The sequence below is a fragment of the Streptomyces sp. NPDC028368 genome, from assembly GCF_055565615.1.
On sequence record NZ_JBVHTY010000007.1, the window covers coordinates 285,087 to 342,757 of the forward strand.

Consider the following 57,671-nt stretch of genomic DNA (forward strand, 5'->3'; position numbering starts at 1 on the left):
ACCACGCCAACGGTGCCGGGCACGTCCAGCGCCACCGGCTTCTCGCAGAACACCGGCACCCCGGCGTCCAGGGCCTGGTGGATGAGCGCGGCATGCGCACTGGTTGCGGCGGTGATCACCACGCCGTCCAGGCCGTCCGCGTACATCTCCTCGATGCCCGCGGCGGCCCGCACGCCGAGCGACCGCGCCAGCGATGCGGCGCGTGCGGTGTCCACATCCGCGACGACGAGCTCGGTGACGCCCGGGACGCGCTGGAGGGTCTCGGCGTGGAATGCGCCGATGCGCCCGGTGCCGATCAGCCCGATCTTCATGCGTCGGTTCCTTTCCAGGGAGCTTTTCAGAGTTGGCAAGCCATGGGGACAGTGAGGGAGCGGCGAGCGAACAGCCGTGGGGACAGTCGTGGGGACGGTCGTGGTGAACAACCGTGGGAACAGCCACGGGGCCGGTCAGGGAACAGCTGTGGGTGAGGGGCCGGTGAGGGGAGCGGAGGCCGGGCGGGGATCGAAATCGGAGCGGTTCGGGACGGTGTCTGGAACGTGGTCGGAACGGTGTCTGGAAACGCGTTTGGAACGGTCCAATCTCTCGCTCCCCGGCACCCTGCATGTCCGGATGTCTGCATGTCAACCCTTGCGGCAAAGGGGGAGGGGGCGGCGCGGGGACACGCGTTGACGCGCACCCGGACCGATGGAAGGATCCCGTCCATGGAACGGTCCAATCAGGGTCCCGTGGACCGCCCCCCGACGATCCGCAGCGTGGCCGAGCGCGCCGGCGTCTCCAAATCGCTCGTCTCCCTCGTCCTGCAGGGCTCCCCGAGTGTCAGCGACGCCAAGCGCCGGGCCGTCCTCGACGCGATCGAGGAACTCGGCTACCGGCCCAACGCCGCGGCCCGCAGCCTGGTGGCACGCCGCACGCACACCGTGGGCGTGCTGTTGAACGACATGCGCAACCCCTGGTTCGTCGAGCTGCTGGACGGCCTGAACTCCGTGCTGCACGCCCACGGCCTGCGGATGCTGATGGCCGACGGCAGGCTCAACCGCCGTACCGGCGAGGACTTCACCCGGGCGTTCCTGGAGCTGCGGGTGGACGGCCTGGTCGCGGTGGGCACCCTGCCGGACACCGCCGCCCTCGCCGAGGCCGCCGAGCGGCTGCCGACCGTCGTCGCGGGCACCCACGAGCCGCAGCTGCCCAGGGTGGACACCGTCGCCAACGACGACGAGCGGGGCGCCCGGCTCGCCACCGAACATCTCATCGGGCTCGGCCACCGCCAGATCGCCCATATCGCCGGCAGCGGCAGCGTCGGCAGACTGCGCCGTCGCGGCTTCGAGGCGGCGATGCGCGAGCACGGGCTCGGCGAGGAGATGACCGTCGAGCCGAGCGACGCGACCGAGGAAGGCGGCTACCGGGCGGCCGTGCGGATGCTCGGCGGACAGCCGGACGTGGGACGCGAACGCCCCACCGCCGTCTTCGCGTTCAACGACATCTCTGCCGTCGGCGCGCTGTCGGCGGCACAGGAACTGGGCCTCGAGGTGCCCCGCGACCTTTCCCTGATCGGCTGCGACAACACCTATCTCGCCCGTATCCGGCACCTGTGGCTGAGCACCGTCAACAACGCCAGCTACGACGTCGGGCGCCAGGCCGCACAGTGTCTGCTGGACCGCATCGAGCGCCCCGACCGGACCGCCGACCGCCGGCTGGTACTCCCCTCCCTGGAGATCCGCGGCTCCGCGGCACCGCCCCTGTAGGAGCGGTCACCCCAGGAGCGGTCACCCCATGGGAGCGCGTACGCAGGCTCAGGCCCGCAGGAGTGGACGACGGCTCAGGCCCGCAGCTCGCGGTCGACCGCCCGGAGCAGCGTGAGCAGCATGCCGTTCAACGGGGTGGCGATGGTGTGCCGTTCACCGGCCCGGACCACCGCGCCGGTGAGGTACTCGTGCTCCAGGGGGCGCCCCGCGAGGCGGTCGTAGAGCATCGAGGAACCGCCGTCGGGCGGCACCGCCGCGTACATCTCCAGCGTGTTGCCGATGTCCCCCTCGCCGATGTCCGCGCCCTCGGCACGCGCCACGGCGGCGGCCTCGCGCAGCAGGTCGCGGGTGAGCGCGGCCATCTCGGGGTCCGCGAAGACGCCCATCCGCTGCTGGAGAAGGGCGGTAAGGGGATTGGCCGCGAGATTCGTGAACAGCTTGCGCCAGGCATCGGTGGTGAAATCCCCGACCGGCCGCACCGCCAGCTCGCTGTCGGCCAGCAGAGCCGCGAACCGGTCGGCCAACGGGCCCTCGGGAACGTGCAGTTCGCTGCCGACGTGATGGCGGATCCGGCCGGGCGCAATGCGCTCGACGGCCATGTACGCCAGGACGGGGAGGATCTCGGTGCCCTCCGGGACGTACGGGGCGACCCGCGCGCGGTGGCCGACGCCGTTCTGCAGCACCGCGACGGCCGAGCCGGGCCCGCACAGCCGCCGCAGCCAGCCCTCGGCGCCCGCGGTGTCCTGCGCCTTGGTGGTCAGCAGCACCCAGTCGACGGGCGTGACCTGTGCGGGCTCGGTGGCGATCCGTACCGCGGCGGTGCGCTCCTCGCCGCCGGCCTCGACGGTGAGGCCGTCCACGGGGCCGCGTACGCACAAGGTGACGTCGAGGCCGGCCCACCGGGCGAGGGCGGCGGTGTAGCCGCCGATCGCACCGGCGCCGATCACCGCGATCCGGGCGGGCGAAGGGCCGTGCGGGTCCTGCCGGTCGTGCGCGTCATGCTCGCCGTGCGCTATCGGGTGCGTCATCCCGCGATCGTAGGCCCCGAGCCGGGCGGAGCCCACGAGCCGGGAACGCGCCGAAGCCACCGTCACCACAGGCGCCGGCAGGGCTGGTTCAGTCCGCCTGTTCCCGCCGGCCCCGATGGCCGGGCCGGCGCACCACCCAGGCTCTGACCGTATCGGCGAACCAGTACGGTTTCCCGCCCTCCACCAGATCCGGCTCCGGCAGCAGTCCGTGCTTGCGGTACGAGCGCACGGTGTCCGGCTGCACCTGGATATGTGCGGCGATCTCCTTGTACGACCAGAGCCTTCGGTCGGTCATCTCTGCGCACCTCCTTGGAGCCGTGTGCAGGGTCGGCCCGGAGAGCCGGCGGGGGCTGCGTACGGCTTGACGGTCACTCAGCCTGTGCCCGGTCAACGACACTGAGTGAACGGCAGGGAGGGGCTGTTGATCGGCTGTGACGGAAGACCCGCGTAACGGTGACAGCCGTGACGGCGGCGGGACGGCTGTGACAGAAGGGGGGTGCGGCCCCGTGACATCTGCCCAGCGGACGACGGCGGTTCCCCGTCACGCAAAGGATGCAAAGGACGTAAAGGATCAGCGGGCCGTCGCCGCCTTCCGCAGCTCGTCCTCCAGCTCCTCCAAGGCCAGCCCCTTGGTCTCCGGTGCGTACCGCTTGCAGAAAATCAGGGACAGTACGCACATCACGCCGAAGAACCAGAACGTGGTGCCGGCCCCGATCGCGTCGAGCAGCACCGGAAAAGCGAGTGCGACGGAGAAGTTGACCAGCCACATCACGAATACCGCGGTGCCCATGGCCAGCCCGCGCACCTTGAGCGGGAACATCTCGGCGAGCAGCAGCCAGACACCGGTGTTCAAAGTGGCCTGCATGAAGGCCATGTAGAGCACCATCAGGCCGAGAACGAGATAGCTGACGGCGGGGGAGTGCGGCAGGCGGAAGGCCGCGCCGAGCAGGGCGAGCGCCAGCGCCATGCCGGCCAGGCCGGTGATCAGCAGGGGACGGCGGCCGACCCGGTCGATCAGGGACATGCCGATCGCGGTGGCCAGTACGGAAATGGCGCCGACGGCGATGGTGGCGGTGATCGCGGCACTGGTGCCCAGGCCGGTGGCGGCGAGGATCTTGGGCGCGAAGTAGATAACGGCATTGACGCCGGTGATCTGCTGGACGATCGCCAGCCCGACGCCGACCAGGAGGAGCCGCCGTACCCAAGGGGTGCGCAGTTCCCGCCAGACGCCGCGCCGGGCATCGGCCTCCAGGCTGCGGGCATGGTCGATACGGGCCAGCTCGGCGGCGACGTCGTCGGCGGGGAACGTACGGCGCAGCACACCGGCCGCCTCCTCCCCCCGTCCCTTGCTGATGTACCAGCGCGGGGTGTCCGGCAGGAAGAAGAGCCCGGTGAACAGGGCCACCGCAGGCAGCGCGGCCAGCCCCAGCATCCAGCGCCAGGCCTCCCAGTGCGCCAGGACGGCGTTGATGAGGTAGGCGAGCAGCTGGCCGCTGACGATCATCAGGGAGTTGAAGGACACCAGACGGCCGCGGATGTGCGGCGGCGCGATCTCCGACAGATACAGCGGGGTGATGACCGAGGCACTGCCGACGGCGAGGCCGAGGACGAAGCGGGCCCCGGCCATGACGGCAACGGTGGGGGCGAGCGCGACGGCTATCGCGCCGCCGATGAACACCGCGCCCGCCCACAGCAGGGAGTTGCGCCGCCCCAGTGCGTCGGACATCCGGCCGCCGGCCAGCGAGCCGAAGGCGGCGCCGATCAGCAGGGCGCTGGTGATGATGCCCTCGCCCAGGGAGGAGAGGCCGAAGTGGCGCTCCATGAAGGGGAGGGCGCCGGAGACCACTCCGGTGTCGTAGCCGAAGAGTGCGCCGCCGAGGGCGGCGATGGCAGCGATGCCGACGATGAAGCGTTTGGCGCTGCGGGCCGGGGCGCTTGCGCGCGGGGCGGCGGACGCCACTTGGCGGGTCGGGGCCGTCATCGTCAGCGGTACAGCGCCGGACGCTCGATCAGTTCCACGGCCACCCGCTCGCCGGTCTCCTGGGCGCGCACGCCCGCCGCGCACACCGCGGCCGCCGCGTAGCCGTCCCAGCAGCTGGGGCCCTCGACCTCGCCGCGCCGGGTGGCGTTCACCCAGCGCTGCACCTGCCGGTCGTAGGCCTCCTCGAAGCGCTCCACGAAGCCTGGGGTGATGGCACCGCCCCAGTGGCCCGCGGTGTTGGTGAACACCCCGTGGTCGTCGCCGATCCTGGCGGTGCCGCTCTCGCAGACCGCCTCGCAGCTGACTTGATAGCCGAAGCCGCAGTTGACGAAGAGCTCGGTGTCCACGACCTGGCCGCCGGCCGTCTCGAAGAGGATCAGCTGGGGGTCGCTGAGGCCTTCGGGCGCGTTCCCGGTAGGCGCCGGGCGCAGGACCTGTACGGCCGTGATCTCCTCCTCCAGCAGCCAGCGGGTGATATCGATTTCATGCACCACCGAGTCGTGGATCATCATCGCGTTGGTGAAGCCGGGCGGGGTGTCGGCGTTGCGATGCTTGTTGTGCAGCATCAGTGGTCGGCCGTAAGTTCCCTGGTCCAGAAGGGACTTGAGGGTGCGATAGTCGGCGTCGTAGCGGCGCATGAAGCCCACCTGGACGCGGCGGTGGCCGAGCGCCTGCTCGGCCTCCAGGACGCGCAGGGCGGAGGCCGGATCCGGGGTCAGCGGCTTCTCACACAGCACGGGCAGATCGCGTGCGAAGGCGTCCAGCAGCGCCGCCTCGTGGGCGGGGCCCGGCGAGGCGACCAGTACGGCGTCCACCGCGGGGTCGTCCATGGCGGCGGCCGGGTCGGTGTAGGCGGTACACCCCTCGATGCCGTCGGCGAGGCCCTTGACCCGGTCCGCGTCGATGTCGACCACCGCCGCCACCCGGGCGCCGCTGATCACCTCGTGGATGCGGCGTACGTGGTCGGCGCCCATCCGGCCGGTGCCGATGACGGCCACGCCGAGCGTTCCGTGCGAAGTCATGTCGTCCTCAATCCTTTCCGATTCTTCCGAGTCCGGGTGTAGCTCAGGTCAGGCGCCGCAGGAGCGCAGGAAGCGCCGGGTGCGTTCGGCGATCGGGAACGGCTGGTCGGGCGGGCAGGGGTACATGTCCTGCTCGACGATCGCGAAGAGGTCGACGTTCAGCTCCTGGGCGGCCTCCAGGACGGGCGGCAGCGCGGGCACGCCGAGCGGTGGCTCGCACATCACGCCCTGCTGGACGGCCGGGCCGAAGGGCGTGCCCTTGGCGACGACGTCGGAGAGGATGTCCGGGTCGACCTGCTTGAGGTGGAGGTAGCCGATCCGCTCGCCGTAGGTGCGGATCAGCTTGACGCTGTCGCCGCCGCAGTAGGCGTAATGGCCGGTGTCCAGGCAGAGGTTGACCAGGTCGGAGTCGGTGCCGTCCAGGAAGCGCGCGACGTGTTCCTCGGTGTCGATGTGGGTGTCGGCGTGCGGGTGCACCACGATGTCGAGGCCGAATTCGTCCCGTACCCGCTTGCCCAGCCGCTGCATGCCGGTGGTCAGGTGCTTCCACTGCTCCGGGGTCAGCTCGCGCGGCTCCAGTTCCTCGGCGGTCTTGTCGTCGCGCCAGAAGGACGGGATGACGACGAGGTGCTTGGCGTCCATCGCCTGGGTGAGGGTGGCGACCTCGCTGACGTGCGCCCAGGTCTTGTCCCAGACGTCCGGGCCGTGGTGCAGCGAGGTGAAGATGGTGCCGGCCGAGACGCTGAGGCGGCGGCGGGCGATCTCGTCCCGGAGGACGGCGGGGTCGGTGGGCAGGTAGCCGTACGGGCCGAGTTCGATCCACTCGTAGCCGGCCTCGGCGACCTCGTCCAGGAAGCGCCGCCAGGGGACCTGTTGGTCGTCGTCGGGGAACCAGACGCCCCAGGAGTCGGGGGCGGAACCGACGCGGATGCGGTCCAGGGCGGGCGAGGCGGCACGGGATGCGGGCATGCTGCGGCTCTCCTTACGCCGGTCGGCGGTGACCGGGAGGCGCTGGGGTGGTCGGGGGGTGGGTTATGGGGCACAGCCTCTCTGTCGCCCCGAGGAGTGTCAAGACTTCGTCCTGACATAAGGACTTAAGGACTTTGTCACTTGCGGCCGGGGCGACGGGGTGCGGGTCGGTGGGTCGAATGGGTCGCCGAGCGAGGTGCTGCGCCGCCTTCCGGTGCTCTCTAGGTCAGAATGTAAGGACAAACTGTTGACAGGGTCTGATCCTCCCCGTTAGACCTTTCCTCAGAGCCGAACCGCCCAACCCGCCGTACCGCCCAACCCGCCGCGCCGGCTGACCCGAAGGGGCGCAGATGACGGAGTCGCAGATGACCGAGCCGTACGACCTGATCACGATGGGCCGCATCGGGGTCGACATCTACCCGCTGCAGACCGGCGTGCCGCTGGCGCAGGTGGAGACCTTCGGAAAGTTCCTCGGCGGCTCCGCCACCAACGTCGCGGTCGCCGCCGCCCGGCTGGGCCGCCGCAGCGCGGTGATCAGCCGTACCGGACGCGACCCGTTCGGCGACTACATCCACCAGGCGCTGCGCGACTTCGGTGTGGACGACCGCTGGGTGAGCCCGGTGGACGCCTACCCGACCCCGGTCACCTTCTGCGAAATCTTCCCGCCGGACGACTTCCCGCTCTACTTCTACCGCCGCCCCAAGGCCCCCGACCTGGTCATCCGCCCCGAAGAACTCGACCAGGACGCCATCGCGGCGGCCCGGATCTTCTGGATCACCGGTACGGGGCTGTGCGAGGAGCCCAGCCGCAGCGCCACCCTCGCCGCGCTCGAGGCGCGTGCCGGATCTTCGGCGGGCGGGCCGACCGTCTTCGACCTCGACTGGCGGCCGATGTTCTGGGGCGGCGAGGGCGGCGCCTCCGGTGACGGCGGCGCGACCGGCGCCGCGGCGATGGCCGCCGCCCGCCCGTACTACGAAGCGGCCCTGAAGCACGCCACCGTAGCCGTCGGGAACGTCGACGAGGCCGAGGTCGCCACCGGGCTGCGCGACCCCGAGGCCTGCGCCCAGGCGCTGCTGGAGAGGGGCGTGGAGCTGGCTGTCATCAAGCAGGGGCCCAAGGGCGTTCTCGCCGTCCACCGGGACGGCCGCACCGCCGAGGTCCCGCCCACTCCCGTCGAGGTCGTCAACGGACTGGGCGCCGGTGACTCCTTCGGCGGCGCACTGTGCCACGGCCTGCTGGCCGGCTGGGACCTGGAGCCGATGATGCGCTACGCCAACGCCGCCGGTGCCATCGTCGCCGGCCGTCTCGCCTGCTCCTCCGCGATGCCGACGGCCGACGAGGTCGACGCGTTCCTCGCACAGAGATGACCCCCACGGCCGCGCCCGCTCCGCAGCCACCCCGCCCCACTTGTGCACTCAAGAAGGTGAGTTGAGCCTTGACTCCTCGGATCAGCGACCTCCCGGCGCTGCGGGCCCGGCACCCCGAAGCCGTCGCGGAGACCGCCGCCCGCCGCACCCGCCGCCCGCTCATCGGCGACAGTGGCCGGCTGATGATCGTCGCCGCCGACCACCCCGCCCGCGGCGCGCTCGCCGTCGGCGACCGGCGGCTCGCCATGGCCAACCGCCTCGACCTGCTCGAACGTCTCGTCCTCGCGCTCTCGCGGCCCGGTGTGGACGGCGTCCTGGGCACCGCCGACATCCTGGAGGACCTGCTCCTCCTCGGCGCCCTCGAGGGCAAGGTCGTGATGGGCTCGATGAACCGCGGCGGCATCGCGGGCGCCTCCTTCGAGATGGACGACCGGTTCACCGGCCACCGCCCCCAGGACCTCGCCCGGCTCCGCTTCGACGCCGGCAAGCTGCTGCTGCGTATCGACTACAGCGACCCCGGTTCGCTGACCACGCTGGAGTCCACCGCCCGCGCCATCGACGCGATGGCCGCGCTCGAACTGCCCACCTTCGTCGAGCCGTTCCTCTCCCGCCGGATCGACGGCGCGGTCCGCAACGACCTGAGCGCCGAGGCGGTGACCAAGTCCGTGGCCATCGCCTCCGGCCTCGGCGGCACCTCCGCCTACACCTGGCTCAAGCTGCCGGTCACCGACGACCCCGACGCGATGGCCCGGGTCTGCGAGACCTCCACGCTGCCCACCGTCCTGCTCGGCGGCGACATCGGCCGCACCGTGCGGGACCAGGAGGCCGCGTACGAGAAATGGCGCAAGGCGCTGCGGCTGCCGACCGTGCAGGGGCTGGTCGTGGGCCGCTCGCTGCTCTACCCCGCCGACGGGGATGTGGCGGCGGCCGTCGACACGGCTGTCGGCCTGCTGTAGCGGCCCGCGGCAGCCGGATTCGGGTAACTGTCAGTGGCGAGTAGGAGACTTGGCGTCATGAGTGACGAGTTCACGCGGAACACGCGGAAGACGGGGCACACGCGGAAGACGGAGAGCACGCAGAAGACGGAGAACACGCGGAAGGCGGAGAACGCGGACTTCCATCTCAAGGCGGGGTGCGCGGCCGAGGGGCCGTACGCCCTGGACATCGACCCGCAACGGGCCGGCTGGGGACATTCCTCGCTGCGGGTCCTCGATCTGCCGCCCGGCGGCCACCATTCCTTCGCCACCGGCGACAGCGAGTGGATCGTGCTGCCGCTGTCCGGCGGCTGCACGGTCCTGACCGATACGGCCGAAACCTTTGAACTGACCGGCCGGGAGAGCGTGTTCAGCTCGGTCACCGACTTCGCGTACGTACCCCGCGATGCGCAGGTGCAGATCGCCACCGGCGCGGGCGGCCGCTTCGCGCTGACCGGTGCCCGCTGCGAGCGCCGCCTCCCGGCGCGTTACGGGCCCGCCTCGGCCGTGCCGGTGGAGCTGCGCGGCACCGGCAACTGCTCGCGCCAGGTCAACAACTTCGGTGCGGCGGGCACCTTCGAGTGCGACAGGCTCATCGCCGTCGAGGTGCTCACGCCCGGCGGCAACTGGTCCTCCTACCCGCCGCACAAGCACGACGAATGCCGCCCGGGGCAGGAGTCGGAGCTCGAGGAGATCTACTACTTCGAGATCGCGGCGGCCCACGGCAAGGAAGGCGTCGGCTATCAGCGCGTGACGCCCTCGGGCCACGGCCGCGGCACGGACGTCCTCGCCGAGGTCCGCAGCGGCGACGCCGTCCTGATCCCCGACGGCTGGCACGGCCCGTCCATCGCCGCCCCCGGGCACGCCATGTACTACCTCAACGTCATGGCCGGCCCCGGCGAGACGCGCGAATGGCTGATCTGCGACCACCCCGACCACGGCTGGATCCGCGACACCTGGCCGGACCAGCCCGTCGACCCCCGCCTCCCCCTCTACGACGCACCCGCAGGAGACGCCCGATGAACGCCCCGACGACGCGACGGCTCACGGTCGCCCAGGCCCTCGTCGAATTCCTCGCCCACCAGTACACCGAGCGCGACGGCCGACGGCACCGCCTGATCAACGCCTGCTGGGGCATCTTCGGCCACGGAAACGTCGCCGGCATCGGCCAGGCCCTGCTGGAGTCCGGCGAGGCGCTGCCCTACCTCCAGGGCCGCAACGAACAGGCCATGGTGCACGCCGCCGTCGGCTACGCCCGGCAGTGCGACCGGCTCTCCGCCCAGGCCGTCACGACCTCCATCGGCCCCGGTGCCACCAACCTCGTCACCGGCGCCGCCCTCGCCACCGTCAACCGCCTGCCCGTCCTGCTGCTGCCCGGCGACATCTTCGCGACCCGGACCGCGGACCCCGTGCTCCAGCAGCTGGAAGTGCCGTACGCGGGCGATGTGTCGGTCAACGACGCGCTGCGCCCGGTCTCCCGCTACTTCGACCGCGTCACCCGCCCCGAGGCGCTGATCCCCGCCGCCCTCCAGGCCATGCGGGTCCTCGCCGACCCGGTGGAGACCGGCGCGGTCACCCTCGCCCTGCCCCAGGACGTCCAGGCCGAGGCGTACGACTGGCCCGAGGAGTTCTTCGCCGACCGCGTCTGGCGGATCACCCGGCCCGCCCCCGACTCCGGCGCCCTCGCCGAGGCGGTGCACGCCATCCGTACGGCCCGGCGCCCCCTGCTGATCGCGGGCGGCGGTGTCCACCACTCCGAGGCCGAGGACGCGCTGCGCGCCTTCGCCGACGCCACCGCCATCCCCGTCGCCTCCACCCAGGCCGGCAAGGGTTCGCTGCGCCACGACCACCCCGCCGACATCGGCGGCATCGGCCACACCGGCACCGCCACCGCCGATGCCCTGGCCCGCGAGGCCGACCTGGTCATCGGCGTCGGCACCCGCTACACCGACTTCACCACCGCCTCCGCCACCCTCTTCGCCGCCCCCGGGGTCGGCTTCCTCAACCTCAACATCGCCTCCTTCGACTCCCACAAGCTCGGCGCCACCCCCCTGGTCGCCGACGCCCGCGCCGGACTCGAAGCCCTCACCGCGGCCCTGTCCGGATACCGCGTCGACGCGGCGTACGAGGCGGCTTACGGCGCGGCGAAGGCAGACTGGGAGCGCCGGGTGGACGCGGCGTACGGCGCCGAGGACGAGACCGTACGGCCGTCCCAGACGCAGGTCATCGGCGCCCTGGACGCCCTCGTCGACGACAGCGACATCATCATCAATGCCGCCGGCTCCCTCCCCGGTGACCTGCACAAACTCTGGCGCGCCCGGTCCCGCAGGCAGTACCACCTCGAATACGGCTACTCCTGCATGGGCTATGAGATCCCCGCAGCGATCGGCGTCCGGCTCGCCGCCCCGGACCGTATGGTGTGGGCGCTCGTCGGCGACGGTACGTACCTGATGAACCCCACCGAAATCGTCACCGCGGTGCAGGAGGGCATCCACATCAATATCGTCCTCATCCAGAACCACGGCTATGCCTCCATCGGCGGGCTGTCCGAGCAGACCGGCGGAGAGCGTTTCGGCACGGCGTACCGCTTCCGCGCCAAGGACGGCACGTATACCGGCGCGCCGCTGCCGGTGGATCTCGCCGCCAACGCCGCCTCGCTGGGCATGCACGTCATCCGGGCCGGCACCGTCGCTGAGCTGCGCGCCGCGCTCGCCGAGGCGCGTGGCGCGAATGGGCCCACATGTGTCTATGTCGAGACCGAAACGGCTGACACTGTGCCGGGCGCACCCGGGGCGCAGGCCTGGTGGGATGTACCTGTTGCCGAGACCGCGACGCGTCCGGCGGCGGTTGCCGCCCGCGCGGCGTACGACCGTCATGCCGCCGCCCGCCGTCGCCACCTCTGACATCCGCCGCACCACCGTATGAAAGGCCCGTCCCATGAAGACCATCAGCCACTGGATCGGCGGCAAGCCCGTCGAGGGCGTCTCCGGCAACTACGGCCCGGTCTACAACCCGGCCACCGGTGCTCAGGAGAAGCAGGTCGCCTTCGCCTCCGTGGAGGAGGTCGACGCCGCCGTCACCGCAGCCAGGGAAGCCTTCGCGTCCTGGGGCACCAGCTCGCTGGCCAAGCGCACCTCGGTGCTGTTCAAGTACCGCGAGCTGATCGACGCGCACCGCGACGAGATCGCCGCCCTGATCACCGCCGAGCACGGCAAGGTGCACTCCGATGCGCTCGGCGAGGTCGCCCGTGGTCTGGAGATCATCGAGCTGGCCTGCGGCATCCCGGAGAAGCTCAAGGGCGAGCTGTCCACTCAGGTGTCGACGCGGGTGGACGTGTCCTCGATCCGCCAGTCACTCGGCGTCGTGGCCGGTATCACGCCGTTCAACTTCCCGGCCATGGTGCCGATGTGGATGTTCCCCCTCGCCATCGCCTGCGGCAACACCTTCGTTCTCAAGCCGAGCGAGAAGGTGCCCAGCGCCGCCTTCAAGCTGGCCGAGCTGGCCGCCGAGGCGGGGCTGCCCGACGGCGTGCTGAACATCGTCAACGGCGACAAGGTGGCCGTCGACGCCATCCTGGAGCACCCCGGCATCGCCGCGGTCTCCTTCGTCGGCTCCACCCCGATCGCCAAGTACATCCACACCACCGGCACCGCCAACGGCAAGCGTGTCCAGGCGCTGGGCGGCGCCAAGAACCACATGCTGGTCCTGCCGGATGCGGACCTCGACCTGGCCGCGGACTCCGCGATCAACGCCGCGTACGGCTCGGCGGGCGAGCGCTGCATGGCCATCTCCGTCGTCGTGGCTGTCGGTGACACCGCCGACCCGCTGATCGGCAAGATCAAGGAGCGCGCCGACAAGCTGTGCATCGGCCCCGGCGACGACCCGGCCTCCGAGATGGGCCCGCTGATCACCAAGGTCCATCGCGACAAGGTCGCCTCGTACGTCACCGGCGCCGCGGCCCAGGGCGCCGATGTCGTCATCGACGGCACCGGCTACACCGTCGAGGGCTACGAGGACGGCCACTGGATCGGCGTCTCGCTCCTGGACAACGTCACCCCCGAGATGGACGCCTACCGCGACGAGATCTTCGGCCCGGTGCTGTCCGTGGTCCGCGTCGAGACGTACGACGAGGCCATCGAGCTGATGAACAACTCGCCGTGGGGCAACGGCACCGCGATCTTCACCCGGGACGGCGGCGCGGCCCGCCGCTTCCAGCTGGAGGTCGAGGCCGGCATGGTCGGCGTGAACGTCCCGATCCCGGTCCCCGTCGGCTACCACTCCTTCGGCGGCTGGAAGGACTCGCTCTTCGGCGACCACCACATCTACGGCAACGACGGCGTGCACTTCTACACCCGCGGCAAGGTCGTCACCACCCGCTGGCCGGACCCGTCCGACGGCGGCATCAACCTGGGCTTCCCCAGCAACCACTGACGGACCGCCCCCTCTCGCACACGGACCCCCTGCCGGCCCTCACCGGCAGGGGGTCCGCCCGTGTCCGGCGGGCGGTCGGGGCACCGGTCCGGGCGCGTACGGGCAGTAAGCCGCAGGTCCGCAGGGAGACGGGGGGAGACCGCCGGGGCGCTCGTTGCTACGGTGCTCCCTTGGCAGAGCACCGACATCACCGGGGGAATCACATGCAACAGTCCATGGCGCTCGCCAAGGGCGCCCGTATCACCGGCGGGGTCTTCTGCCTGCTGTTCTTCCTCTGGACCGCCTACTGGCTGGTCATCGACGTCAGCCAGTTCGGGGCCGACGGCCTCTGGGAGGCCTGGACCGGCCGGCACGCCTCGGGCCAGGACCAGGTCACCAACCCCGTCCAGCTCGGCCTCGCCGTCCTGCAGCTGACGGCGGTCTTCGCGGCCTTCGCGGGGCAGCGGTCGGCCGGCGGCCTGCTCGCCGTCGCGACCACCCTCACCTTCGCCACCGCCCTGCAGACCCTCATCAGCACCGGCCAGCACACCAGCGACGACCGCTGGTTCACGAGCGCCGACAACAACACGCCGACGTTCGAGGGTGTCTTCATCGGCAGCCTGTGGCTGATCATGTTCGCGGCAATCGCCGGGATCGTGCTGCTCTGCGGGATGCGTGGCTGGCCGCGGCAGAAGTCCAGCGACCCGCCCAAGCGCCCGGCCAAGGCGGCGGGTGTGGTCGGCGGCCTGCTGCTCGGCGCGATGGCGCTGTGCTACGTCATCTGGCACATCTATGTGCTGGTGCAGTCCGCCAGCGTCGGCCTGACCACGCTCTACCTGGGCCGGGGCATGCTCACCTCCCTGACGGCCCTGGCCCCCGGCTGGTACGCGGCGGTCTTCCTGCTGCTGACCGCGGTGGCCGCCCTCAACAGCCTGCTGCGGGGCAGCGCCGCCCGCGGCCTCGGCATCGGCCTGGCCATCGTGCTGCTGCCCGACGCCGTGCTGACCGTGATCGCGGAGGCCGGCAACGACACGCTGTTCAAGGTCAGCGACGAGATGCCGGGCCTGAGCATCCTCGGTATCGTCCAGCTCCTGCTGAGCCTGCTCGGCTCGCTTGCCCTGCTCGCCATGATGGGCCGCGGCGAGCCCGTCGCCCCCGCCTGGTACCCGCCCGCCCAGGCGCAGTTCGCCGCCCCGGGCTTCGTACCGTCCGGCCCCCAGGGCCCGCCGCCCCCGGCCGGCTGGCAGCAGCCCGGCCCGCCCATGGCGCCGCCGCCCGGCCCGCCGGTCCCCCAGCAGGCCCCGCCGTTCCCGCCGCAGGCCCCGCCGATGCCGCCGCCCCAGGGCCCGCCGCAGCAGGGCGGCTTCGGCCCGCCGCAGTACTGAGCCGCGAAAGCGCCGCCGCGCGCTCTTCGCCGCGCCGGGCCGGGGCCCGTACCGCAGCCGTGGTACGGGCCCCGGCCCGGCTACTTCCCAGGGAGGTCACCGGGTTCCGCCCGGGGGACGGGGTATCCGCTTCCGGGCCGTACCTAGGATGCGGAGCATGGATATCCGACTGCGCGGGCGGCGCCTGTACGCGAGCGTGGGCGCCCTGGCCGTCCTCATAGGGGGCGGCACCTGGGTGGCCGCGTCCTCCGATGCCGCGCCCGCCGTGCACCGCGCGGACCGGGTGATGGCGATGCCCGAGACGCCGGGCGGCAAGAAGGAGGTGCGCATCGACACCTCCTACTTCACGGCGGGTCCGGCAACGGGCCGCCGCCCCGCCGTCCTGCTCGGCCACGGCTTCGGCGGCAGCAAGGCCGATGTCCGCGCCCAGGCCGAGCAGTTGGCCCGGGACGGCTACGCCGTGCTGACCTGGTCGGCGCGTGGTTTCGGCAGGTCCACCGGGAAGATCGGGCTGAACGCCCCGGACGGTGAGGTCGCCGACGTCCGCCGGCTGATCGACTGGCTGGCCAAGCGCCCCGAGGTGCAGCTCGACAAGGCCGGCGACCCCCGCGTCGGTGTCGCCGGAGCCTCCTACGGCGGCGCGATCTCGCTGCTCGCGGCCGGATACGACCGGCGCGTCGACGCCATCGCCCCGCAGATCACCTACTGGAACCTCGCCGACGCGCTGTTCCCCAACGGCGTGTTCAAGAAGCTGTGGGCGGGGATCTTCTTCACCACCGGCTCGGCGGGCGCCCCCACCGGCACTGCCGCCGCCACCCCCACGAAGTCCGGCGGCTGCGGGAAGTTCGACGCCGCGCTGTGCCGGATGTACGAGCGGGTCGCCGTCAGCGGTACGCCGGACGCCGCGGCCCGCCGGCTGCTCGAGGCGCGCAGCCCGTCCGCCGTCGGCGGACGCATCAAGGTGCCGACCCTGATCATGCAGGGCCAGACCGACTCGCTCTTCCCCCTCGGCCAGGCCGACGCCGCGCGGCAGGCGATCGCCAGGAACGGCGCGCCCGTCGACGTGGACTGGATCTCGGGCGGACACGACGGCGGGGACCGGGAGACCGGCCGCCTCCAGGCCCGTACGAAGGCGTGGTTCGACCGGTATCTGAAGGGCGAGAAGGGCGCGGACACCGGCCCCGCGTTCCGGATCAGCCGTACCGGTGGCGTGGATTCCACCGACGGGGCGGTGCGGCTGCGCGGTGCGAGCGCGGACCGCTATACCGGCCTGGACAACGCTCCGCGCAGGATACGGCTGGCCGGCCCCGCGCAGACCTTCCGCAACCCGGCAGGCGGCGGACCGCCCGCAATCTCCGCGGTGCCCGGCGTCGGCGCGCTCGGCAACCTCTCCGCGCTCGGCTCCGGCGGCCTCTCCCTGGACTTCCCCGGCCAGTACGCCCGCTTTGAATCGGCGCCGCTGTCCGCACCCGTCCATCTCACCGGCAGCCCCGCCGCCACCGTGCGGGTGCGGTCCGCCTCCCGGGACGCGGTGCTCTTCGCCAAGCTCTACGACGTCGCCCCCGGCGGCCGCCGCCAGGTACTGCCCGCCCAGCTCGTCACGCCGTACCGCATCAAGGACGCCCGGGACGGCAAGACCGTACGCCTCCAACTCCCCGTCGTGGACCATGAGTTCGCCGCCGGTCACCGGCTGCGCCTGGTGCTCTCCGCCACCGACCTCGGCTACGCCTCACCGGCCGAACCCGCCGCCTACACCGTGTCCCTGAAGGGCGGCGAGGCCACGGGGGACCTCAGCGTGCCCACCGCGCCCCGGGTGCGCAGCGCGGCCGCCCCGCTGCCCGCCTGGACCTGGCTGCTGCCCGCCGCGGCCGCCGTCATCGCCGCGCTGCTGCTGTTCACCGCCCGCCGCCGCACCGCCGCGCCCGCCCCCGATCCGGCGCTCGCCGATGTGCCGCTGCAGATCGGCGAATTGAGCAAGCGGTACGCCAGGTCCGCCGACCGCTATGCCGTCCGGGATCTGTCCTTCCGTGTCGAGAAGGGGCAGGTCCTGGGGCTGCTGGGCCCCAACGGCGCGGGCAAGACCACCACCTTGCGGATGCTGATGGGCCTGATCCGGCCCGACGCGGGCGAGATCCGGGTCTTCGGGCAGGACATCCGGCCGGGCGCGCCGGTGCTGTCCCGGGTCGGCGCGTTCGTCGAGGGCGCCGGATTCCTGCCGCATCTGTCCGGCCGCGCCAACCTCGAGCTGTACTGGCAGGCCACCGGCCGCCCCGCCGCCGACGCGCACCTGGACGAGGCGCTGGAGATCGCCGGCCTCGGCGACGCCGTGCAGCGCGCGGTGCGCACCTACTCCCAGGGCATGCGGCAGCGCCTGGCCATTGCCCAGGCCATGCTCGGCCTGCCGGATCTGCTGATCCTGGACGAGCCCACCAACGGCCTGGACCCGCCGCAGATCCGCCAGATGCGCGACGTGATGATCCGTTACGCCGCCGCGGGACGCACCGTCATCGTCTCCAGTCATCTGCTGTCCGAGGTCGAACAGAGCTGTACGCATCTGGTCGTCATGGACCGCGGGCGGCTCGTCCAGGCCGGGCCGGTCGAGAAGATCATCGGCTCCGGCGACACCCTCCTGGTCGGCGTCGCCGGAGCCGGGCCGCTCTCGGACGCGCTGGTGGAGAAGGCCGCCGCGCTGCCCGGCGTCGCCTCCGCCGCCCGCGCGGACGAGGGCCTGCTGATCCACCTCACCGACCCCGACGCCACCCCCAGGCTCCTTGCCGACCTGATCAAGCTGGAGATCCCGGTGAACCGCATCGGCCCGCACCGCCGCCTGGAGGATGCCTTCCTCACTCTGATCGGAGGCGAGGCCCGATGAGCGCCGTGCCCACGGCGGCGGCGCCCGGCTACCTTCCGCGCCGCACCCTCCCGCTGCGCGTGGAGGCGCTGCGCCAGCTCAGGCGGCGCCGCACGGTGGTGATCGCCGCGATCCTCACCCTGCTGCCGTTCGTGCTGGTCGCCGCGTTCGCGATCGGCGGGGACCCCGGCAGCCGGGGCAGCGGCCGGGTCACCCTGATGGCCACCGCCACCGCCTCCGGCGCCAACTTCGCCGCCACCGCCCTCTTCGTCTCAGCGGGCTTCCTGCTGGTCGTCCCGGTGGCGCTGTTCTGCGGCGACACCGTCGCCTCCGAGGCGGGCTGGTCCTCGCTGCGGTATCTGCTCGCCGCACCGGTGCCGCGCGCCCGGCTGCTGCTGAGCAAGCTGACCGTCGGGCTGGCGTTCAGCGCGGCCGCGATGCTGATGCTGCCGCTGGTCGCGCTGGGCGTGGGCACCGCCGCGTACGGCTGGGGTCCGCTGCAACTGCCCACCGGCGGCGCGCTGCCGGCGGCCGACGCGGTGCCGCGGCTGGCGGTCGTGGTCGGCTACATCTTCGTCAGCCAGCTGGTCACCGCGGGCCTTGCGTTCTGGCTGTCGACGGTGACCGATGCGCCGCTGGGCGCGGTCGGCGGCGCCGTCGGCCTGACCATCGTCGGCAATGTCCTCGACCAGGTCACCGCGCTGGGCACCTGGCGCGATGTCCTGCCCGCCCATTGGCAGTACGCGTGGGCCGATGCCCTCCAGCCCCGGATGGAGTGGGCGGGGATGGTGCAGGGCTCGGCGGTGTCGGTGTCGTACGCGCTGGTCCTGGTGGCCGTGGCGTTCCGGGGCTTCGCCCGCAAGGACGTGGTGTCGTAGGGGCGGTGGCACCGCAACCATTCGACGCGTCCGGATGTCTAGGGGGACACAGCGTTCATACGCCGGTAATTCCGGAAGGTGAGGACATCCCATGATCCGTACCGTTTCGCGCGGTGCCGCCGCCGCGGCCCTCGGCCTGGCCCTGCCTCTGACCCTCGCCGCCGCCGTCCCGGCCGCCGCCCGCCGGCCGGCCGCGCCGACCGCGTCCGCTGTCCGTACCGATCCCAACGGACGGCACGACGCCGCCGACATCCGCCGTTTCCTGACCGGCTTCTACGGCCACCACGGGCCCACCAACTGGGCCCGCGAGCACCAGATCTCGGACTACCTCAAGGACCGCGCCGCTCACACCGAGGGCTACGACCTGCTGCTGTGCGCCCAGAACACGCCGCGCGAGATCTCCATCGGCAAGGTGACCACCGCCCAGTCCGCCGGGGTCGGCTGGGCGACGGTCACCACGATCTGGGACGGCGGGACGCACGCCACCTTCACCGCCTATGTGGACCTGGACTCCCGGCCCATCGCGCTCCAGGACGTCGACTGCGGCCAGTGACGGCGGGGCCGGCTGCCGTCCTCGGCGGGCCTCAGGCGGTCGGCCCCTGCATATGCGCGCTGACCCACTGCAGCGTGCCCTCGCCGAATCCCTGCACATAGGTCGCGGCGCTGTGCGTGCCGTCCGGCACGATTCCCAGCCGCGTCTTCACCGGCCCGTGCCCGTACTGCGCAATGAACTTGCGGACCTTGGGCAGCACCGTGTTCTCCTTCGACCCGTCCTGGAACGCCAGGTAGACCTCCGGTCCGCCGCGCGCTATCAGCCGGCGGGCCAGCACCTCGGGGTTGTTGGCCCGCTCCTCCCTGGCGTGGCCGTTCCACAGCGGCGAGTCCGGCACGATGTCCGGCCCGTTGGGGATGGCGACCTTGAACGTGCCCGGGTTCTGCAGCACATTCTTCAGCGCCGCGAACCCGCCCGACGAAGAGCCCATGATCGCCCAGGCGTCGCGGGTGTTGAGGGTGCGGAAGTTCTGCCGTACGAGATCGGGCACGTCCTTGCTGAGCCAGGTGCCGATCTTCGGCTGCCCGGGTATGTCGCTGCCGTCGTAGTACTGCTTGTCATTGGGGTTGAGCACCGGCATGACGAGGATGAACGGCAGGCTGGTGCCCTGCTTCGACCACCGGGCGAGGCTCTCCTCCAGCTTCAGATCGGAGCCGATCCAGTAGTTGACCGGGTAGCCGTACGAGCCGGGCAGCGCCTCCATCACCGGGAAGCCCTTGTTCGCGTTGCGCTTCTCGTAGTACTCCGGCGGCGCCCACACCCACACCTTCCCGGTGAAGCCGGACTTCGGGCCGTGCAGCGTGGTCACGCCTATCGGGGTGTTCTCCCCGGCCCCGCCGACCCGGCTCTCCTCCGCGAAGCTGATCGGACGGGTGGGGAACCGCACCAGCGACCGCTTCCCCGGCTTCGGTGCCGAAGCGTGCGAGGCGGTGCCCGGCCCGGGGTCGGCGAACCGTACGGGGGCGGCCGCCTTGGTCGCGCCGGTGCCGCAGCCGGCCGTGAACGCGAGGGAGGTCAGGGCGATCAGGGTGACCACCGGGGTGAACAGGGCTTTGCGCACGACGCCTTCTCCTTGCCGAACAGACCGGGAGAAGTCCCGGCCGGCCAGCAAGAGGGAACGGCGCCAGGGGAAGGTTTCCTCCCGGACGTGTCGGATTCGTCGCAGCGCACGTCAGGAATCCGGGCACACCGCCCTGACCTGGGACGTTTACGTACAGCGGGGACCGGGTTTACCGTCATTTTCCCGGCACCGGAGCCGCGCGCTCCGGTGCCGGGACCCGGCGCGCGCGGGGGAGCGCCGGCGCCACCGGTGGCACCGACCGGTGCACCGACCCGTACCGGCAACCGGTACGAACAACCCCGGCAACCGGCGGCGGCCATTCCGGAACCGCCCGCCCCCTGACCGTATTCTCTCGATATGACCTGGCCGCGTGCGCTGAAGGAGACCGCCCGCTCCGGGCTGACCATCGAGCGGGCCAAGCTCACCCCGGTGATCGCCGTGCGCGGCGCGGTCGGCGTCGCCCTGGTCATCGGCCTGTGCCTGTGGCGCGGCGACCCCGCCCTCGCGGTTTCCTCCGCCTTCGGCGCCTTCGCCTCCGGCCTCGTCACCTTCCAGCGCAGCATGCGCCCCCGCCCCGTCCGGGCGCTCGCCGTCGCCGGCGCGCTGGCCGTCTCCACCTTCCTCGGCTACCTGGCCGCCGCCCATCTCCTGGCCTTCGTCCTGCTCCTCGCCGGCTGGACTCTGCTGGCCGGGATGGCCTGGGCGATCGGCCCCATCTCCGGCCTGGCCGGCACCCAGACCGTGGCGATCATGCTGGTTACCGTCACCCTGCCGACCTCCGTCCTCGGCGCCCTCGAACACGCCGCGCTGATCTTCTTCGGCGGCGTCGTCCAGGCCACCTTGATCGTCGTCTTCCCGGTACGCCCCTGGGGAGTGCAGCGGGACGCCCTCGCCGACGCCCTGGCCGCCGAGGCCGACTACGCCCGGCGTCTGCGGCACGACCCGGTCGCCCCCTTCGACCCGGCGCCCCTCATGGACGCCCGGCTCGCCTCCGAGGTGACCCCCCGTCAGGCCAGGCGCCGCCCCGCCCAGCTGCACGGGCCACGGGGCCTGGCCGAACGGGTCAGACCCGTCCTCGCCTCCCTCGCCGACCCCGTCGTCGGCGCCCCGCTCGACGGTCCGGAACGCGACCGCGTCCGCGACCTCCTCCACGCCGCGGGCACCGTCCTGGATGCCGTCGCCCACGCCGTACGGCACGCCGGCCCCGTCCGCCTGCCGCCCGAGGCGATGGCCACCCTCGAGGTCCCCGCCTCCGGCCCGATGCTCCACGGCCCCGCCCGCCGCTCCGCCTTCCGGCTGATCTCCCTGCTCGTCGACGCCGTCGAGCTCACCGACGAGCCCGTCCAGGCCACCCGCCCCACCACCGAGGCCGAACGCGGCCATCTGCTGCGCCCCAGCGTCCCCCGGCTCGTCCCGGTCGCCCTGCGGGCCCTGCGCCGCGAGGCCCGCTGGTCCTCCCACATCTTCCGGCACGCCCTGCGCGTCAGCGCCGTGGCCTGCTGCGGCTACCTCCTGGGCACCGCCCTCCCGTTCGGCCACGGCTACTGGGCGCCGCTCACCTCCGTCATGGTGATGCGCCCCGACTTCGGCCAGACCTACTCCCGTGGCGTGGCCCGCTTCAGCGGCACCCTCGTCGGCGTCGCCATCGCCGGCACCCTGATGGCGCTCGCCCACCCCGGCCTCTACGTCTGCGCCGCACTCGCCGTCCTCTGCGTCTTCCTCATGTATCTGCTGATGCGCACCGGCTTCTCGGTGACCTCCGCGTGCGTGGCCGGATACGTCCTCTTCCTGCTCGGCATCGCCGGTGAGGGCTGGACACAGACCGTCGAGGAGCGCATCGTGCTCACCCTCCTCGGCGGACTGCTCGCCATGCTGTCGTACGCGCTGTTCCCCGCCTGGGAAACACCCAGGCTGCGCGACCGCCTCGCCGAGTGGCTGGAGGCCAACGGCCGCTACGCGCTGGCCGTGCTGGACCGCTACGCCCGGCCCGCCGAACGCCGCCCCCGGCACGTCCGCGAGGCCCTCCTGGACGCCCGTGCGGCCCGCGCCGCCTGGGAGGAGAGCGAGGCTCGCGCCGAGAAGGAACCCGTGCGTCACCGCGGCCTCTCCCGCACCTCGGCCACCGCCGCCGGCGCCGCCCTCGCCACCATGGGCCGGGTCACGATGATCATGGAGGCCCATCTGCCCGACAAGGACGCCGAACCGTCCCCCGGAGCCGCCGCCTTCGCCGCCGAACTCCGCCCCGCCCTGGAGCGCGCCGCCCATGCCGTACGCGAACGCGGCCGCCCGGACTGGAGCGCGCCGCGTGCCGTGTGGGAGCGCTGGGACGCCGCATCCGAGAGCCAGGGTGTCGCCCTGCGCGCCGCGGATCTGCTGCTGGATGCCCTCGACGATCTCGCGGAGGCGCTCTCCAGGGGGCGGGGCGGGCGCAGCCGGGCGGCGCGGGGGGCGGGGGACGGTGGCCGGTGAGCCGCCGGGGGCGGGGGCGCCGGCGGGGCGGGGCCTCACGGGAGGTGCTCGGAGGGAACCATTCCGCATCCCCGTCAGTCTTCATAATTGCCCGCAATCAACGCCTTTGCCGCTGGTAGCCCCTGCCACGGCAAAGGTGCCGCCCGCGCCGCAATGCCCGAGGATCGTCCCCCGTCGCGAGAGAGCACCCGAACTCCCCATGGCGTCCAGCACTTCATCCGGTACTTCGTCCAGCAGGTCCGCCGCCGGTAAGCCCCCAGCCGGCAAAACCTCCGCCGGTGCGTACGACATAGGCATCGACCTCGGTACCGCCAACACCCTGGTGTACGCCCGCGGCAAGGGCGTGGTGCTGAACGAGCCGTCCGTCGTCGCCGTCAACGCCGCCGGCGAGGTCATCGCCGTCGGCGCGGACGCCAAACGGACCATCGGCCGCACCCCCTCCGGGATCACCGCGATGCGCCCCCTGCGCGACGGCGTCATCGCCGACTTCGACGCCGCCGAGCGGATGCTGCGCGCCCTGATGAAAAAGGCCCTGCCCAGCCGCCGGTTCGCCCGGCCGCGGGTGGTCATCTGCGTCCCCTCCGGCATCACGGGCGTCGAACGCCGCGCGGTCATCGACTCCGCCCGAGGCGCCGGCGCCCGCGAGGTCCACCTCATAGAGGAGCCGATGGCCGCCGCGATCGGCGCCGGCCTTCCCGTCGACGAACCCGTCGGCTGCATGGTGGTGGACATCGGCGGCGGCACCACCGATGTCGCCGTCGTCTCCCTGGGCGGCCTGGTCACCGCCCAGTCCGTGCGGATCGCCGGCGACGCCCTGGACGCCGCCATCGCCACGTACATCAAGAAGAAGCACGCACTGGACATCGGCGAACGCACCGCGGAAGACATCAAGATCGCCATCGGCTCGGCGGTATGGACCCCGGCCGGCACCGACGAGGACGGCGCAGCCGAACGCCGCGCCTCCTACACCGTCCGCGGCCGCGACCACGTCACCGGCCTGCCCCGCATCCAGGAAATCACCGAAGAGGAAATCCGCGGCGCCCTCGCCGAACCGGTCGACGCCATCGTCCGCGCCGTCCACCACACCCTCGACGCCTGCCCTCCGGAACTCTCCGGCGACATCATCGAGCACGGCATCGCCCTCACCGGCGGCGGCGCCCTGCTGCGCGGCCTGGACCGGCGGCTGCACCAGGAAATGGGCGTCCCGGTGACGGTCGCCGACCACCCGCTGGACTGCGTCGTCAACGGAACCGCCAAGTGCGTCGACGAATTCGCCTCGCTGCACGGCCTGCTGACGGGCGCGAAGGACCGCCCGCGCAGGACGGTGCGACTGTAGGGAGCCAAGGGTCGGGGCGGCGACCGGCCGGGGGCGGCTGAGGGGCTACGGCCGTGTGCCGCTGCCCCTACCCCGGCTTCGGCCCCTGGGCCCGCTGCCCGATATACGCCTCCAGGCCGTCCAGGATGCGCTCCAGCCCGAACTCCAGGGACTGGTCGCGGGATTCGGTGGACTCGGCGGAGGCGAGGGCGGCGGTGAGGGCCGGGAAACGGTCGGAGCGCCCGACGAGCAGTTCGTTCAGGATCGCGCTCATCACCTGCTCGGGCTCCTTCGCCTGCGCGCTGCCCAGCCCCAGCGACGCCGACACCTGGGTGATGGCCCGGACATGGCCGGTCACGATGACCACGGCATCCAGCTGCTCGCCGCCGTTGAGGCCGGTGTCCGCGAGTGCGCCGAGGGCGCGTTCGGTCCAGGCGAGTTCGTTGGGCCCCATGATGCGCGGGCCGATGGCCGCGTCCAGGAGCCAGGGGTGGCGCCGGAAGGCCGCCGCGAGCTGCTCGGCCCACTCGCGCAGCGCGGCCCGCCAGTGCTGCGGGGCGCCGTCGGCGCGGGGCGGAGGTTCGCCCATCGCCGTATCGATCATGAGCGCTACGAGTTCCGTCTTGCCCGGGACGTAGCGGTACAGGGACATCTTGGTGAAGTCCAGCTCGCCCGCGACCCGTTGCATGGAGACGGCGGCGAGCCCGCCGAGGTCGGCGAGGGCCATGGCCGTACGCGTGATCCGCTCCAGGCTCAGCGCCGGCTTGGGGCCGCGGCTGGGCCGCTCGCGCCCGCCCCACAGCAACTCCACGCTGCCCGCCTGATCGCCGAACACGCTGCTCTTCTCGCCGCTCTTCTCGTCGTCTTCAGCCACTTCCGCATACTAAAACTGTTTCCGGGGTACACGAATAAGTGTCCATCGGATACAGTTTCTTTTGTTCACGTCGATCGCGAAGGACCGGTCCCCGTGCGGGCCGGTCCGATGGGGGAGTGCGTCATGACGCAACGAACGTGCCGAACGCAAGGGGTACGCCGAACGCAAGGAACGGCTACGGCCGGCCGGCGGGCCGCGGTGCGCCGGCGGACGGTCCTGATCTCGGGCGCAAGCGTGGCGGGCCCGGCCCTGGCCTACTGGCTCGCTCGCCACGGCTGCCGCCCCACCGTGATCGAGGTGGCTCCCGCCCTGCGCGCCGGCGGCTTCGCGGTCGACTTCCGCGGGCCGGTGCATCTGTCCGTACTGGAGCGGATGGGTGTCCTGGAAGACATCAAGCGCCGGGCCACGGGCGGCAGCCCGATGACCTTCATCGACGCCCAGGGCCGCCAACTGGCCGCAATGCCACCGGAGTTCGCGGCGGGCGAGGTCGAGATCCTCCGCTCGGACCTCTCCCGCATCCTTTACCACCACAGCCTGAACGTCCCCACCGGCGCATCCCGCTCGCCCCGGGATTCCCCTTCCACCGAGTACGTCTTCGGCGACTCCATAGCGTCCCTGACCCAGACCGACGACGGCGTCGATGTCACCTTCGAACGGGGTGCGCCGCGCACCTTCGACCTCGTGGTCGGCGCGGACGGCCTGCACTCCACCGTCCGTCGGCTGGCGTTCGGCCCGGAGGAGCGGTTCGTCAGCCACCTCGGCTATTACGTCGCCGGCTGGGACCTGCCCGCGGACGCCTCCGACCTCGCGGCCCGGTCGGTGGGCTACGGCGAGCCCGGCCGAGTGGCGACCGTCGGGCGTGTTCCCCGGCGCGCCGACGAGCCCGGCTACACAGGGGAAGCCTTCTGCGTCTTCACGTCCGAGCACGAGCTGTCCTACGATCGACGCGACCCCAACAGTCAGAAGAAGGCGATAGCCCAGGCCTACGTCGGCGCCGGCTGGCGAACCCCGGAGCTGATCGACTCCCTCTGGGCCGCGGACGACCTCTACTTCGATTCCATCAGCCGGGTTGATGTCCCGCACTGGTCCACCGGCCGGATCGTTCTCCTCGGCGACGCCGCATACGGCGCCACGGTGGGCGGCATGGGCACCGGCTCAGCGGTGGTCGGCGCCTACATCCTGGCCGGCGAGCTGGCCCTGGCGGATGGCGACCACACCAAGGCCTTCGCCCGCTACGAACAGCTTCTCCGCCCCTACGTCACCCCATGCCAGGAAGGCGGCCGCGGCGCGGGCGAATTCCTGGCCCCGCCAACCCAGGAGGCAATGGACGCACGCAACGCCGCCCTGAACGACCCCGCCACAGTCCGGGCCATCCTCGAGCAGGGCCGGGACCTCTCGGCAGACCTCACCCTCCAGGACTATCCGTCCCCGCTCGACGCCTCCGCCGAGGCCACCACCCTGGACGACCCGATACGCACCGCGTGACGAGGCGGCCCGGCGCCGGGACGGCCCGGCGCCGGGACGGGCCGGCGCCGGGACGGCCCGTCCCGCTCACCGGCCTCGGCCGGATTCCGCCCCTGACCCTCGCGGGAGGCAGGCATCACGCGCCGTATGACCGATAGCGTTGATCTCGACGGCGGGGCAGGGATCCGGGTGGCCGGATGGGCAGGACGCAGGCGTGCAGGGGGAGTTGCGACATGGTGGATCCCATATCGATGGGGGCGGTGACCGCGGTACTGGGGGCGGTGACGGCTTCCATGGCCAACGAGGCCGGGAAGCGGGCCTGGGAATCCGTGGGTGCGCTGGCCCGGAGGATCGCCGGGCGCGAGGTCGCGGCGCCGGCCGGGAGTGCCGAGCGTGCGGCGCTGGCCGCACTGCTGGTGGAGGGGGCGCGGCGCGACCAGGTGCATGCCCGAGCACTGGATGCCTGGGTGCGCAGCGCTCCCCGGCTCGGATCTGCCGCCGCGGTCCCGCGCCGGCTGCCCGGCTCGGTACGGTTTTTCACCGACCGGCAGCGCCCGATGAAGTGCCTGGACCGTGAGGCCGGGCGCAAGGCCGACGGGCGCCCCCGGGTGGTGCTGGTCCACGGGCCGGAGGGGATCGGGACCAGTGCGCTGGCCCTGCACTGGGGGAGCGCGCAGGCAGGCCGGTTCCCTGACGGGCAGTTGTATGTGGATCTGCGCGGGCCGTCGTTGGTGGGCACGCTGGACCAGGGCGCCGTGCTGCGGGGCTTTCTGCGGCAGTTGGGGTTCGCGGCTGACGAGATTCCGCCGGCGGTCGAGGACCGGGTGGATCTGTACCGGGCCGGTGTCGCGGAGCGAAGGCTGCTCGTGGTCCTTGACCACGCCCGGTCCGCGGCTCAGGTCCAGCCGCTGCTGACGCCGGCGCCCGGGGTGTTCACGCTGGTGGTGGCCCGGCGGCCGCTGAGCGGTCTGGACGCGGTGCCGGTTGCCGTCGGACCGCTGACCGACCGGGATGCCCGCGCTCTGCTCGGCCGGCTCACCGGGAAAGAAGCCCTGGCCGCGGCGGGCCCCGTGGTGCCGCAGGTGCTCGCCAGGTGTGCCGGGTCGCCGTTCGCCCTGCGCGCGGCCGCCGTGCGGCTGACCGAGCCGCCCCGCCCCCAACAGGAGCCCGCCGTGCCGGACAACGACCCCGTATGGACCGCCGCCGCGGACGCCTACCAAGAGCTGGAGGCGGGCGCCGCGAGGCTCTACCGCCTGCTGGGTGTGCGGCCCTGGCCCGCCATCGGGGCGGCATGGGCGGCCGCCGTCGCAGGGACCAGCGAACCGGAAGCCGAAAGGCTGCTGGCCGAGTTGGCCGACCGCCGGCTGCTGGAGACCACGGCCACCGGCCGCTACCGATTCCGCCCCTCCGTGCGGCGGCACGCCGAAGCGGCCGCCGTTGCCGCGGACGGCATCGCCGGCTGCTCGGCCGCGGTCTCGCGCGGTGTGGCCTGGGCCCTGCGCTTCGCGGTACGCGCGGACCGCACCGTACTGCCCCAGCGCTGGCACCTCGGCCCGCTGTACGAGCAGCTGGAGCCGGGCCCCTACCTCGATCCCGGAGAGGCGCTGGCCGCGCTCGACGGTGAGCTCGGCCAGATCCTCGAAGCGGTCCGGGCCGCCGAGGAGTTCGAGGACCGCGACTCCGTGGTCCAGCTGTGTGAGGCCCTGTGGTCGGTGCAGCTCAAGGCCGGGCGCCACGACGAGCTGCTGCCCGCACTCCGGGCCGGTACACGCGCCGCCGACGCCGGTGCAGCTGCCGACGACGACGCCGGTGCGCACAGCGCATCCGCCGCCGCCTTCCGGATGGCCGGACGGATGCACACCCAACTGGCGCTGGCCCTCGTCGAGGTGCGTCGGCACGAGGAAGCGGAGTCGGAGCTTGTCGCCGCCGCCCGCGCCGAGGAACGCGCCGGTCATCTCCGCGGCGAGGCCACCGCCGTGGAGACGCTGGGTCTGCTCCGGCTGCGGCAGTGGCGGTTCCCGGAGGCGTATGAGCGGTTCGATGAGGCCGATGCCCTGCTGGCGTCGATCGGGGAGGACGGCGAGGGAGCCGCCGATGTGCCGCGCGCCCGCGCGCTCCTGGAGCGTCACCGGGGGCGGGCACTACGGGGCCTGAGCCGCTGGGCCGACGCCCTGGAGCGGCTGGAGCGGGCCCTGCGCTTCTTCCGCGACAGCGCCGAGGCCTACAACACCGCCCGTACCCTCACCGACCTCGCCGAGACCCACCTCGATGCCGGAGATCCGGCCGCCGCGCGCCCCCTGATCGATGAGGCGGCCGCCCTGCTCCAGGGTGAGCAGGCGGCGTTCCATCTCATCCACTTGGAGGCGTTGCGCCGGCGTTGCCCGGCAGGGTGACGGTCACCCGGTGGGTGGCGCGGCCCGTCCGTACGGACAGCCCGCTCGCCACCAGGTCGTGCAACGCCGCGCCGCCTGCCAGCGCGGCGTGCAGCGCGGAGGCATAGACGGCCGGGTCGGCGGCGCCGGCCGCGCCGGTGAGCCGTAGGACCGCGCCGGACCGGGTGCGTACGGTGCACGCGTCGGGGCCCGTGATGTACGCCGCGAGCGCGCAGGCAGGCCACCGTGCCAGGACTTCCGCGCCCCAGCTCTCCGGCGGCCCCAGCCGGGGATCGTCCGGCTCCCCGTACCGGAAGATGACGTCGGCCGGCGCCACCGCCTCGTATGCGGCCTGGTCCTCGTGGACGGCCAGATGCGCCGCCCCGTCGGTCTGCTGACCGTCCTCGTCCGGATCGCCGGCGGGCTCATAGGCGGGCTCGGCGAACCGGCGCACCGTGACCACGCCGTCCACCGGCAGCCGGGTCAGTACCCGTAGCGGGGCCGTGCGCAGCGGCGGCTCGTACGCGGGCAGGGGCAGCGGGTCGAGGAGCGCGGGCTCCGGCGGCTCGGGTATCCCGATGAGGTCGTAGAACGTCTCGCGCAGCAGCGCTGCCGACTTGCCGGGGACGGAGGTGGTCAGTTCCGCGGGGCCCGGGAGGGGGCGATGCCGGGCGATCAGCGACTCGATCTGGTGCGGCAGGGGCGCGTGGGGATCGAGGCGAGGGGCCCTGCGGACGAAGTCGGCCACCGGGGAGCGGGGGTCCAGCCCGGTCAGCGGTGCGGCGCCCAGGAGGACGGGGGTGCCGAGGGCGGCCGCGTAGTACGTCACGGAGCCGTGGTCCCCGATGACCGCGTCGGCGGCGATCAGCGCCTGCCGCCAGCCCTCCAGGGGGTCCAGCAGGGTGAGGCCGCCGCGGCGTGCGCGATGCAGCCAGGCCCTGATCTGGCCGGGGCCGTGGCCGTGCCAGATGTTGGGGTGCAGGACGGCCGCGAGGCGGTATTCGTCCGCGGCGAGTTCTCCGGTCAGGCGGGGGAGGAGGGAGGGGAGCAGGTCTTCGGCGCCGCCGTCCCCGAAGAACGACTCCGGGTTCCAGGTGGAGTTGAGGACGAGCAGCCGCTGGCCGGTACGTACGCCGAGGGCGCGGCGGAAGCGGTCACGGTGCGGGAGGGCGGCCAGCATCCGGTCGAAGCAGGGGTCCCCGGCGAGTACGGCCGTGGGGACGGCCTGGGGGCAGGCGGCCCGGAGGCGCTCCAGCTGCTCGGGGTGCGAGAGCACCATCGCCTCCGCGATCGGGGTGCCGTCCGCGAGCAGCCACTCCTCCGACATCCCGAACACGGGCGCACCGGCCGGACCCGACTCCCGGCTCCCGGCTCCCGGCTCCCGGCTCCCGGCTCCCGGCTCCCGGCTCCCGGCTCCCGGCTCCCGGCTCCCGGCTCCCGGCGTGGCCAGCGTTTTATTATATCCGACGCCATGTGAGAGGACGGTCAACTTCCCCTGGAGCAGGTGCAGTTGACCGCCAAAGCTCGCCGAGATGGCCAGGTCCACCGGCGTCTGCAGCGCCTGTGACCACGGCAGAACCGGCACGTCGACCTCGGCCAGCAGCTCCGCCACCCCGGCCTGGAACGGCGACGATCCCGTACACGTCGCCAGCATCTGCAGCCGCAGATCGTCGCGGAACAGCGGCAGTACGTCCAGCAGCCGGGTCGCCGACGTCACGTTGTGCACGACGAACAGCACCCACCGGCAGCGCCCCCGGGTATCCCACCGCCCTGACTCGGCCCCGACGGGAACCCGTATCCAGCCATCCCGCCGCCCGCTCACCGAACCCCCTCGCCACCCGGCCCACCGAGCCGGCACCACATCTCTTTGGCCGGTCACGATATCCGCGCAGCCGTCGGGACGGTCCCGCGCAGCCCGGGTCTACTCGCACCCTCCGGATCCGCCGAGCGGCACACCCGCCCGGCCAACTGGCTCAGCGATGGTGTCCCGTCGGCGCAGGACGCGAAGTGGGCGGGCATCAGCAGCCCTGTGCTGCTTGCGGGGAGCTCCGACCCGGCGGTGCACTGTCGGTGGACGTTCGGGATGTCGACCTCGAGTCGCGCACGGTGCGCGCAGAGGGGGCCCGGAAGGAGCCGCGGCGGTCGCCGGGTGCGCGTTGACAGCTCCGGTTACCCGGCTGAGCGCCCGGCAGGACATTCGTGGAGGCATGGCCAACAGCACAGCGGCGTACGGGCTGTGCGCCGGCGCGGAGTCGCTGCGGCACGCACGGAAACCACTGGCCAACCGCGCGTGCCGCACCACAACCGGCGCCCCTCAACGGCGCTCAACGGCACATGGGCACACGGGCACACCTCAGGCGGTGAAGTCGCACGAACCCGGGTCAGTCATGCTGCCGCAGCCGTCGTAGCCGTAGCCGTAGCCGTAGCCGTAGCCGTAGCCGTAGCCGTAGCCGTAGCCATAGCCATAGATGGTGAAGTCCGGCCGACGGCCCTCCGGGAAGGACATGTCGCACGCCCTGCTCTCGCCGGCTCCGGCGACCCCGCAGTACGAGATCTTGGGCCCTACCGTTCTCGTTCGGTGGCTGGTGCTGTCCCCCGCGAAGCACCAGCCACCGAACGCGTTGCTGCGGTGGCAAAGGAAGCCACCAAGAGATCCTGCCCCGCTCGGTCATTCAGTTCTCCGCGGTCGTGGTCACGCCCGCGTACTTCACCCCGGCGCCCTTGACCGAACCAACGTTCCTTCACGATGCCGGAATGCGGCCGGTGAGTCGTGAGGGCTGAGTGCACAACTGCGTTGGCAATGAGTTCACTCGTGGCTGTGGAGGGCCTGATGCCGGTGGTCCTTGGGCGTGGTGCCGTAGGCGGCACGGTAGGCGCGGCTGAAGTCGGTTGCGCGGGGGAATCCCCAGCGGGTGGCGATGGCGTGGATGGGGACGGCGTGGAGTGCTGGGTCGGTGAGGTCGCGGCGGGCCGCCTCCAGGCGTCGGCCGCGGATCCACGCGGCGACCGTGGCGTCTTCGTCCCGGAAGAGGCGGTGGAGATAGCTGGTGGAGATGTGGTGCGCGGCGGCGATCGTGGCCGGAGTGAGGTGCGGGTCGTGCAGGTGCTCCCGGATGAATGCCTGGATGCGCAACGTGAGGGTCCGTCGGTGGGTCTCCGGAGGGAGGCAGTCGCCCGCTTCGAGCAGATGGGCGAAGAGCGCGGCGGCCAGATCGGTCAGGACCGTGCCCAGTCGGGCGCCGTCGGTGGGCTGGTAGGGGGTGGTGTCCTCGGTGAGTTGGGTGAGGAACCGCGCCAGGAGGGCGCCCATCCCTTCCCTGGCCGACACCGGCGCCCCGACGATCCGGCGGGCCACGTCGCGCGGCAGCGGCACCAGGGCCTTGGGAATCTCCAGCGCCACCGTCGTGATCGGGGCCCCGGCGCTGTGCACGTCATTCGGCAGCGAGGAAGAGTTGATGAGCAGGTCGTGCGGCTTGTACTGGGTTTCCCGGTGCCTCCACACGCCTCCCCCGGTCCCGCGTACCACGAGTGAAATATGGTACGTCTCGGGGTCGGACTGCCGGATTTGCTTCGGCGTGCGCCGGAAGACCAGCGGCTGGAAGACGGCAGACCACATGGTGACAGCACCGAGGGCCAGCACGCGTTGGGAAGCCCGGAAGTCGTCGGCGTAGTCGCTGCGCAGCTCCATGGGGGCATGGGTACGCCCCAGGAGCTCGGACCAGTAGCCGAACCGATCCGGCACAGGCACATCGTCACTGCGGAACACCAACTCGTCCAACAACTCTCGTTCCCCGTTTCTGAAATCGCGGGTCAAAGGGCTCCTGCCAGGTAGTACACAGTGTGCTTGGTGCCCCGGTTCCATGCCGCGGCGGCCGGAAGTGTGGAACGCCCGCGGTCGCAGTTCCTGGAAGGATCAAGCCCGATCCAGGTCCGAGAGGCGTCACAAGGACGAGGCGAAGATGAACCCCACGGAAAGCCTCCGCAACCAAGCCCGCGTGATCGCCGGCGACTATGACGAGGTGACACGTGATGAACGAGGCGCTTCAACGCTACCGACGCAGGTTTCCCGCACCACGACGGGCGTGCGGTCTCCTGCTCGCCCTATTGCTCAGTGGATGCTCACTGTTCGGCGGAACCGATGCCGAGGACCTGCAGACCATGAAGCCCGAAGCGGCAGAACAGACGGCCGGCGAGATCTCTCACGGCTTCCTCGAACTCACCGCCGTTCGCGACCAGAAGGGCTCGCGCGGCGCTCTCACCATGACCCTCGACAGCGCGGAGAACACCTTCTACATGCGTGACGCCTGGTCGATCGCCGATGCCTCACCCGACGAGCTGCGCAGGGGCATGAAGAATCTCGTCGACAAGATGCCTGCGGCAGGCTGGGAGATCGAGAGTTACGAGCCGGCGAACTCCGAGGCCAAGCAGCCCCAGCTTCGAGCCGTGCATGAGAAGTCCGGATACAAGGTCGTCGCCGAGCTACTGATCAGGAGCGAACGCAAGAACTCACACGACCACCCGAGCGCATCGCGGAAGGATCTGATCGGCTTCACCGTCACCTCACCGGCCTACCAGGCGCCCCAAGATACAAAAATCGCCGAGTACACCCATGGTCCGATAGAACCGCAGGTGGTGCGGTCGAAAAGTCATCGCTGCTGGTCAAGCGATGTCGTGGTACTCGCTGATCACGCCGCCGATGGTCCGGGTCCGCAGCGCCCGGCGGGCGTTGAGGAGCTGCCCTGCAATGTCGGACTGTTCCTCGGCGTCAGGCGGTAGTTGGCAACGGGCCTGGCGAGGGCGGTGGGCGTGGCACCGCCGTTGGCAGGAGGGGGCCAGGATGTTGTCAGTGCCCATAAACCCCGTCCGTGCTGGTCAGGCCGCCTGAACACTGCCGCGAAGCCCTGCGGTCAACCGTAACGGCAGGAGCATTGCCCCGCTGATTGCCGGCCCGGTCGACCTGAGCCCGGCGTCCCGGTGTTGCCCGCCGGCTACGCACGTGGCCTCTCGGGTCAGCTCTCGGACCTGAAGAAGCGGATCGAGGCGGGAGGAGACCTGCCGGAGCTTCCGGCGGGCTGGAGCCGGCCGCGAAATCCGGGGAGGGTCTGGCGCTTCTGCGTGTGTGCCCGTACATGCCCTGACCAGCAAAGAGCCCCTCCCGAAGGGAGGCGCTGTCTCGGCGCCTTCGGCAGGACTCGAACCTGCGGTCCAGTGCTTGGAAGAGACCTGCATGGTCCGGCGCGCTCAGGTAATGCTTTCGGAGTGTCCGTCGGGGAAGGTGCACGTGGGGCCGCGGTAGGGGCCGCCCTGGTTGACCGTTCCGCCCTGGGCCGTGCACTGTGCGGCGGAGACTGTCGGATGCGTCGCTGCCTGAGCGGCGGCAGCGCCGACGGCGCTCACGCCGGCGAGGGTTGCTGTGGCGAGGGCGAGACCCAGCAGTCGTCGTATACGCATGGCTTTCTCCTCTCGATTGCCCCTGGTTCGGTGCTTCGGGATGACCGGGCTCATGCCAGGGACCACAGGGCCCGCGAGCCGAACAGCACCACTGCTGACCTGTCCCTTCAGGCTCATGTAGTGCAGCCTCGTCTCCGCCCGTCCACATCTCCTCGACAGGCACCCAGGCATGCCGCAGCGCGAGTGTGTCGAGGTTGGAGCAGAGCCCACCCTGCCGCCAGACCGCAAGGAGGCGAACACACGGTGCCCGAGTGCATCGAAGTTGTCCGCGAAGAAGTATCGACTCGCACGTTGACGAGGATGCTGCCAGGCCAGTAACCGAGGTCGGCGGACCCAACGCTCGTCTCGTCCGCCGAGGAAAACAAGGGACAGAACGGCCTGTATTGAGCGAGGGCGAAACTGCCTAACAGCCCCTGGGTCAAACCACCGCGACGCGTGCCGACGAGGTGCCGCTGGACGAGGTGCTGCACCACTGCTCGCAGGGTGCCCGCCACATCAGGGATCGCGCCGTACCGCTCGTCGGCGCCCGTCTTGCGCACAGCCTCGACAGCGACCCATCCGCCGTCATGCCCGCCGCCGGCACGTCCCCGATGGCCATGTGGCTGAGGCTGACACGCCTGTGGCCACCGGTAAGCCGAGTTCGAGCTGGAGCGGCCAGAGCTCGTGGACGCCCTGATCTACTGCGATATGGCCACGACCCCGGCCGGCGGACACACGACGCCGGCTGACCGCCTGGATGAGATCGTGTCGCGGTACGGGCCAGACACCATCGTGGGCCGCTTCATCCAGCGCGCTGCCCCCGCGATCCATGCCGCCGCGAGCCGGGTCGATGAGCGTATGGCCGCTGTGGATGCGGCTTAGTCGATATAGGCACCGTCCGTGACACATCAAGGCCGTGGCTGATGCGCAGTCGCATCGAGGGATGAATGTCGAGGTTGTCGAGGTCCGTTGGGGAGACCCAGCGGACCTCCTTCGATTCATCGCTGGTGCGCAGTGAGCCGCCTGTGGGGTGGGCGCGGAAGCAAATGGAGAACTGCCGGCGTGCCTCTCCATCGTCGTACGCCATGACGTGTCGCGGGTCGGCGGGCGCGGCAGGAAATGCTCACCTCTTACGAATTCGGGTCCCCCTCGGTCCCCGTGTGTACGACCTCCGGCACACCTGCCTGACCAACTGGCTCAACGCCGGCGTTCCGGCCGCGACCGTGGCCGATTGGGCGGGCAACAGCGTCCCCGTACTTCTGGCCACCTACGCGCGCTGCATCGACGGGCAGCTCGACGACCTGAAGCACAGGATCGAGCAGGCGGGGGAGCTGCCGGATCCGGCCGCGGCGGGGGCCTGAAAAACTCCTCCGCGTATTCTCCGCCGCCACCCGCAGAAACCCGGTGACAGCCGGACACAGCCGGACCCTCCCCATGGTCACCAGGGGAGGGTCCGGCTGTTCTGCGTGTGTAGCCATACATGCCCTGACCAGCAAAAAGACCCTCCCGAAGGGAGGGTCTTGCGGAGCGCCCCCGGCAGGACTCGAACCTGCGGCCAAGTGCTTAGAAGGCACCTGCTCTATCCACTGAGCTACGGGGGCCGGGCGGTGGAGGTGGATCACGGACCGCGGACAAGGATAGGGGTCCGGGTGCCTCGTACCGGTTGCTTCACCTCCGTGGCACGTTGTGGAGGTTCAGTGAAGCGATCCCGATAATCGCAGGCAGGTACGAATCCTGCACCGCTTTTGACGGCTCGTGCGCCGGGTGTTGTGCACTCGTTATGCCTGCGCCTCAGTTGTCCCGATCGTCTCATGGGTTACTCGTCCCGTTCTGTGGGGGTTCTTACGGCGCGCACACAGGGCTATACGCTTCAAAAAGGCAACGAAATTGGGCATTCTGCACATGTGGCGACCTTGGACGTACGACCCCGGCTCATCGACGCACTGTCCGTACTGCGCGACCGCGTCGACGCCGCACGCTTTCCACTGCCACTACGGGGCGCCGCCCGCGCACGGCGCAACCGGGCCGAGCTGCTCGCTCAGCTCGATGACTATGTGATCCCCCGGCTCCGGTCACCTCAGGCTCCCCTGCTCGCCGTCATCGGCGGCTCCACCGGGGCCGGCAAGTCCACGCTGGTCAATTCGCTGGTCGGCCGGCGGGTCTCGGAGGCGGGGGTGCTGCGGCCGACGACGCGTACGCCGGTGCTGGTCTGTCATCCCGACGATCACCGCTGGTTCGCCGGGCAGCGGGTGCTGCCGCAGCTCACCCGGGTGTGGGTGCCCGAGCAGGACGGCGGGGGATATGACGGAGGGTACGGGGAGGCGGGCGGCGCTTCCCAGCGGTCGCAGGAGGAGGCGGGGTACGAGTACGACGAGGCCGGCGGCGGGTACGGCGGCGTGGGTGAGCCGGGGATGCCGACGGTGCGGATCGAGACGGATACGGCGTTGCCCAGCGGGCTGGCGCTGCTGGACGCCCCGGACATCGATTCGCTGGTCGCGGGCAACCGGGAGCTGGCCGCCGAGCTGATCTGTGCGGCGGATGTATGGGTGCTGGTCACCACGGCCTCCCGGTACGCGGACGCGGTGCCCTGGCATCTGCTGCGTACGGCCAAGGAGTACGACGTCACGCTGGTGACCGTGCTGGACCGGGTGCCGCATCAGATCGTCACCGACATCTCCGCGCGCTACGCCGAACTCCTCCACCACGCAGGCCTCGGCCACGTTCCCCGGTTCACCATTCCCGAACTGCCCGAATCGGCCGGTGGCGGGAGCGGGCTGCTGCCCGCCACCGCGGTCGCCGCGCTGCGGGACTGGCTGGAGCGGCATGCCCAGGACCCCGTCGCCCGTGCCGCCGCCGCGGACCGTACCGCCGCGGGAGTGATCGCCTCGCTGGGCAGCCGGCTGCCCGCGCTGGCCGCCGCGGCCGCCGCCCAGCATGCCGCGGCGCTGCGCCTGAGCGGCCGGGTCGAGGAGGCGTACGAGCGGGCCGCGGAGCGGGTACGGCAGGAGGTCGCGGCCGGCGAGGTGCTGGCCGGTGATGCGCGTGCCCACTGGCGTGACCATGGGCTCGGCGGGCGGCCGGAGGAGCTGCTGGATGCGTTGACGCACGGGCTCACCTCGCTGCTGGCCTGTGCCGTCGAGGAGGCGGACGAGCGGGCCGCGGAGGCGTGGCGGCGGGATCCGGCGGCGGAGGATGTTGCGGTGACGGCGGCGGCCGGCGCTTCAGGGGCGGGCGACCGGCTCGGCGTGGTAGTGCGGCGCTGGCGGCGTTGTCTGGAGGAACTCGCCGAGGAGGAGAGGGGGGAGGGGCGGGGCGGACCGGGCGGCGAGCGGTCGGGATCGGTGGAGCCGGAGGAGTCGGCCGCGTTGCTGGCCACGGCGCTGCTCGGTGGGCGGCGTGCCCGTACGGCGGGTGAGAACCTCGCCGAACTGCTGGGGGCCCAGGCCGCGCTGAGGCTGTGCGACCGGGGCAGCCGGCTGCTGGTGACGTACCTGGCGCGCGCCCTGGACGGCGAGCGCGAGCGGCGGCTGGCACCTCTGGACCGGCTGGCCGTACCGCCCGACCAGCAGGCCGAGCTGATTGCCGCGCTGTCCGTACTGCAGAGGGAACAGAAGACGGTGCGGACTGTGGAGCGGGCCGAGCGGGTGGAGAAGGTGGTGTCCGGGTGAGTGAATCCGTGGCGGGTGTGGAGGGCCGGGACGTCGGGGGCGGGGATGTCGAGGGGGCGGACGTGCGGGAGGCGGGGGCGAGCCGGGACGGGGGCCAGGGGGCTCATGGCGCTTGGGACGACGGGCTGATTGCGCGGCGGGTGCGGGGCGGGGACGGTGCCCGGCCGGGGGCGCGACGGCGGATGTTCGGGCCGCGGGACGGTTCCTCCGCCGGGCCGCCGCCGGCGATCGATCCCGCGCGGGACGCGGGCCGCGACGCGGACGCGGATACGGGTACGGGTTCGGGTACGGGTACGGGTACGGACGCGGATATGGAGTTTGCGCTCGCCGTGGACGTGGTGGCGGGGAAGAGAGGGGCGGACGATGCGGTGGCGGGGCCCGCGCAGGGTGGGCCGGGCGGTGGTTCGGCGGACGACGGCCCGTGGGGCGGCCGGCGCGAGGGTTCCTACGACGGTCAGGTCGAGGGTTCCTCCGGCGGCCGGTACGGCGTCGGTCAGTACGGCGGTGGTGAGTACAGCGGTAGTCAGCACGGCGGTGGTCAGTACAGCGGTAGTCAGTACGGCGGTGGTCGGTACGGCGGTGGTCAGTTCAGCGGTGGTCGGTACGGCGACGGATCGTATGGCGGCGGCTCGTACGGCGGCGGTGCATACGAGCGGACGCCGGAGCGGGCCCGTGGTGCCCGGACCGCCGAGCTGCGGGCCCGGCTGGACGCCCTGCGCGAGCTGATCGCGCTGTCCCGGGCCCGGCTCGACGGGGAGACGCTGGCCGAGGCCGGGCGGGTGCTGGATGCGGCGGGGGAGCGGTACCGGCTCTCCGGGGAGCACACCGTCGTCGCCCTCGCCGGAGCCACTGGGAGCGGTAAGTCGTCGCTGTTCAACGCGCTGGTGGGGGCGAGCCGTTCGCAGGTCGGGGCGCGGCGGCCGACGACCTCGGAACCGGTGGCATGCGTGTGGCCGGGCGGGCCGCCGGGTGCCGACGGGCTGCTGGACCGCCTGGGCGTGCCGCACTGGCGGCGGCACCTCGCGCCGGACTGCACTCCTGGGCTGGGCGGGCTGATCCTGCTCGACCTGCCCGACCACGACTCCTCGGACACCGACAACCGCGCCCAGGTGGACCGGATGCTGAAGCTGGTGGACGCGGTGATCTGGGTGGTGGACCCGGAGAAATACGCGGACGCCGTCCTGCACGAGCGCTATCTGCGGCCGCTGGCGGGCTACGCCGAGGTCATGTTCGTGGTCCTCAACCAGGTGGACCGGCTGCCCGGCGACGCCGCCGACCAGGTGGTGGACGATCTGCGGCGGCTGCTGGACGAGGACGGGCTGGCGCTGGGCGAGCACGGCGAACCCGGCGCGGCGGTGCTCGCGCTGTCGGCCGCGAGCGGCAACGGCGTGGCGGAACTGCGTGATGCGCTGGGCCAGTTCGTCACGGAGCGGGGCGCGGCGGACCGGCGGCTGGCGGCGGATGTGGACGCGGCGGCCGAGCGGCTGCGATCGGTGTACGTCACCCGGACCCGGGTCGCGCTGACGGAACGGGCCCGCGCGGAGTTCGAGGACCGGCTGGCGGAGGCGGTGGGCGCGGCCGCCACCGGGCACGCGGTGGAACGCGACTGGCTGCGGCACGCCGACCGGGCCTGCGGCTCACCCTGGTCGCGGCTGCGCAAGCGGCGGCGCGCGGCGGGCAGAGGGCGGGAGCCGGTCACCGCCACGCACCGTCCGGTGGCCCGGCAAGGGCGGCAACGGCAGTCGGGTGCGGCCGGGACGCAGGCCGGGACGCAGGCGGGGATGCGGGCGGACGGCCGGGCGGCGGCGCGGCCGGTGGTGGAGCAGGCCGTACGGGCCGTGGCGGGCGAGGCGGCGCACGGGCTGCCGGCGCCCTGGGCCCAGGCAGTACGCGAGGCGGCGGGCCGGGGTGCGGAGGGGCTGCCGCAGGCGCTGGACAAGGTGACGGCGGACGCGGAGCAGTCGCTGCGGGGCGGGCCGGCCGGGCGGCCGCGGTGGTGGACGGTGGCCGCCGCGCTGCAGGGGCTGCTGTTCGTGCTGCAGGTCGTCGGTCTGCTGTCGCTGCTGGGCGTGTTCGTCGGTGTGGTCGATGCGGCGGCGTGGTTCTCCGCGCTGCTGCCCGCGGTCATCGGGTCGGTGGGCGGCCCGGCGCTGGCGTGGCTGTGCAGGGTGGCGGCGCGCGGCCCGGCCCGGCGCTGCGGGCAGGAGGCCGAGCGGCGGCTGCGGAACGCGGCGGCGGGATGCGGCCGGGCCAGGGTGCTGGAGCCGGTCGCGGCCGAGCTGTTGCGCTATCGCGAGGTGCGCGAGCAGTACGCGGTGGCGTCGGGCGCATAGCGCACTCCCCCTCCCGGGGGGCCGAGTTGTCCACAGCCGGGCCGTCGTCCACAGCCCGCGGCGGCCCCTGCCGATCCCGTGCAGCATGGGATCACCGCACGGAGAGCGCGCGGTTCGGAGCGGGGGAGGCGGGGTCCGGTGAACGACACGATGGTGACGCTGGTGGGAAATGCCGCGACGGCGGTGGAGCACCGGCTGACGACGGCGGGGGTGCCGGTGGCGAGGTTCCGGCTGGCGACAACGGTCCGGCGCTACGACCGGACCCGGGAATGCTGGACCGACGGGGAGACGAGTTTCTATACGGTCCGGTCCTGGCGCGGCCTCGCGGACAATGTCGCGGCGTCCGTGGCGGTCGGCGAACCTCTGGTGGTTCAGGGCAGATTGCGCGTACGGGAAGGGGAGCAGCCGCCCGAGCGGGGCGGGCAGCGCTGGTTCTCGGCGGAGGTCGACGCCGTGGCGATCGGCCACGATCTGACCCGTGGCACCGCCGCGTTCCGCCGGGTCACGCGGACGCGTACGGAACCGGCGCCACCACGGCAAGAGGCGCCGGAGGGGGCTGTGGACACGGTTCCGGGCCCCGAAGTGCCCGAACCGCCCCGGGAATAGCCCACCTGAGAAAGCGTCAGTGCCATCGCACAAGAAGCGCCATCGGCGTCACCCGCGCCCTTACTTGCCCCCCAGTGCCCCGATAAGTCCCAGGGATTTATCGATAAGGCAAGGACCGGGATGCCTGGTGTCGATAACGATTGTGATTCGGATCGGTTATGGGATGTCATTCCTGGGGACCGTGATGCGCCTGCTCCATAGGATCCGACGAGTATTCACGGGGGCTGACGCGTTCGGCTGTTGAGTCCTTTGGGATCTTTCCGGCGAGGCATCCTCCTCCACTCGACCGCCTCGCCCAGAGGGGAAATTCATGCTTTCGATGAAGAGGCGGGGCGCAGCCCGCCTTGCCGCCGCGGTCGTGGCCTCAGGCCTGTTCGCGGCGGGTGCGATAGCCACCGCGGGAACCGCCGCGGCGGATGACACGCCCCCCGCACAGGGAGGCGCCACCGCGACGCTCGGCGGTCTGAAGACCTTCGACCAGGCGATCGTGCACTCCGACGGGCAAGACCAGCGCGTCGGCGCGGGGCTGTTCGAGATGTCGGTCGACAACGGCGGCACGCTGCAGACGTACTGCATCGACATCCACAACCCCACGCAGCAGCAGGCGAAGTACCAGGAAGTGCCCTGGAGCGCCTCGTCGCTGCACAACAACGGTGACGCGGGCAAGATCCGCTGGATTCTGCAGAACTCCTACCCGCAGGTGAACGACCTGGCCGCGCTCGCCGGCAAGGCCAAGTCCGGGAACCTCACCGAGAAGACCGCCGCAGCCGGCACCCAGGTCGCGATCTGGCGCTTCTCCGACCACGTGAAGGTGGACGCGGTCGACCCGGCGGCCGAGAAGCTCGCCGACTACCTGGAGCAGAGCGCGCAGAACCTCTCCGAGCCCAAGGCCTCGCTGACGCTGGACCCGCCGGCCGTCTCCGGCAAGTCCGGCAGCCGCCTCGGCCCGGTGACCGTGCACACCAACGCCGACAGCGTCACCATCTCCCCGGCCGCCGACCTCCCGGCCGGTGTGAAGGTCGTCGGCAAGGACGGCAAGCCCGTCACCAGCGCCGCCAACGGCTCCCAGCTGTTCTTCGACGTGCCCAAGGGCGCCGCCGACGGCAACACCTCGCTGACCGCCCAGGCCGCCACCAAGGTCCCGGTCGGCCGCGCCTTCACCGGCATCGGCGAGCACGCCAAGAGCCAGACGCAGATCCTGGCGGGCTCCAGCGAGTCGACGGTTTCCGCGGCCGCCACGGTCTCCTGGAAGAAGCAGGGCGCGATCCCGGCGATCACCGCCGAGAAGAACTGCGCCAAGGGCGGTGTGGACGTCACGGCCAGCAACAAGGGCGATGAGGCGTTCCGCTTCCAGCTCTCCGGCAAGGACTACGAGGTCGCACCGGGCAAGTCGCAGACCGTGACCGTGCCGGTGGCCGAGGACCAGCCGTACGAGATCACGATCAAGGGTGCGGGCGGCTTCAAGAAGACCTTCTCCGGGGTCCTGGACTGCAAGACCGCCGGCAGCGGCGGCGGCAAGCCCTCCCCGCAGCCCAGCCCGGCCACCTCGGGCGGCACCGGCGGCGGCCACGGCACCGACCTCGCCGAGACCGGCTCCAGCAGCGCCACCCCGGTGATCGCGGGCGTCGCGGTCGCCCTGGTCCTGGTCGGCGGCGGCGCGGTGTTCTTCCTCCGTAAGAAGAAGGCCGGCGCCCAGTGATGCAGCCGGTGACGGCACTGTGACGCCGGGCGACCACGGCCAGGTCACGCAGTGACCTGGCGGTAGCCGGCAGAGCACCCCGCGGCCCCGGAGCGCAGCATTCGCTCCGGGGCCGCGGGCGTACTCGTTTCCATCCGGGCACGGCTGTACGGCAAGATGGATGTATCTGCCCTCGCGCGGCCGCGCCGCACCATGGCCCAGGCGGCGGAGCCGCATACAGACCTGACAGATCCCTGATAGATCCAAACTGCCGGACGGTTTCTCTTGGCTGAGTACATCTACACGATGCGCAAGACGCGCAAGGCGCACGGCGACAAGGTCATCCTCGATGACGTGACGCTGAGCTTCCTGCCTGGCGCGAAGATCGGTGTCGTGGGTCCCAACGGCGCCGGTAAGTCCACGGTGCTGAAGATCATGGCCGGTCTCGAGCAGCCGTCGAACGGTGACGCGTTCCTCTCCCCGGGCTACACCGTCGGCATGCTCCTCCAGGAGCCGCCGCTGGACGAGTCCAAGACCGTGCTGCAGAACGTGCAGGACGGCGCGGCCGAGATCATGGGCAAGCTCCACCGCTTCAACGAGGTCGCCGAGCTCATGGCGACCGACTACTCCGACGCGCTGATGGAGGAGATGGGCAAGCTCCAGGAGGACCTCGACCACGCCAACGCGTGGGACCTGGACACCCAGCTCGAGCAGGCCATGGACGCGCTGGGCTGCCCGCCCGGCGACTGGCAGGTCACCAACCTCTCCGGTGGTGAGCGCCGCCGCGTCGCGCTGTGCAAGCTGCTGCTGGAGGCCCCCGACCTGCTGCTCCTCGACGAGCCCACCAACCACCTGGACGCCGAGTCCGTGCAGTGGCTGGAGCAGCACCTCGCCAAGTACCCCGGCACCGTCGTCGCCGTCACCCACGACCGGTACTTCCTCGACCACGTCGCCCAGTGGATCTGCGAGGTCGACCGCGGCCGCCTGCACGGCTACGAGGGCAACTACTCCAAGTACCTCGAGACCAAGCAGAGCCGTCTCAAGGTCGAGGGCCAGAAGGACGCCAAGCGTGCCAAGCGTCTGAAGGAAGAGCTGGAGTGGGTCCGCTCCAACGCCAAGGGACGGCAGGCCAAGTCCAAGTCGCGCCTGGCCCGTTACGAGGAAATGGCCGCCGAGGCCGACAAGATGCGGAAGCTGGACTTCGAGGAGATCCAGATCCCGCCGGGCCCGCGTCTGGGCAGCATCGTCGTCGAGGTCGAGAAGCTCAACAAGGCCTTCGGCGAGAAGGTCCTGATCGACGACCTGAGCTTCACCCTGCCCCGCAACGGCATCGTCGGCGTCATCGGCCCGAACGGCGCCGGCAAGACCACGCTGTTCAAGATGCTGCAGGGCCTGGAGACCCCGGACTCCGGCGACATCAAGGTCGGCGAGACCGTCAAGATCTCCTACGTCGACCAGAGCCGCGAGAACATCGACCCCAAGAAGACCCTGTGGGCCGTGGTCTCCGACGAGCTGGACTACATCAACGTCGGCCAGGTCGAGATGCCCTCGCGGGCGTACGTGAGCGCCTTCGGCTTCAAGGGCCCGGACCAGCAGAAGCCGGCCGGGGTCCTCTCCGGTGGTGAGCGCAACCGCCTCAACCTGGCGCTCACCCTCAAGCAGGGCGGCAACCTGCTGCTCCTCGACGAGCCGACCAACGACCTCGACGTCGAGACCCTGTCCTCGCTGGAGAACGCGCTGCTGGAGTTCCCCGGCTGCGCCGTGGTCGTCTCCCACGACCGCTGGTTCCTCGACCGCGTCGCCACGCACATCCTGGCGTACGAGGGCGAGTCCAAGTGGTTCTGGTTCGAAGGCAACTTCGAGTCCTACGAGAAGAACAAGGTCGAGCGCCTCGGTGCGGACGCGGCCCGTCCGCACCGCGCGACGTACAAGAAGCTGACCCGGGGCTGAGCGTCGTGCGACACCTCTACTCCTGCCCCCTGCGCTGGTCGGACATGGACGCGTTCGGCCATGTCAACAACGCGGTGTTCGTCCGCTACCTCGAAGAGGCGCGGATCGACTTCATGCGCCGGCTGGCGCCGGGGGACGGCAGCCCGTCGTTCACGGGCGGATCGGTGGTCGCCCGGCACGAGATCGACTACGTACGGCAGCTGGTGCACCGGCATTCCCCGGTGAACATCGAGCTGTGGGTGACGAAGATCAGCGCCGCGTCGATGACGATCGCGTACGAGGTCAAGGACGAGGAAACGCTCTATCTGCGGGCCTCGACCGTCGTCGTCCCGTTCGACTTCCGCGAGGAGCGCCCCCGCCGCATCACCGCGGAGGAGAAGGCGATCCTCAAGGAGTACCTGGACGACGCCTCGCATCAGGAGGGGGCCGTCGCCCGATGACGGCGCTGCGTCTGGCCGATGCCGGGGAGGCGGCGGATCTCGCCGCCTTCCTGGCCCGGCTGATCCATTACGACCGTGCGGCCGCGGTACGGCTCCGGGCCGCCGGCGGCGTGCTCGCCGTCTTCGGCCGCCCGCCGTCCTTCGAGGTGCTGGCGATCCGCACCGCCCGGCTCGACGACGAGGACCTCACCCTGGACCTCACCGTCTCGGCCGGTGAACTCCTCGAAGGCGTCGAGGCATCGGCGGAAGGCGTGCTGAATGTGCCCGCCTCCGTCACCGGCCCCCCGTGGGCCGGGCTGCTCCCGCCGCGCGGCGGATGGCAGCGGGTGCCGGGACTGCCGGAGCCCGAGGCGCTGCTGCGCACGGTGGCCGGCGCGGTCGCCGAATTCCGCGCCCGCGACGCGGAGCTGCCGCCGCAGCACCGCACCCGCAGCGAACGGGACCGGATCGGCCGGGAGATCTGGTCGCGGACCCTGGGGGACACCCACCTTCCGCTGCGCGCCGCGCACGCCGCCCAGTCGCTGGGCTTTCTGCGCCCGGTGCGCTCGGCGGCCTTCGCCGGCGGCGGGTCACAGGACGGCCGCGCCCCGCACGCCGAGCAGCGGCTGACCCTGCTCGCCGCGGGCGGCTGGCTGCGCCTGAGCACCCCCTACGGATCGATTGCCGTACGGGTGGGCGGCCCGGCCGGGCTGACCGGACTGTCGGGAATCACGGTCACCCCGGTCTGACGGGCCCCTCGGCAGGGTGACGTTCTGCAGGACGGTGAGGTACGGCAGGAGGTTGCGGGTGGTCTGCTGCCGGACGAAGTCGACGACCTCGCGGCGGTAGCGCAGGCGGGCCCTGGCGTCCATGGTCAGCAGATCGCGTCCGGCGACCGTGGCGGCGCCCGCGGTGGGCACGTCCAGCCCGGCCAGGATGTTCATCAAGGTGGACTTGCCGCTGCCGGACGCGCCGACCAGGGCCATCAACTCGCCCTCGGCGACGAGGAGATCGAGCCCCTGGAGGGCCCGGACCTCGACGCCGTCGGCGGTGAAGACCCGTACGAGGCGGTCGCAGGCGATCAGCGCGTCGTGCCCGTAGGCGGGCCGCCCGCGCCGCGAGGCCGCGCGCGCCTCCAGTTCGGCGAGCGATGCCGACGGTGTGCCGGGCTGCTTCATGAGGTGTCCCCCGCTCTCCACTCGGTGTCATCGCGCCGTCGTTCGCTCAGCCAGGCCTGGGCCAGAACCACGGCCAGGGCCAGCACCACCACGCCCGCCGACGGCAGGAGGAGGGACGCGGAGTCGGCGGCCACGTGTACGGTGCCCGGCGCGCCGTCACCCACCGCCCCGGCCGTCGCGAGCGGGGCGAGGTCCAGGCCGGGGCCCAGCAGGCGGACGGTGGCGGCGCCCGCCGGCACACCGCCGACGGCCGCGAGCAGCGTCTGCGGCAGCGCCTCCAGGACCATCAGGCGGCGCCCCTGCGCCGGGGTCAGGCCCAGCGTGCGGAGCCGGGCCAGAAGCTGGGTGCGCTGCGGGGCGGCCTGGAGAAGGGAGAGCAGCAGGGCCAGCAGGGCGAAGCCCGTGCCGGCCGCGACGGCGGCGGTGTAGAGCCGCTCGGCGCCCTGCTGGAGGGGAGAGCCGGCGAGCTCGGCGCCGGTCGGGCGTCAGTCCGCCGCGTTGATCATTGAGGCGGCCGCGTACGTGAGGTAGTTCCACAGCTGCGTCTCGTGTTCCTCGGTGAGGCCGAGGGAGTCGACGGCGTCGCGCATGTGGCGCAGCCAGGCGTCGTGCGCGGCCCGGTCGACGGTGAACGGGGCGTGCCGCATCCGCAGCCGGGGGTGGCCGCGGCCGTCGCTGTAGGTGCGGGGCCCGCCCCAGTACTGCATCAGGAACAGCGCGAGCCGCTCCTCGGCCGGACCCAGGTCCTCCTCCGGGTACATCGGCCGCAGCAGCGGATCCTCTGCGACGCCCTGGTAGAAGCGGTGCACCAGACGACGGAAGGTCTGCTCGCCACCGACCTGTTCGTAGAAGGTCTGCTCCTGAAGCGTGCCGCGCGGAATCTTGTTCACCCGTCCATGGTGTCAGACGCGATGGCCGAGGACTTCGGGCGTAGGACGGGGAACGGCATGCGGGGGCGTGACCGTTCGGTCACGCCCCCGCACAGGTTCCGGCCGGTGATCAGCCCCGGCGTACGGTCAGCGTCGTCCAGGCGCCGACATGCACCCGGTCGCCGTCATGGAGCGGCACCGGCACATACGGCTGGACCGGCTCCTCGGCGAGGTTGATCGTCGTGCCGTTGGTGGAGTTCTGGTCGACCACCGCCCAGCTGCCGTCCTGCTGCTGCACCAGCAGCGCGTGCTGGTGCGAGACACCCGGGTCCTCCGGCGCACGGCCGAGATCGACGTCCGGGGCCTCGCCGGTGCTGTTGCGGCGGCGGCCGATCGCGATCTGGCCACCGGCGAGCGGGAGCACCTGCTCGGGGGAGTACGCGGGCAGGTTGAGCCCGGCGGCCTCCGGGCCGCTGCGGCCCATCATCGCCATGAAGTACTCGCGGTCCGGCGCTATGGCCACCACCCAGCCGTCGCCGACGACCGGCGGCGGACCCTGCGGCGCCGCCGCGGGACCCGGGCCGCCGTTCCACTGCTGCTCGGGCGGCGGGCCCTGCTGCGGCGGCTGCTGGGGGTCGTACGGGCCGGGCTGCTGCTCGAACGGCGGCTGCTGCTGCGGCTGCTGGTCGAAGGGCTGCTGCTCGAACGGCGCGGGCTGACCGGGCTCGTACGGGCCCGGCTGCTGCGGCGGGAACGGCGCGAGCGGCTGCTGCTGCTCGAACGGGGCCTGCGGGCCGGGGCCGGGCGCGGGCGGTGCCATCGGCGGGGCCGCCGTCTGCTGCGCGCCGGGCGGGTTCAGCGTCCAGTCGTCGCCCTGCTGCGGCGGGGGACCGGGCTGACCGGACGGGCCGGGACCGGGCATACCCGGCGGCGGGCCGGGCTGTCCGGGGAAGCCGCCGGGACCGGGGCCGGGCATGCCGGGCGGCGGGCCCTGCTGCGGCGGCTGCTGGGGGTCGTACGGGCCGGGCTGCTGGTGCTCGAACGGCGGCTGCTGCTCAAAGGGCTGCGGCTGCTGCTGCTCGAAGGGCTGCTGCGGCGCGGGCGGCGGGAAGCCGTAGCCGCCCTGGGGGCCGGGGCCCGGGGCGGGCGCCTGCGGCTGCTGCTCAAAGGGCTGAGGATGCTGCTGCTCGAAAGGCTGCTGCGGAGCCGGCGGCGGGAAGCCGTAACCGCCCTGGCCGCCCTGAGGGCCGGGGCCGGGCTGGCCGGGCGGCGGGGCGTAGGACGTCGGGGAGTTGGTCAGGAAGCTGTAGCGGCAGCTCTCACAGAACGGCGCGTTCGCCTGCCGCGGCGTACGGCACTGCGGGCACAGCTCGGCCTGCTGCTGCTCGAAGGGCTGCGGCTGCTGCTGCTCGAAGGGCTGCTGCGGCGCGGGCGGCGGGAAGCCGTAGCCGCCCTGCGTGCCGGGACCCGGGCCGGGGCCGGGCGCCGGAGCGGGCGGGGGAAAGCCGTAGCCGCCCTGGGCACCGGGGCCGGGCATACCGGGCGGCGGGCCGGGCTGTCCCGGCGGCGGGCCCTGCGGCTCTCCGGGCGGCGGGCCCTGCTGGTGGGGCGGCGGCGGACCGGGCTGGCCGGTGGGCTGGCTGGGCGGCGTGTTCAGGAACCCCGCAGGCAGGGAGGGCGGCGGGGGGACAGCGCCCGCCATCCTGTGGCCGCACACCTCGCACCAGTCTTCGGCCACCGACTGGTGTCCGTTCGGGCAGGTCGGCATGTCGGTTCTTCCCCCTCCGTACCTTTTCTTCCGGTGGTACTGCTCGGTACTGGTCGTTGCTATTTCTTTTCGCCTTCAGTCGCACAGTACCGGTCGCCGCATCGACGACGTCCACCACCTTCGCAAGCAGTTTCGCAGTGTCCGCATTCCCCGAGGCGCTCGCCGGCCGTGCGGCGCGGCCGGCGAGCGCCCCGGCACGCCTCGGCAGAGAAATGCGCCACATCCGACGCGGCGACGGTGGCCATCGGGTTTCCGCCGGTCAGGCCGATCCCGCCGGCACCTGCGGCGCGGGGAACGGCACGACCGCCACCGTGACGTTGTCATGGCCCCCGCCGTCGAGGGCGTGCGCGACCAGCGTCCGCGCGGCGTTCAGCGGCCGGGCGGGAGCGTCGAAGGGCAGCACCGCGGCCATCTGCTCGGCGGATTCGGCGTAGTTCCACAGCCCGTCCGTGCACACCAGGACCACGCCGGGGCCGTCCGGCTTGAAGGTCACGGTGTGCGGCTCGACCTCGTAGGCATCCGCGCCGAGCCAGCCCGTGATGGCGTGCGCCCGCTCGTCGGCGTTCGCCTCGGCCTCGGACATCAGGTTGTTGGCGACCATCTGTGCGGCCCAGGAGTCGTCCTCGGTGAGCCGGGCCGCGGGCGCCGTACGGTCGTTGGGGATCCAGTACGCGCGGCTGTCGCCGACCCACCCGACGGTCAGCAGCCCGCCGCCGACCACCGCCCCGACAAAGGTGCAGGCCGGAGCGTTCTGCTGACGGTGCTCGTCGTGGGCCAGGGACGGGTCGGCGGCCAGCGCGTCGGCCGCCGCCGAGGCCGCCATGACGGCGTCGTGCATGGCCTGCTGGGGGTGCGTACCGCGCGGCAGCGACGCCAGCAGCGCGTCGCCCGCGGCCTCGGACGCCGCCTGGGACGCCTCGTCAGGCCGGGTCGCCGAGGAGACGCCGTCGCAGACCACCGCGACCACGGCCGGCGAACCGTCCGGCAGGGACGTGGCCCGCAGCGCGAAGAAGTCTTCGTTGCGGTGGTGCCGGTGTCCGCGGTCGCTGACGGCCGCGAAGCCCGCCAGCTCCCGCTCCATACGGTCGCGTTCGCGCGGCTGACCGTGCCCGCAGTGTTCGCAGAAGCCGTCGGCGTCCAGGGCGCCCGCGTGGCAGGACGCGCAGAGGTGGAGGGTGTCGGCGGCAGTCTCGGCCGGCTCGGCCGCCTCCGCCGCCTCGCCGGACGGGGCCCCGGGGGCGTCCTCGGCCGCGCCGGCGGAGGCCTGCCCGGCGGGCTCCGCGGCTCCGGCGGCCGACGCCGCGGCGTCGGCCACCACTTCGTACCCGGCGACGCGCGGGTCGACGGGCCTGCCGGGGTCACCCGGAGGCGGGCCGCCCGCACCGGGGCCGCCCTCGCCGGCGAGCTCCTCGTACGGAATCCGCGTCGTGGGATCCGGCGGCGGGGGCCCGGCCTGCCCCTGGGGCGGCACCCCGACGGTCGGCGCATACGAGGGCGGCGGCGGCACCGCGCCGTACGCCGACGCGGCGGGCACCACGAGGTCCGCGCCGCACCGCCCGCAGAAATTGTCCCCCGCGTCGAGCGGCTCCGCGCAGCTCCGGCAGCGGGACGGCCCAGTCACACCCATGTCACACCCACGTCCTGGGGCGGAAACGGTTGGCCCGTTCCACCAGCTCGATCCTTTCCTCGCCACGCTGCGCCAGCCGCGCCAGCAGGCGGTACGACCTCTCCAGCCCGAACCGCAGGCCGCGTTCGTCCAGCGCGCTGCCGAGCAGCGGCGGCCGCTCGGGCGAGGCCTGCCCGCCGTCCGGCCGGGCACCGTGGCTACCGGAGAGTACCCAGTCCAGGGCGCTGCCCAGTACCTCGGTGGCCAGTTGTTCGCGGCGCTCGGCGTCCAGTCCGAATTCCGCCAGCTCCTCGACCTGTCGGGCGGCGGCCCGCAGATCACCGAGCAGCGCGTCGTGCGGCGAGCGCTGCCGCAGCCGGGCGCGCACCGCCGCGATCCGCGCAGCGGTGCAGTGGACGGACGATTCCGGTACGGACTCCAGCGCCTCGACCGCGCCCCCGCGGTCGCCCGCCGCCAGCCGCACCCGGGCCAGCCCGAACGCGGCGCTGACATAGCCGTGATCGGTCGCCCACACCAGGCGGTAGTACTCCGCGGCGGTGTCCAGCTGCCCCAGCAGCTCGGCGCAGACGGCCAGCGCCAGCTTCGGCGCGGGCTCGCCGGGGAAGGCGTCGTAGACCGCGTCGAAGGACAGCGCGGCGGCCTCGTGGTCCCCGGTGGCCAGGGACACCAGCCCGTGGTTCCACACCACCCGCCAGTCGCCGCCCCACCGCTCGGGATCCGACTCGACGGCCCGGAGCAGGGTCCGCGCCGCCGGGCCGTCCCCCGTCTGAAGGAAGGCGCGCAGCTCGCGCAGCCGGACCTCCAGGGAGTCGGCGGGCGCCGAGCGCAGCGCGGGCAGCAGCTCGGCCGGGGCGACGGTCATCAGCCCGGCCAGGAAACCGGCGTTGGGGTCGGCCGGATCCACCCGGGGTACGGGCAGCGCGAGGGCGGCGCCGGAGGTGTCCAGGGGGCGCAGCACGGGCCCGCCGGGGGCCGCGGCGGCGCCGTCCGGGGCGGCCCCGCGCGCACCCAGTCGCGAACTGTCGCCCTTCTGGGCGGCCACCAACTCCGTGTCCACCACACGCAGTTCGGATCCGAAAAGCTGCGACGGGGCCGGCCGCTGCTCGCCCGACTGGAGCGCCACCACCTCCCGCAGCACCCCCGTCAGCTGCTCGGCCATCTCCTCGGCGGAGGCGAAGCGGCGCGCCCGGTCCGGGTCCGTGGCCCGTACCAGCAGCCGGTAGAAGGACTCGTAGGTGCGGAAGACCTCGATGTGGTCCGGGTCCGGCAGGGAGTCGGCGAAGACGTTCGTATAGCCCTGGAAGTCGAAGGTCAGGACGGCCAGGGTGCGGGCGACGGTGTAGAGGTCGGAGGCCACCGACGGGCCCAGCTCCGCTATCTCCGGTGCCTGATAGCCGATCGTCCCGTAGATCGGGCTCCGGTCGTCGTCCATCCGGCGCACCGCGCCCATGTCGATCAGCTTGAGCTGGTCGCTCTGCTGGATGGCGTTGTCGACCTTGAAGTCGCAGTACAGCAGATTGCGGCGGTGCAGATCGCCCAGCGCCGCCAGCGCCTCGATGCCGTACGCGCAGGCCTGCTCGACCGGCAGCGGATCGCGCCGCCCCTGGGGCGTGCGCCGCTCGTTGGCGATCTCCTTGAGCGATTTGCCGCCGACGTACTCCATGACGATGTAGCCGTCCAGGCTGCCCGTCGACCGGTCGAGATGCTCCACGAAGTTGTAGATCCGCACGATGTTGGAGTGCTCGATCTCCGCCAGGAACCGCCGCTCGGACACCGCGACCGCCAGCGCCTCCTCGTCGCCGGTGTCCAGCAGGCCCTTGAGCACCACCCACCGGTCGGCGACCGCGTGGTCGATGGCCAGATAGATCCAGCCGAGCCCGCCGTGGGCCAGACAGCCCACCACCTCGTACTGGCCGTGCACGATGTCACCGGGCCGCAGCTTGGGCACAAAGCTGTACGGATGGCCGCACTTGGCGCAGAGCCCTTCCGCAGGGCCCGGCCGCTCCGCGCGCCCCCGGCCCACCGGCGCCCCGCAGTCGCCGCGGCTGCAGAACCGCTTGCGCTCGGGGACCTCCGGGTTCTCCAGCACGGCGGTGTGCGGATCGGGCCGCGGCACCTGCGGCACCGTCACCAGTCCCGCCCCCAGCCGCCCGCGCGCCGGCCCCGAGGACCCCGACGACCCGGAGCCCGAGCTTCCGCCCGTACGGTGCGCCGGCCCCGGGGCGGCCGGTGCCGGCATGCCCCGGGTCGCCTCGCCGCCCCCGGCGTCGGCCGGCGGTGCGCCCCCGGCCGCCGTCATGCCCGCCGGGACCCGCGCCGTGAGCCCGGTGGGCGGCGACGACAGCAGCCCGCCCGGTGAGACCACCGGCGCCAGCAGGCAGACATCGCAGGACAGCTCGCCGCCGCCGATGTCCTCGTACCTCCCCCCGCACTCCGGCCGCTGGCAGCGGCCGCCGGCTCCCTCCGTCACCTGTCCCCCCTACGGTCCGGCTGCTCCGCTGCCAGCACCTCGGCCGCCGCCTGCTGATAGCGCCACACCGCCTGCTCGGCCGCCCGCAGATCGCACGGTGCGCTCCACAGCATCCGGCGGGCCGTGTCGTACCGCTCCAGCAGCAGCGGGTCCTGGGCCATGCCGTGCCGGGCGACCTTCGCCTTGTACGCGTCCAGCCGCCCGCGCAGCTCGGCCCGCACGGCCAGCGGGGCGGTCACCGCCGTCAACGACTCGCGGGCGCGGTGGAGTTCGTCCTCCGCGCGCTCCTCCAGGCTGTCCAGCAGCGGCGACAGCCGGTGCCACTGCGCCCGCCTGCGGTAGTCCGCGGCCGCCGCCAGCTGCTCGCGCAGCGCCGTCGACGGGCCGCTGACCGCCGGCACCTCGGACGCGGCGATCTTCGCCAGCACCTCGCCACGGGCCTGCCGTGCCTCGGTCAGCGTGCGGTCGGCCCGGGAGAGCACATCGCGCAGCTGCATCAGCCGCCGCTCCGCGTCCTGCCGGACGTCCAGGACCGCCTCGATCTCCCGCCGGACGCCCTCCAGGGCGCGCGCCGCACGGTCGTAGCGCGCGGTGTCCGGACGGCCGCCCCCGGGCGCGGAACTCCCGGTCGACGACGACACCCAGAACGCCAGCGGATCCGCGATCACCTGGCCGCGCAGCCGGGTCAGTTCGTCCGTGATCCGCTCCAGGTCGTCGCCCGCCGGATGCTCACCCGGGCGCACCCCCACCGAGTGCGCCAGCGAACGCGTCCGCCGCAGCTCGGCCGACAGCAGATCTATCCGGGCCGGCAGCGCCGACCACACCGCGTCGGCGGCGACGATGACGTCGAGCGAGCGCGCGTAGAGCCCGTTCATCCGCTCGACGAGCTCCTCCAGGCGCAGCCGCTCGCTCGGCCGGGCCGGCCCGCCCTCCGGCCCGCCGCCCGCCACGGCCTCACCGGGCACCGTCACGCCGCCGCGCAGCAGCTCCGACAGCTCCGCCAGATCGTCGGGGGAGGGCCGGTGGCGCCGCTCCCGTAGCTCCCGCGCCGCCGTCAACGTGGCGGTGTACGTATCGAAATGCGACCACAGGACCGTGATGGACCGCTCGGTGGCGGCCCAGCGTTCCTTGGTGGTGCCGGACAGATCGGCGCCCTCCAGAAGCCGGCGACCCGCGTGGTCCTGCAACGCGAGCAGCGATGTCTCTATCGCGTCGTACTCGGCGCCGAGCCGCGCCAGGGCACGATCCACCTCCTCCCGGTCCAGCACCGGGGCAGGATGCCTCCCCGCGGAACCGGGGAAGGGCCCAGGGACCCCCATCGATCACCTCTCCAATACGCCTGCGGCGCGCGGCGGTTGGCGCGCCTGGGTCGCTCTGTGGAACTGCTCGCTCCCCTCCCTTCCCCCCATAGTGACGGCAACCGCCGCTTCGTGGGGCGATCGGTCGCCGTCAACCGCATCGACCGCATCGGCCGCTTTTGTCGCGCAGGTGCGCTTCAGTCGCTGTATTCCGGCGAGGGCGGCCCCGATATCCCCGGCAGATCGGCCTGCAGCCAGGTGCGGTACGCGCGCATCCAGGGGCTGTCAACACCCCCGCCTCCTCGGTAGTCGTCCAGGACCTTGTTGACCCGCCGCACCAGATCCGTGTCGTCCTTGTTCATCGCCACGCCGTACGGCTCGTCGGTGAACGGCTTGCCCTTCAGCTCCACCGTCGGATCCTGTGCCGCCTGCGCCGCGGCCAGCGCATTGTCCGTGACCACCGCGTCCGCCTGGCCCAGCTGGAGCCGTACCAGGCAGTCGAGCTGGCTGGGCACCGTCAGCACCTGTGCGCCGTGCCGCTGCGCGGCCAGCGCCGACTCGCCCGTCGAACCCGCCGCCGTGCACACCCGCTTGCCCCGCAGCGAATCGTCGAACGCCCGCACCGCCGACTTCTTCGGCGCCAGCACCTGCTGCCCGCCCTGGAAGTACGCCGTCGAGAACGCCACCTTCTCCTTGCGCGCACAGTTGATGGTCATCGTCCGTACCACCATGTCGACCGTGCGCTTCTGGAGTGCCGGGATGCGCTGATTGGTCGGGACGGCGTGGAAGACGACCTTGGCGTCCGGCCCCAGGATGTCCTTGGCGATGGCCCGTGCCAGATCGATGTCGAAGCCCCGCAGCTTGCCGGTGCCGGGATCGCGGTACCCCCAGCGGTAGGTGTTCTGGTCCACCCCCACGACCAGCTGCCCCTTCTTCCTGATCCGGTCCACCGCCGGCCCGCCGTCCGGCGACGGCCGCAGACTCTGCGCCGCCGTCGCCGGCGTGCACCGCGTACCGGCGGTCACCGCGGGCGACACCTCCGGCCGCTCGCTCCGGTGGACCGCCGGCGCCCTGCCCTCCAGTACGCCGCCGAGCGCATCGCTGCCCAGGGCGGGCACCAGCACCGCCGCGGCCGCCGCCATGACTCCCACCCCGGCCGCGACCGGCGCCAGCGCGGCACGCAGATTCACCAAGGCTCGCGCGCGCCTGCTCATGTCCCCCTCACCACGTCCCCTCACCGGTACTCCGACAGCCTGCGCCCGATACCCAGCACCGCACCCACCGCGCCCAGCACCGCCAGCACCGAGGCTCCCACCGCCAGCCCGCCGAGCGCCGCCCGCCCCCCGTCCGCCGCCGACCGGAACTCGTTCTGCTCGTGCACCAGCGCCTTGTGCAGTGCGGCGTCCACCCGGTCGAAGGACTCCCGCGTCGGCCGGTCGTCGCCGATCACCTTGGCCAGCGCCTGCTCGTAATCACCCTTGTCGTCCGCCGCCCGCGCCTGGGCATGCCGCGCCTGCCACTGCCGCACGTGCGTCAGCGCATCCCGCACCGGCCGCCGCCCCGCCTCGTCGTCCGCCAGCGCCAGCGCCGTCCCCAGCCGGCCGGCGTGCACCGCGCCCCCGCTCGCCGCCGGGCCCGCCAGATCCTTCATCCCCGAACGGAACCCCACCTCATAGAAATCCTTCTGGTCGCCGGTCAGCACCGCCCCGCGCGCCACCAGCGTCAAATTCTCGTCCCCGCGCGCCTGCAGCGAATCGATCCGCGCCTCATTGAGCACCCGCAGGGACCGCGCCCCGCGGTCGTAGGAATCGCTCAGCCCCGCCCGCGCCAGCGCATGCCCCGCCACCAGCCACCCCAGCACGGCCAGGGAGGCCGCCGTCGCCGCCAGCAGCCCCCGGTTGAAAACCCGGTTGGTCCGCCGGTAATTCCGCCGCTGCGCCCACGCCAACACGCCGATGGCGACCACCCCGGCGGCCAGCGCGAACCACGGCCACGCCTTCGCCGCGGCGTAGTCCGCGGCCAGCCGGTCGTTCTCCGCGTCGTACAACGCCCGTGCGGCAGGCAGCAGTTCCGTGCGCATCTGGGCGTTCGCGTACCGCAGATAGGCGCCGCCCAGCGGCAGCCCCTGGCGGTTGTTCGTACGCGCCGTCTCGACCAGTCCCGCATACCGCGGCAGCCCGCGGTTCAGCTCGGCCGTCAGCTCACCGGCCCGGTCCGAACCCCGGGTGTCCGCCGACGCCTTGACCAGCAGCCCGGCGGCGGTCGCGAGATCACTCGCGTAGCGGTCACGCGTCGCCCGGCTCTCCTCCCCGCCCGCCAGGAAACCGCCGGCGGCCGTCGTGTCCGCGTCCGCCAGCGACCGGTAGATGCCCGCCGCGTTCGCGCTCAGCGGCTGGCTGCGCTCGACCACATCGTCCGCGGCCGCCGCCCGGTCGGACACCTGCCAGGCCGTGGCCCCGCCGAACGCCAGCATCAGCAGGGCGAGTACGGCGCCGATCACCCGCAGCCGGCCCGGCTCGGTCGTCGCCGCGGCGCGCAGCTCGTCTAGCCCGTCGGCCCATGCCGTACGGCGCCCGGCCGCGGCCGGCACCCCGCCGACGGCGGACGCGGCCGGTACGGACGAAGCGGACTCCACGGCCGCGACGGACTCTACTGACGACACAGAACCTCCCCCTCGGCCGCCGGCGGGCCCGGTCCCCGTGGCGCGCCGCGAGCGCGCTCACGAGAACTGGTGCACGGGCAGCAGTATGTCCGTACCCACTGATCAGCACACCGTTCTTGACCCGATCTTGTGCGGACCGCGCCGCGCACCCGCCCTGGTCCGCCCGTCCCCGCCTTGACTGACGCCGGCGTGGTACGGCCGGTTCCCGGGGCCGGGCCCTCACCGCCCTCCGCCCTCCCCACGGCCGGCACTACAGTTGCTCCCAGGACAGCCAGTCGCCAGACATCAGGACACCGGCCCGGCCGGCCGTGACCTGCCCACCGCGATCCGTGGTCTGTCACCTCTGACCTGCCTCATGGGGAGTGATCGAGTGCGAGCGGTCCGCAAGGGCAGGGTGTCGCTGGTGGAGACCGCGACCGACGAGATCCGCGACCAGATCGTGACGGGCGTCTGGCCGGTGGGCAGCCGTATCCCGCCCGAAAGCGCGCTGTCGGAGACCCTCGGCGTCAGCCGTGCCTCGGTCCGCGAGGCCGTCCGCTCCCTGGTCCACTCCGGGCTCCTCGAACCCCGGCAGGGCGACGGCACCTTCGTGATCTCCGACGATGACAGCGCGGTCGCCCTCCGCCGCCGTCTGGAGCGCGCCGAACTCACCCATGTCACCCAGATCCGCCAGGGCCTCGACGTCGTCGCCGCGCGCCAGGCCGCCAAGCACCGCACCGCTGCCCAACTCGCCGGAATCGAGGCGGCCCTGGCCCGTCGCCACGCCGCGCTCGCCGCCCACGACGGCGACGCCTTCACCGCCGCCGACGCCGAGTTCCACATCCTGGTCGCCGAGGCCGGCGACAACCCCGTACTCGCCGACATCTACCGCTCCCTCAGCGCCGCCCTCCGGGCGGAACTCCGCCGCGCCGCCTGCCTCGACACCGCCACCGCGGCCCCCACCGACCCGCACTCCCGCCTCACCGACGCCATCCGCGCCCAGGACCCGCAGGCGGCCGTGG

43 protein-coding genes, 1 tRNA gene and 5 pseudogenes (2 of these 49 cut by a window edge) are annotated in these 57,671 nt (G+C 72.4%); 25 read left to right on the forward strand and 24 right to left on the reverse strand.

Annotated features, from left to right (window positions below; all coding sequences use genetic code 11):
* A protein-coding gene (locus ACZ4S3_RS18665; RefSeq protein WP_467935057.1) for a Gfo/Idh/MocA family protein crosses the window boundary here: on the reverse strand, window positions 1-311 show its beginning. The gene continues 718 nt to the left of window position 1, outside the view; the window shows 311 of its 1,029 coding nt (coding positions 1-311); the start codon lies at window positions 309-311; the stop codon falls past the left edge of the window.
* A gap of 390 nt (window positions 312-701) precedes the next feature.
* On the opposite strand from ACZ4S3_RS18665, the gene ACZ4S3_RS18670 reads away from it, so the two are divergent.
* Complete coding sequence (locus ACZ4S3_RS18670; RefSeq protein ID WP_467935061.1) at window positions 702-1,742, forward strand: LacI family DNA-binding transcriptional regulator; 1,041 nt, start codon at window positions 702-704, stop codon at window positions 1,740-1,742.
* A gap of 74 nt (window positions 1,743-1,816) precedes the next feature.
* Here ACZ4S3_RS18670 and ACZ4S3_RS18675 read toward each other — a convergent pair whose 3' ends face one another.
* From ACZ4S3_RS18675 to ACZ4S3_RS18695, 5 genes are all read right to left on the reverse strand, one after another.
* On the reverse strand, window positions 1,817-2,770 hold the full coding sequence (locus ACZ4S3_RS18675) for a 2-dehydropantoate 2-reductase (protein ID WP_467935065.1): 954 nt from the start codon (window positions 2,768-2,770) through the stop codon (window positions 1,817-1,819).
* Window positions 2,771-2,858: 88 nt separating this feature from the next.
* Complete coding sequence (locus ACZ4S3_RS18680) at window positions 2,859-3,065, reverse strand: helix-turn-helix transcriptional regulator (protein WP_467935070.1); 207 nt, start codon at window positions 3,063-3,065, stop codon at window positions 2,859-2,861.
* Between the two features lie 276 nt (window positions 3,066-3,341).
* Window positions 3,342-4,751 (reverse strand): sugar porter family MFS transporter, encoded by a 1,410-nt coding sequence (locus ACZ4S3_RS18685; RefSeq protein ID WP_467935075.1) that lies wholly within the window; start codon window positions 4,749-4,751, stop codon window positions 3,342-3,344.
* Window positions 4,752-4,753: 2 nt separating this feature from the next.
* Window positions 4,754-5,773 carry a Gfo/Idh/MocA family protein gene (locus ACZ4S3_RS18690; RefSeq protein WP_467935080.1) on the reverse strand — a complete coding sequence of 340 codons (1,020 nt, stop codon included), beginning with the start codon at window positions 5,771-5,773 and terminating at the stop codon, window positions 4,754-4,756.
* A gap of 48 nt (window positions 5,774-5,821) precedes the next feature.
* Complete coding sequence (locus tag ACZ4S3_RS18695) at window positions 5,822-6,742, reverse strand: sugar phosphate isomerase/epimerase family protein (RefSeq protein WP_467935084.1); 921 nt, start codon at window positions 6,740-6,742, stop codon at window positions 5,822-5,824.
* Between the two features lie 365 nt (window positions 6,743-7,107).
* Here ACZ4S3_RS18695 and iolC point away from each other — a divergent pair, with 365 nt between their 5' ends.
* From iolC to ACZ4S3_RS18740, 9 genes are all read left to right on the forward strand, one after another.
* Window positions 7,108-8,109 (forward strand): 5-dehydro-2-deoxygluconokinase, encoded by a 1,002-nt coding sequence (gene iolC / locus ACZ4S3_RS18700; protein WP_467935579.1) that lies wholly within the window; start codon window positions 7,108-7,110, stop codon window positions 8,107-8,109.
* Between the two features lie 68 nt (window positions 8,110-8,177).
* Window positions 8,178-9,065 carry a Cgl0159 family (beta/alpha)8-fold protein gene (locus ACZ4S3_RS18705; RefSeq protein ID WP_467935088.1) on the forward strand — a complete coding sequence of 296 codons (888 nt, stop codon included), beginning with the start codon at window positions 8,178-8,180 and terminating at the stop codon, window positions 9,063-9,065.
* 57 nt (window positions 9,066-9,122) lie between these two features.
* Window positions 9,123-10,106: a 5-deoxy-glucuronate isomerase gene (gene iolB, locus ACZ4S3_RS18710; protein WP_467935092.1), complete on the forward strand. Its 984-nt coding sequence runs from the start codon at window positions 9,123-9,125 to the stop codon at window positions 10,104-10,106.
* Complete coding sequence (gene iolD / locus ACZ4S3_RS18715) at window positions 10,103-11,986, forward strand: 3D-(3,5/4)-trihydroxycyclohexane-1,2-dione acylhydrolase (decyclizing) (protein ID WP_467935096.1); 1,884 nt, start codon at window positions 10,103-10,105, stop codon at window positions 11,984-11,986. The genes iolB and iolD overlap by 4 nt, the downstream gene beginning before the upstream one ends.
* 34 nt (window positions 11,987-12,020) lie before the next feature.
* Complete coding sequence (locus ACZ4S3_RS18720; RefSeq protein ID WP_467935101.1) at window positions 12,021-13,514, forward strand: CoA-acylating methylmalonate-semialdehyde dehydrogenase; 1,494 nt, start codon at window positions 12,021-12,023, stop codon at window positions 13,512-13,514.
* A gap of 203 nt (window positions 13,515-13,717) precedes the next feature.
* A complete protein-coding gene (locus ACZ4S3_RS18725; RefSeq protein ID WP_467935105.1) occupies window positions 13,718-14,878 on the forward strand; it encodes a hypothetical protein in 1,161 nt (386 codons plus the stop codon).
* A gap of 157 nt (window positions 14,879-15,035) precedes the next feature.
* Window positions 15,036-17,750: an alpha/beta fold hydrolase gene (locus ACZ4S3_RS18730; protein WP_467935110.1), complete on the forward strand. Its 2,715-nt coding sequence runs from the start codon at window positions 15,036-15,038 to the stop codon at window positions 17,748-17,750.
* Complete coding sequence (locus ACZ4S3_RS18735) at window positions 17,747-18,607, forward strand: ABC transporter permease (protein ID WP_467935114.1); 861 nt, start codon at window positions 17,747-17,749, stop codon at window positions 18,605-18,607. The genes ACZ4S3_RS18730 and ACZ4S3_RS18735 overlap by 4 nt, the downstream gene beginning before the upstream one ends.
* Window positions 18,608-18,698: 91 nt before the next feature.
* A complete protein-coding gene (locus ACZ4S3_RS18740; RefSeq protein ID WP_467935118.1) occupies window positions 18,699-19,160 on the forward strand; it encodes a hypothetical protein in 462 nt (153 codons plus the stop codon).
* Window positions 19,161-19,191: 31 nt separating this feature from the next.
* Here the strand turns inward: ACZ4S3_RS18740 and ACZ4S3_RS18745 are convergent, their stop codons facing one another.
* Entirely contained in the window at window positions 19,192-20,220 is a 1,029-nt protein-coding gene (locus tag ACZ4S3_RS18745) for an alpha/beta hydrolase (RefSeq protein WP_467935122.1), read from the reverse strand.
* A 357-nt stretch (window positions 20,221-20,577) separates the two neighbouring features.
* On the opposite strand from ACZ4S3_RS18745, the gene ACZ4S3_RS18750 reads away from it, so the two are divergent.
* Together ACZ4S3_RS18750 and mreB are read left to right on the forward strand one after the other, a co-directional pair.
* Complete coding sequence (locus tag ACZ4S3_RS18750) at window positions 20,578-22,689, forward strand: FUSC family protein (RefSeq protein ID WP_467935126.1); 2,112 nt, start codon at window positions 20,578-20,580, stop codon at window positions 22,687-22,689.
* 199 nt (window positions 22,690-22,888) lie between these two features.
* Window positions 22,889-24,025, forward strand: coding sequence for a rod shape-determining protein MreB (gene mreB / locus ACZ4S3_RS18755; RefSeq protein WP_467935129.1), 1,137 nt, complete (start codon window positions 22,889-22,891; stop codon window positions 24,023-24,025).
* A 67-nt stretch (window positions 24,026-24,092) separates the two neighbouring features.
* Here mreB and ACZ4S3_RS18760 read toward each other — a convergent pair whose 3' ends face one another.
* Window positions 24,093-24,878, reverse strand: a complete 786-nt coding sequence (locus ACZ4S3_RS18760) for a TetR/AcrR family transcriptional regulator (protein ID WP_467935133.1) — start codon at window positions 24,876-24,878, stop codon at window positions 24,093-24,095.
* Window positions 24,879-25,076: 198 nt separating this feature from the next.
* Here ACZ4S3_RS18760 and ACZ4S3_RS18765 point away from each other — a divergent pair, with 198 nt between their 5' ends.
* Together ACZ4S3_RS18765 and ACZ4S3_RS18770 are read left to right on the forward strand one after the other, a co-directional pair.
* A complete protein-coding gene (locus tag ACZ4S3_RS18765; RefSeq protein WP_467935583.1) occupies window positions 25,077-26,363 on the forward strand; it encodes an FAD-dependent monooxygenase in 1,287 nt (428 codons plus the stop codon).
* Window positions 26,364-26,575: 212 nt separating this feature from the next.
* Entirely contained in the window at window positions 26,576-28,735 is a 2,160-nt protein-coding gene (locus ACZ4S3_RS18770) for a tetratricopeptide repeat protein (protein WP_467935137.1), read from the forward strand.
* On the opposite strand, the gene ACZ4S3_RS18775 is transcribed toward ACZ4S3_RS18770, so the two are convergent.
* The 3 genes from ACZ4S3_RS18775 to ACZ4S3_RS18785 form a co-directional block, all read right to left on the reverse strand.
* Window positions 28,692-30,536, reverse strand: coding sequence for a hypothetical protein (locus ACZ4S3_RS18775; protein WP_467935142.1), 1,845 nt, complete (start codon window positions 30,534-30,536; stop codon window positions 28,692-28,694). The genes ACZ4S3_RS18770 and ACZ4S3_RS18775 overlap by 44 nt on opposite strands.
* Window positions 30,537-31,067: 531 nt before the next feature.
* Window positions 31,068-31,220 (reverse strand): hypothetical protein, encoded by a 153-nt coding sequence (locus ACZ4S3_RS18780; RefSeq protein WP_467935147.1) that lies wholly within the window; start codon window positions 31,218-31,220, stop codon window positions 31,068-31,070.
* 300 nt (window positions 31,221-31,520) lie between these two features.
* Window positions 31,521-32,495, reverse strand: a complete 975-nt coding sequence (locus ACZ4S3_RS18785) for a helix-turn-helix domain-containing protein (RefSeq protein WP_467935151.1) — start codon at window positions 32,493-32,495, stop codon at window positions 31,521-31,523.
* Between the two features lie 248 nt (window positions 32,496-32,743).
* On the opposite strand from ACZ4S3_RS18785, the gene ACZ4S3_RS18790 reads away from it, so the two are divergent.
* Window positions 32,744-33,490, forward strand: coding sequence for a hypothetical protein (locus ACZ4S3_RS18790; RefSeq protein WP_467935155.1), 747 nt, complete (start codon window positions 32,744-32,746; stop codon window positions 33,488-33,490).
* A gap of 465 nt (window positions 33,491-33,955) precedes the next feature.
* On the opposite strand, the gene ACZ4S3_RS18795 is transcribed toward ACZ4S3_RS18790, so the two are convergent.
* Entirely contained in the window at window positions 33,956-34,165 is a 210-nt protein-coding gene (locus ACZ4S3_RS18795) for a hypothetical protein (RefSeq protein WP_467935159.1), read from the reverse strand.
* A 636-nt stretch (window positions 34,166-34,801) separates the two neighbouring features.
* Here ACZ4S3_RS18795 and ACZ4S3_RS18800 point away from each other — a divergent pair.
* Window positions 34,802-35,026: pseudogene (locus ACZ4S3_RS18800) on the forward strand (phosphohydrolase); the annotation flags it as partial.
* Window positions 35,027-35,033: 7 nt separating this feature from the next.
* Here ACZ4S3_RS18800 and ACZ4S3_RS18805 read toward each other — a convergent pair.
* Window positions 35,034-35,246 (reverse strand): annotated as a pseudogene (locus tag ACZ4S3_RS18805) (NUDIX hydrolase); the annotation flags it as partial.
* A 58-nt stretch (window positions 35,247-35,304) separates the two neighbouring features.
* Here ACZ4S3_RS18805 and ACZ4S3_RS18810 point away from each other — a divergent pair.
* A complete protein-coding gene (locus ACZ4S3_RS18810; protein WP_467935162.1) occupies window positions 35,305-35,505 on the forward strand; it encodes a hypothetical protein in 201 nt (66 codons plus the stop codon).
* 167 nt (window positions 35,506-35,672) lie between these two features.
* Here ACZ4S3_RS18810 and ACZ4S3_RS18815 read toward each other — a convergent pair.
* Window positions 35,673-35,745 (reverse strand) — tRNA-Arg (locus ACZ4S3_RS18815).
* Window positions 35,746-36,057: 312 nt separating this feature from the next.
* Here ACZ4S3_RS18815 and ACZ4S3_RS18820 point away from each other — a divergent pair.
* The 7 genes from ACZ4S3_RS18820 to ACZ4S3_RS18850 all read left to right on the forward strand — a co-directional run bounded on the left by ACZ4S3_RS18820 (window position 36,058) and on the right by ACZ4S3_RS18850 (window position 45,547).
* A complete protein-coding gene (locus ACZ4S3_RS18820) occupies window positions 36,058-37,812 on the forward strand; it encodes a dynamin family protein (RefSeq protein WP_467935588.1) in 1,755 nt (584 codons plus the stop codon).
* Window positions 37,809-40,145, forward strand: a complete 2,337-nt coding sequence (locus ACZ4S3_RS18825; protein WP_467935167.1) for a GTPase — start codon at window positions 37,809-37,811, stop codon at window positions 40,143-40,145. Before ACZ4S3_RS18820 ends, ACZ4S3_RS18825 begins: the two co-directional genes overlap by 4 nt.
* 138 nt (window positions 40,146-40,283) lie before the next feature.
* A complete protein-coding gene (locus ACZ4S3_RS18830) occupies window positions 40,284-40,751 on the forward strand; it encodes a single-stranded DNA-binding protein (protein WP_467935171.1) in 468 nt (155 codons plus the stop codon).
* Window positions 40,752-41,061: 310 nt separating this feature from the next.
* The gene (locus ACZ4S3_RS18835) at window positions 41,062-42,450 is read left to right on the forward strand and encodes a Cys-Gln thioester bond-forming surface protein (RefSeq protein WP_467935176.1); all 1,389 of its coding nucleotides are present in this window, start codon (window positions 41,062-41,064) and stop codon (window positions 42,448-42,450) included.
* Between the two features lie 264 nt (window positions 42,451-42,714).
* Window positions 42,715-44,379: an energy-dependent translational throttle protein EttA gene (ettA, locus tag ACZ4S3_RS18840; RefSeq protein WP_467935181.1), complete on the forward strand. Its 1,665-nt coding sequence runs from the start codon at window positions 42,715-42,717 to the stop codon at window positions 44,377-44,379.
* Between the two features lie 5 nt (window positions 44,380-44,384).
* Entirely contained in the window at window positions 44,385-44,819 is a 435-nt protein-coding gene (locus ACZ4S3_RS18845; RefSeq protein WP_467935185.1) for an acyl-CoA thioesterase, read from the forward strand.
* A complete protein-coding gene (locus ACZ4S3_RS18850; protein WP_467935189.1) occupies window positions 44,816-45,547 on the forward strand; it encodes a DUF8010 domain-containing protein in 732 nt (243 codons plus the stop codon). Before ACZ4S3_RS18845 ends, ACZ4S3_RS18850 begins: the two co-directional genes overlap by 4 nt.
* Window positions 45,548-45,549: 2 nt before the next feature.
* Here the strand turns inward: ACZ4S3_RS18850 and ACZ4S3_RS18855 are convergent.
* The 10 genes and pseudogenes from ACZ4S3_RS18855 to ACZ4S3_RS18900 form a co-directional block, all read right to left on the reverse strand.
* Window positions 45,550-45,976, reverse strand: a pseudogene (locus tag ACZ4S3_RS18855) (ATP-binding cassette domain-containing protein); the annotation flags it as partial.
* Window positions 45,973-46,449, reverse strand: a pseudogene (locus ACZ4S3_RS18860) (FtsX-like permease family protein); the annotation flags it as partial. The pseudogenes ACZ4S3_RS18860 and ACZ4S3_RS18855, both read right to left, overlap by 4 nt.
* 12 nt (window positions 46,450-46,461) lie before the next feature.
* Complete coding sequence (locus ACZ4S3_RS18865; protein WP_467935193.1) at window positions 46,462-46,866, reverse strand: globin; 405 nt, start codon at window positions 46,864-46,866, stop codon at window positions 46,462-46,464.
* Window positions 46,867-46,975: 109 nt separating this feature from the next.
* Window positions 46,976-48,613 carry an FHA domain-containing protein gene (locus tag ACZ4S3_RS18870; protein ID WP_467935195.1) on the reverse strand — a complete coding sequence of 546 codons (1,638 nt, stop codon included), beginning with the start codon at window positions 48,611-48,613 and terminating at the stop codon, window positions 46,976-46,978.
* Between the two features lie 49 nt (window positions 48,614-48,662).
* A pseudogene (locus ACZ4S3_RS18875) lies at window positions 48,663-48,809 on the reverse strand (hypothetical protein); the annotation flags it as partial.
* 63 nt (window positions 48,810-48,872) lie between these two features.
* Window positions 48,873-50,240 (reverse strand): protein phosphatase 2C domain-containing protein, encoded by a 1,368-nt coding sequence (locus ACZ4S3_RS18880; RefSeq protein ID WP_467935199.1) that lies wholly within the window; start codon window positions 50,238-50,240, stop codon window positions 48,873-48,875.
* Window position 50,241: 1 nt separating this feature from the next.
* Window positions 50,242-52,710 (reverse strand): serine/threonine-protein kinase, encoded by a 2,469-nt coding sequence (locus ACZ4S3_RS18885; protein WP_467935201.1) that lies wholly within the window; start codon window positions 52,708-52,710, stop codon window positions 50,242-50,244.
* A complete protein-coding gene (locus ACZ4S3_RS18890; protein ID WP_467935206.1) occupies window positions 52,707-54,029 on the reverse strand; it encodes a hypothetical protein in 1,323 nt (440 codons plus the stop codon). Before ACZ4S3_RS18890 ends, ACZ4S3_RS18885 begins: the two co-directional genes overlap by 4 nt.
* Before the next feature lie 176 nt (window positions 54,030-54,205).
* A complete protein-coding gene (locus ACZ4S3_RS18895; RefSeq protein ID WP_467935210.1) occupies window positions 54,206-55,222 on the reverse strand; it encodes a glutamate ABC transporter substrate-binding protein in 1,017 nt (338 codons plus the stop codon).
* A 20-nt stretch (window positions 55,223-55,242) separates the two neighbouring features.
* On the reverse strand, window positions 55,243-56,670 hold the full coding sequence (locus ACZ4S3_RS18900) for a hypothetical protein (protein ID WP_467935215.1): 1,428 nt from the start codon (window positions 56,668-56,670) through the stop codon (window positions 55,243-55,245).
* Window positions 56,671-57,040: 370 nt separating this feature from the next.
* Here ACZ4S3_RS18900 and ACZ4S3_RS18905 point away from each other — a divergent pair, with 370 nt between their 5' ends.
* Window positions 57,041-57,671, forward strand: the 5' portion of a protein-coding gene (locus tag ACZ4S3_RS18905; protein ID WP_467935219.1) for a FadR/GntR family transcriptional regulator. It continues 62 nt past the right edge of the window; only the first 631 of its 693 coding nucleotides appear in the window; it begins with the start codon at window positions 57,041-57,043; the stop codon falls past the right edge of the window.

Coding starts and splice junctions, on each gene's coding strand:
- ACZ4S3_RS18690 (WP_467935080.1), bottom strand. CDS start 5,773: ATGACTTCGCACGGAACGCTCGGCGTGGCCGTCATCGGCACCGGCCGG.
- ACZ4S3_RS18870 (WP_467935195.1), bottom strand. CDS start 48,613: ATGCCGACCTGCCCGAACGGACACCAGTCGGTGGCCGAAGACTGGTGC.
- iolB (WP_467935092.1), top strand. CDS start 9,123: ATGAGTGACGAGTTCACGCGGAACACGCGGAAGACGGGGCACACGCGG.
- ACZ4S3_RS18770 (WP_467935137.1), top strand. CDS start 26,576: ATGGTGGATCCCATATCGATGGGGGCGGTGACCGCGGTACTGGGGGCG.
- ACZ4S3_RS18740 (WP_467935118.1), top strand. CDS start 18,699: ATGATCCGTACCGTTTCGCGCGGTGCCGCCGCCGCGGCCCTCGGCCTG.
- ACZ4S3_RS18670 (WP_467935061.1), top strand. CDS start 702: ATGGAACGGTCCAATCAGGGTCCCGTGGACCGCCCCCCGACGATCCGC.
- ACZ4S3_RS18850 (WP_467935189.1), top strand. CDS start 44,816: ATGACGGCGCTGCGTCTGGCCGATGCCGGGGAGGCGGCGGATCTCGCC.
- mreB (WP_467935129.1), top strand. CDS start 22,889: ATGGCGTCCAGCACTTCATCCGGTACTTCGTCCAGCAGGTCCGCCGCC.
- iolD (WP_467935096.1), top strand. CDS start 10,103: ATGAACGCCCCGACGACGCGACGGCTCACGGTCGCCCAGGCCCTCGTC.
- ACZ4S3_RS18720 (WP_467935101.1), top strand. CDS start 12,021: ATGAAGACCATCAGCCACTGGATCGGCGGCAAGCCCGTCGAGGGCGTC.
- ACZ4S3_RS18795 (WP_467935159.1), bottom strand. CDS start 34,165: ATGCGTATACGACGACTGCTGGGTCTCGCCCTCGCCACAGCAACCCTC.
- ACZ4S3_RS18730 (WP_467935110.1), top strand. CDS start 15,036: ATGGATATCCGACTGCGCGGGCGGCGCCTGTACGCGAGCGTGGGCGCC.
- iolC (WP_467935579.1), top strand. CDS start 7,108: ATGACCGAGCCGTACGACCTGATCACGATGGGCCGCATCGGGGTCGAC.
- ACZ4S3_RS18685 (WP_467935075.1), bottom strand. CDS start 4,751: ATGACGGCCCCGACCCGCCAAGTGGCGTCCGCCGCCCCGCGCGCAAGC.
- ACZ4S3_RS18675 (WP_467935065.1), bottom strand. CDS start 2,770: ATGACGCACCCGATAGCGCACGGCGAGCATGACGCGCACGACCGGCAG.
- ACZ4S3_RS18895 (WP_467935210.1), bottom strand. CDS start 55,222: ATGAGCAGGCGCGCGCGAGCCTTGGTGAATCTGCGTGCCGCGCTGGCG.
- ACZ4S3_RS18725 (WP_467935105.1), top strand. CDS start 13,718: ATGCAACAGTCCATGGCGCTCGCCAAGGGCGCCCGTATCACCGGCGGG.
- ACZ4S3_RS18735 (WP_467935114.1), top strand. CDS start 17,747: ATGAGCGCCGTGCCCACGGCGGCGGCGCCCGGCTACCTTCCGCGCCGC.
- ACZ4S3_RS18880 (WP_467935199.1), bottom strand. CDS start 50,240: ATGGGTGTGACTGGGCCGTCCCGCTGCCGGAGCTGCGCGGAGCCGCTC.
- ACZ4S3_RS18780 (WP_467935147.1), bottom strand. CDS start 31,220: ATGTCCTTCCCGGAGGGCCGTCGGCCGGACTTCACCATCTATGGCTAT.
- ACZ4S3_RS18750 (WP_467935126.1), top strand. CDS start 20,578: ATGACCTGGCCGCGTGCGCTGAAGGAGACCGCCCGCTCCGGGCTGACC.
- ACZ4S3_RS18680 (WP_467935070.1), bottom strand. CDS start 3,065: ATGACCGACCGAAGGCTCTGGTCGTACAAGGAGATCGCCGCACATATC.
- ACZ4S3_RS18890 (WP_467935206.1), bottom strand. CDS start 54,029: ATGGGGGTCCCTGGGCCCTTCCCCGGTTCCGCGGGGAGGCATCCTGCC.
- ACZ4S3_RS18695 (WP_467935084.1), bottom strand. CDS start 6,742: ATGCCCGCATCCCGTGCCGCCTCGCCCGCCCTGGACCGCATCCGCGTC.
- ACZ4S3_RS18790 (WP_467935155.1), top strand. CDS start 32,744: ATGAACGAGGCGCTTCAACGCTACCGACGCAGGTTTCCCGCACCACGA.
- ACZ4S3_RS18835 (WP_467935176.1), top strand. CDS start 41,062: ATGCTTTCGATGAAGAGGCGGGGCGCAGCCCGCCTTGCCGCCGCGGTC.